Source organism: Streptomyces sp. NBC_00075 (genome assembly GCF_045041225.1).
Classification (GTDB): domain Bacteria; phylum Actinomycetota; class Actinomycetes; order Streptomycetales; family Streptomycetaceae; genus Streptomyces; species Streptomyces adonidis.
Genome location: NZ_CP108243.1, coordinates 11,529,513 through 11,586,742 on the forward strand (window position 1 = coordinate 11,529,513; position 57,230 = coordinate 11,586,742).

52 protein-coding genes and 1 pseudogene (2 of these 53 cut by a window edge) are annotated in these 57,230 nt (G+C 70.5%); 27 read left to right on the forward strand and 26 right to left on the reverse strand.

All coding sequences use genetic code 11. The features are described from left to right. The 15 genes from OG787_RS50770 to OG787_RS50840 all read left to right on the forward strand — a co-directional run. Positions 1–489 carry the 3' portion of a phage tail protein gene (locus OG787_RS50770; RefSeq protein WP_369035228.1) on the forward strand. Its footprint begins 30 nt before the window's first position, so the window shows 489 of its 519 coding nt (coding positions 31–519); its start codon lies beyond the left edge, outside the window; its stop codon occupies positions 487–489. Continuing rightward, a complete protein-coding gene (locus OG787_RS50775) occupies positions 486–680 on the forward strand; it encodes a putative phage tail protein (protein ID WP_369035229.1) in 195 nt (64 codons plus the stop codon). Before OG787_RS50770 ends, OG787_RS50775 begins: the two co-directional genes overlap by 4 nt. Further along, positions 677–1,348, forward strand: a complete 672-nt coding sequence (locus tag OG787_RS50780) for a LysM peptidoglycan-binding domain-containing protein (RefSeq protein WP_369035230.1) — start codon at positions 677–679, stop codon at positions 1,346–1,348. The genes OG787_RS50775 and OG787_RS50780 overlap by 4 nt, the downstream gene beginning before the upstream one ends. 10 nt (positions 1,349–1,358) lie before the next feature. Next, positions 1,359–2,540, forward strand: coding sequence for a phage late control D family protein (locus OG787_RS50785; RefSeq protein WP_369035231.1), 1,182 nt, complete (start codon positions 1,359–1,361; stop codon positions 2,538–2,540). After that, entirely contained in the window at positions 2,537–3,238 is a 702-nt protein-coding gene (locus OG787_RS50790; RefSeq protein WP_405540250.1) for a phage baseplate assembly protein V, read from the forward strand. The genes OG787_RS50785 and OG787_RS50790 overlap by 4 nt, the downstream gene beginning before the upstream one ends. Next, entirely contained in the window at positions 3,235–3,657 is a 423-nt protein-coding gene (locus OG787_RS50795; RefSeq protein WP_389346607.1) for a GPW/gp25 family protein, read from the forward strand. The genes OG787_RS50790 and OG787_RS50795 overlap by 4 nt, the downstream gene beginning before the upstream one ends. Next, a complete protein-coding gene (locus OG787_RS50800; protein WP_405540251.1) occupies positions 3,654–5,603 on the forward strand; it encodes a baseplate J/gp47 family protein in 1,950 nt (649 codons plus the stop codon). Before OG787_RS50795 ends, OG787_RS50800 begins: the two co-directional genes overlap by 4 nt. Next, positions 5,600–7,648, forward strand: coding sequence for a putative baseplate assembly protein (locus tag OG787_RS50805; RefSeq protein ID WP_405540252.1), 2,049 nt, complete (start codon positions 5,600–5,602; stop codon positions 7,646–7,648). Before OG787_RS50800 ends, OG787_RS50805 begins: the two co-directional genes overlap by 4 nt. After that, positions 7,645–9,639 (forward strand): phage tail protein, encoded by a 1,995-nt coding sequence (locus OG787_RS50810; protein WP_405540253.1) that lies wholly within the window; start codon positions 7,645–7,647, stop codon positions 9,637–9,639. Before OG787_RS50805 ends, OG787_RS50810 begins: the two co-directional genes overlap by 4 nt. 10 nt (positions 9,640–9,649) lie before the next feature. Continuing rightward, positions 9,650–10,939: a hypothetical protein gene (locus OG787_RS50815; RefSeq protein ID WP_405540254.1), complete on the forward strand. Its 1,290-nt coding sequence runs from the start codon at positions 9,650–9,652 to the stop codon at positions 10,937–10,939. Between the two features lie 2 nt (positions 10,940–10,941). Beyond that, positions 10,942–13,062, forward strand: coding sequence for a hypothetical protein (locus OG787_RS50820; RefSeq protein WP_405540255.1), 2,121 nt, complete (start codon positions 10,942–10,944; stop codon positions 13,060–13,062). Continuing rightward, entirely contained in the window at positions 13,059–14,216 is a 1,158-nt protein-coding gene (locus OG787_RS50825) for a hypothetical protein (protein WP_405540256.1), read from the forward strand. Before OG787_RS50820 ends, OG787_RS50825 begins: the two co-directional genes overlap by 4 nt. Positions 14,217–14,218: 2 nt before the next feature. Then, complete coding sequence (locus OG787_RS50830; protein WP_405540257.1) at positions 14,219–14,749, forward strand: hypothetical protein; 531 nt, start codon at positions 14,219–14,221, stop codon at positions 14,747–14,749. Then, positions 14,746–16,560, forward strand: coding sequence for a hypothetical protein (locus OG787_RS50835; RefSeq protein ID WP_405540259.1), 1,815 nt, complete (start codon positions 14,746–14,748; stop codon positions 16,558–16,560). The genes OG787_RS50830 and OG787_RS50835 overlap by 4 nt, the downstream gene beginning before the upstream one ends. A 100-nt stretch (positions 16,561–16,660) precedes the next feature. Beyond that, entirely contained in the window at positions 16,661–18,970 is a 2,310-nt protein-coding gene (locus OG787_RS50840; RefSeq protein ID WP_405540260.1) for an ATP-binding protein, read from the forward strand. A gap of 392 nt (positions 18,971–19,362) precedes the next feature. Here OG787_RS50840 and OG787_RS50845 read toward each other — a convergent pair whose 3' ends face one another. From OG787_RS50845 to OG787_RS50855, 3 genes are all read right to left on the reverse strand, one after another. After that, complete coding sequence (locus OG787_RS50845; protein ID WP_405540262.1) at positions 19,363–19,854, reverse strand: hypothetical protein; 492 nt, start codon at positions 19,852–19,854, stop codon at positions 19,363–19,365. Positions 19,855–20,003: 149 nt separating this feature from the next. Next, the gene (locus OG787_RS50850) at positions 20,004–23,690 is read right to left on the reverse strand and encodes an HPC2 multi-domain protein (protein WP_405540264.1); all 3,687 of its coding nucleotides are present in this window, start codon (positions 23,688–23,690) and stop codon (positions 20,004–20,006) included. A gap of 461 nt (positions 23,691–24,151) precedes the next feature. Further along, positions 24,152–25,003 carry an SDR family oxidoreductase gene (locus OG787_RS50855; RefSeq protein ID WP_405540265.1) on the reverse strand — a complete coding sequence of 284 codons (852 nt, stop codon included), beginning with the start codon at positions 25,001–25,003 and terminating at the stop codon, positions 24,152–24,154. Between the two features lie 102 nt (positions 25,004–25,105). Here OG787_RS50855 and OG787_RS50860 point away from each other — a divergent pair, with 102 nt between their 5' ends. Then, positions 25,106–25,681 (forward strand): TetR/AcrR family transcriptional regulator, encoded by a 576-nt coding sequence (locus OG787_RS50860; RefSeq protein WP_405540267.1) that lies wholly within the window; start codon positions 25,106–25,108, stop codon positions 25,679–25,681. A gap of 302 nt (positions 25,682–25,983) precedes the next feature. Continuing rightward, positions 25,984–26,199, forward strand: a complete 216-nt coding sequence (locus OG787_RS50865) for a hypothetical protein (RefSeq protein ID WP_405540268.1) — start codon at positions 25,984–25,986, stop codon at positions 26,197–26,199. On the opposite strand, the gene OG787_RS50870 is transcribed toward OG787_RS50865, so the two are convergent. The 7 genes from OG787_RS50870 to OG787_RS50900 all read right to left on the reverse strand — a co-directional run bounded on the left by OG787_RS50870 (position 26,193) and on the right by OG787_RS50900 (position 30,830). Further along, a complete protein-coding gene (locus tag OG787_RS50870; protein WP_405540269.1) occupies positions 26,193–26,786 on the reverse strand; it encodes a hypothetical protein in 594 nt (197 codons plus the stop codon). The genes OG787_RS50865 and OG787_RS50870 overlap by 7 nt on opposite strands. A 192-nt stretch (positions 26,787–26,978) precedes the next feature. Then, positions 26,979–27,887: a GlxA family transcriptional regulator gene (locus OG787_RS50875; protein WP_369035250.1), complete on the reverse strand. Its 909-nt coding sequence runs from the start codon at positions 27,885–27,887 to the stop codon at positions 26,979–26,981. Between the two features lie 10 nt (positions 27,888–27,897). Beyond that, positions 27,898–28,500 (reverse strand): cysteine hydrolase family protein, encoded by a 603-nt coding sequence (locus OG787_RS50880; RefSeq protein ID WP_405540271.1) that lies wholly within the window; start codon positions 28,498–28,500, stop codon positions 27,898–27,900. Further along, positions 28,497–28,775: a hypothetical protein gene (locus OG787_RS50885; protein WP_405540273.1), complete on the reverse strand. Its 279-nt coding sequence runs from the start codon at positions 28,773–28,775 to the stop codon at positions 28,497–28,499. Before OG787_RS50885 ends, OG787_RS50880 begins: the two co-directional genes overlap by 4 nt. 98 nt (positions 28,776–28,873) lie before the next feature. After that, positions 28,874–29,725: an SDR family oxidoreductase gene (locus OG787_RS50890; protein ID WP_405540274.1), complete on the reverse strand. Its 852-nt coding sequence runs from the start codon at positions 29,723–29,725 to the stop codon at positions 28,874–28,876. Positions 29,726–29,890: 165 nt separating this feature from the next. Further along, positions 29,891–30,655 carry an SDR family NAD(P)-dependent oxidoreductase gene (locus OG787_RS50895; protein ID WP_405540275.1) on the reverse strand — a complete coding sequence of 255 codons (765 nt, stop codon included), beginning with the start codon at positions 30,653–30,655 and terminating at the stop codon, positions 29,891–29,893. A 49-nt stretch (positions 30,656–30,704) separates the two neighbouring features. After that, positions 30,705–30,830, reverse strand: a complete 126-nt coding sequence (locus OG787_RS50900) for a hypothetical protein (protein ID WP_369035255.1) — start codon at positions 30,828–30,830, stop codon at positions 30,705–30,707. Between the two features lie 180 nt (positions 30,831–31,010). Between OG787_RS50900 and OG787_RS50905 the strand changes: the two genes are divergently transcribed. Continuing rightward, on the forward strand, positions 31,011–31,943 hold the full coding sequence (locus OG787_RS50905) for a helix-turn-helix domain-containing protein (RefSeq protein ID WP_405540276.1): 933 nt from the start codon (positions 31,011–31,013) through the stop codon (positions 31,941–31,943). Between the two features lie 92 nt (positions 31,944–32,035). Here the strand turns inward: OG787_RS50905 and OG787_RS50910 are convergent, their stop codons facing one another. Next, positions 32,036–32,158, reverse strand: a complete 123-nt coding sequence (locus tag OG787_RS50910) for a hypothetical protein (RefSeq protein WP_369035257.1) — start codon at positions 32,156–32,158, stop codon at positions 32,036–32,038. A 312-nt stretch (positions 32,159–32,470) separates the two neighbouring features. Here OG787_RS50910 and OG787_RS50915 point away from each other — a divergent pair. Both OG787_RS50915 and OG787_RS50920 read left to right on the forward strand, forming a co-directional pair. Next, positions 32,471–32,704: pseudogene (locus tag OG787_RS50915) on the forward strand (cytochrome P450); the annotation flags it as partial. A gap of 282 nt (positions 32,705–32,986) precedes the next feature. Further along, positions 32,987–34,456, forward strand: coding sequence for a ricin-type beta-trefoil lectin domain protein (locus tag OG787_RS50920; protein WP_369035258.1), 1,470 nt, complete (start codon positions 32,987–32,989; stop codon positions 34,454–34,456). Positions 34,457–34,492: 36 nt separating this feature from the next. Here the strand turns inward: OG787_RS50920 and OG787_RS50925 are convergent, their stop codons facing one another. Next, positions 34,493–35,512, reverse strand: a complete 1,020-nt coding sequence (locus OG787_RS50925) for a LacI family DNA-binding transcriptional regulator (protein WP_369035259.1) — start codon at positions 35,510–35,512, stop codon at positions 34,493–34,495. Positions 35,513–35,584: 72 nt separating this feature from the next. Continuing rightward, the gene (locus OG787_RS50930) at positions 35,585–36,334 is read right to left on the reverse strand and encodes an alpha/beta fold hydrolase (RefSeq protein WP_369035260.1); all 750 of its coding nucleotides are present in this window, start codon (positions 36,332–36,334) and stop codon (positions 35,585–35,587) included. Between the two features lie 158 nt (positions 36,335–36,492). Between OG787_RS50930 and OG787_RS50935 the strand changes: the two genes are divergently transcribed. Then, positions 36,493–36,891, forward strand: a complete 399-nt coding sequence (locus OG787_RS50935) for a winged helix-turn-helix transcriptional regulator (RefSeq protein ID WP_405540277.1) — start codon at positions 36,493–36,495, stop codon at positions 36,889–36,891. A 75-nt stretch (positions 36,892–36,966) separates the two neighbouring features. Here OG787_RS50935 and denD read toward each other — a convergent pair whose 3' ends face one another. Further along, the gene (gene denD, locus OG787_RS50940; protein WP_405540278.1) at positions 36,967–38,058 is read right to left on the reverse strand and encodes a D-erythronate dehydrogenase; all 1,092 of its coding nucleotides are present in this window, start codon (positions 38,056–38,058) and stop codon (positions 36,967–36,969) included. 254 nt (positions 38,059–38,312) lie between these two features. Between denD and OG787_RS50945 the strand changes: the two genes are divergently transcribed. After that, a complete protein-coding gene (locus OG787_RS50945; RefSeq protein ID WP_405540279.1) occupies positions 38,313–39,611 on the forward strand; it encodes a hypothetical protein in 1,299 nt (432 codons plus the stop codon). Here OG787_RS50945 and OG787_RS50950 read toward each other — a convergent pair. Together OG787_RS50950 and OG787_RS50955 are read right to left on the reverse strand one after the other, a co-directional pair. Next, positions 39,595–39,951 carry an ArsR/SmtB family transcription factor gene (locus OG787_RS50950; RefSeq protein ID WP_369035264.1) on the reverse strand — a complete coding sequence of 119 codons (357 nt, stop codon included), beginning with the start codon at positions 39,949–39,951 and terminating at the stop codon, positions 39,595–39,597. The genes OG787_RS50945 and OG787_RS50950 overlap by 17 nt on opposite strands. A gap of 196 nt (positions 39,952–40,147) precedes the next feature. Beyond that, positions 40,148–40,522, reverse strand: a complete 375-nt coding sequence (locus OG787_RS50955; RefSeq protein ID WP_369035265.1) for a hypothetical protein — start codon at positions 40,520–40,522, stop codon at positions 40,148–40,150. A 246-nt stretch (positions 40,523–40,768) separates the two neighbouring features. On the opposite strand from OG787_RS50955, the gene OG787_RS50960 reads away from it, so the two are divergent. Then, a complete protein-coding gene (locus OG787_RS50960) occupies positions 40,769–41,914 on the forward strand; it encodes a hypothetical protein (protein WP_405540281.1) in 1,146 nt (381 codons plus the stop codon). A gap of 122 nt (positions 41,915–42,036) precedes the next feature. On the opposite strand, the gene OG787_RS50965 is transcribed toward OG787_RS50960, so the two are convergent. After that, on the reverse strand, positions 42,037–43,800 hold the full coding sequence (locus OG787_RS50965; protein ID WP_405540283.1) for a serine/threonine-protein kinase: 1,764 nt from the start codon (positions 43,798–43,800) through the stop codon (positions 42,037–42,039). A gap of 738 nt (positions 43,801–44,538) precedes the next feature. On the opposite strand from OG787_RS50965, the gene OG787_RS50970 reads away from it, so the two are divergent. After that, positions 44,539–45,885, forward strand: coding sequence for a polysaccharide lyase family 1 protein (locus tag OG787_RS50970; RefSeq protein WP_405540284.1), 1,347 nt, complete (start codon positions 44,539–44,541; stop codon positions 45,883–45,885). A 144-nt stretch (positions 45,886–46,029) separates the two neighbouring features. Here the strand turns inward: OG787_RS50970 and OG787_RS50975 are convergent, their stop codons facing one another. The 5 genes from OG787_RS50975 to OG787_RS50995 form a co-directional block, all read right to left on the reverse strand. Then, positions 46,030–46,539 (reverse strand): cupin domain-containing protein, encoded by a 510-nt coding sequence (locus OG787_RS50975; protein ID WP_369035269.1) that lies wholly within the window; start codon positions 46,537–46,539, stop codon positions 46,030–46,032. A gap of 25 nt (positions 46,540–46,564) precedes the next feature. Then, positions 46,565–46,804 carry a hypothetical protein gene (locus OG787_RS50980; protein ID WP_369035287.1) on the reverse strand — a complete coding sequence of 80 codons (240 nt, stop codon included), beginning with the start codon at positions 46,802–46,804 and terminating at the stop codon, positions 46,565–46,567. A gap of 437 nt (positions 46,805–47,241) precedes the next feature. Beyond that, a complete protein-coding gene (locus tag OG787_RS50985; RefSeq protein ID WP_369035270.1) occupies positions 47,242–47,406 on the reverse strand; it encodes a peptidoglycan-binding protein in 165 nt (54 codons plus the stop codon). Between the two features lie 174 nt (positions 47,407–47,580). Continuing rightward, positions 47,581–48,594, reverse strand: a complete 1,014-nt coding sequence (locus OG787_RS50990) for a helix-turn-helix domain-containing protein (RefSeq protein ID WP_369035271.1) — start codon at positions 48,592–48,594, stop codon at positions 47,581–47,583. A gap of 118 nt (positions 48,595–48,712) precedes the next feature. Beyond that, the gene (locus OG787_RS50995; protein ID WP_405540285.1) at positions 48,713–49,747 is read right to left on the reverse strand and encodes a helix-turn-helix domain-containing protein; all 1,035 of its coding nucleotides are present in this window, start codon (positions 49,745–49,747) and stop codon (positions 48,713–48,715) included. A gap of 227 nt (positions 49,748–49,974) precedes the next feature. Between OG787_RS50995 and OG787_RS51000 the strand changes: the two genes are divergently transcribed. Continuing rightward, a complete protein-coding gene (locus tag OG787_RS51000) occupies positions 49,975–50,223 on the forward strand; it encodes a hypothetical protein (protein ID WP_405540834.1) in 249 nt (82 codons plus the stop codon). Between the two features lie 3 nt (positions 50,224–50,226). On the opposite strand, the gene OG787_RS51005 is transcribed toward OG787_RS51000, so the two are convergent. Continuing rightward, positions 50,227–50,919, reverse strand: coding sequence for a hypothetical protein (locus tag OG787_RS51005; protein WP_405540287.1), 693 nt, complete (start codon positions 50,917–50,919; stop codon positions 50,227–50,229). A gap of 208 nt (positions 50,920–51,127) precedes the next feature. Continuing rightward, positions 51,128–52,198 carry a WD40 repeat domain-containing protein gene (locus OG787_RS51010; protein ID WP_405540288.1) on the reverse strand — a complete coding sequence of 357 codons (1,071 nt, stop codon included), beginning with the start codon at positions 52,196–52,198 and terminating at the stop codon, positions 51,128–51,130. Between the two features lie 271 nt (positions 52,199–52,469). Between OG787_RS51010 and OG787_RS51015 the strand changes: the two genes are divergently transcribed. Together OG787_RS51015 and OG787_RS51020 are read left to right on the forward strand one after the other, a co-directional pair. Next, a complete protein-coding gene (locus OG787_RS51015; protein ID WP_405540290.1) occupies positions 52,470–55,316 on the forward strand; it encodes a helix-turn-helix transcriptional regulator in 2,847 nt (948 codons plus the stop codon). A gap of 118 nt (positions 55,317–55,434) precedes the next feature. Then, positions 55,435–56,175 carry a class I SAM-dependent methyltransferase gene (locus OG787_RS51020; protein WP_405540291.1) on the forward strand — a complete coding sequence of 247 codons (741 nt, stop codon included), beginning with the start codon at positions 55,435–55,437 and terminating at the stop codon, positions 56,173–56,175. A gap of 81 nt (positions 56,176–56,256) precedes the next feature. On the opposite strand, the gene OG787_RS51025 is transcribed toward OG787_RS51020, so the two are convergent. Beyond that, positions 56,257–56,697, reverse strand: a complete 441-nt coding sequence (locus tag OG787_RS51025; protein WP_405540293.1) for a DUF2809 domain-containing protein — start codon at positions 56,695–56,697, stop codon at positions 56,257–56,259. A 405-nt stretch (positions 56,698–57,102) separates the two neighbouring features. After that, positions 57,103–57,230, reverse strand: partial view of a GNAT family N-acetyltransferase gene (locus tag OG787_RS51030; protein ID WP_405540295.1) — the final stretch only. 421 nt of this gene lie beyond the right edge of the window; the window shows 128 of its 549 coding nt (coding positions 422–549); the start codon falls outside the window, past its right edge; the stop codon is at positions 57,103–57,105.

The following is a 57,230-nucleotide window of genomic DNA, read 5'->3' on the forward strand; positions in this document are numbered from 1 at the left end:
TTCCTGGTGACGCTCGACCCCGGCGACGCTTATCTGCCGTCCGCGCAGGCGCTGTTGCTGCCTCTGGTCGCCGCCGGGGCGTTCCAGGAGGTCGCCGGGCTCGGCGCCCAGCTGGAGGTGACGAGCTACCCGGAGGGCGGCCGCAACGACTCGGTGCACCAACTGCCCCTGCGCCACTCGTGGAACCGGATCACCCTCAAACGCGGAGTGGTGCGCGACCCCGGACTGTGGGCCTGGTACCAGGCCGGACTCGCCGACTCCCTCGGCGCCCGCCGCGACGGCGCGGTCATCCTGCTCGCCCCGGACGGGACACCCGGCGCGGCCTGGGCCTTCCACGGCGGGCTCGCCGCCAAGTGGACCGGACCCGACCTGCACGCCGAACAGAACGCGATCGCCATCGAGTCGCTGGAGATCGCCCACGAGGGGCTGACCAAAGTCCTGCAGGACACCGCGGCGAACGCGCTGCCGCGACAGAGCCAAGGGAGGTGACCGGTGTGCCGAAGGTGACCATTCACAACCTCGAAGTCCGGTTCCAGGTGGAGGGCGACGACGGCGCCGTGTTCACCCGGCTGTTCAACAAGCACATCCAGGCCTGGGCGAAGCTCTACGAGGACGCGTGCGCCCGCGCCAAGCACACCGAGGCCGAACGCAGCTTCGGCGACGGGGAGGGCCCGCTGTGAGCGTGACGCCCGTCTCCTTCGCCCGCCAGGGCGCCGCCCAGGCCCGCCTGGAGATCGTCCGACCGGTGATCGCCGACGAGCGGCAGCGGCGCATCCCGCTGCGGTTCAACCCCACCGACTACAAGCTCAGCAAGAGCAACACCTTCGCCGAGATCACCATCCCCGGCCTGGAGACACCGCCCTTGCAGTACATCCGCGGCGGCACGGAGACCCTCACCGTCCAGGCGCTGGTCGACACCTCCGACACCCTGGAGAACGTACGGACCGCGTACGTCGACGCCCTGCGCGGCCTGCTGCGCCCCGACAGCCGCGAACACGCGCCGCCCGTCGTCCGGTTCGTGTGGGACGAGGAGGTCTTCACCGGCGTCGTCGAGAAACTGGACGTCAACTACCAGCTGTTCCGGCCGGACGGGGTGCCGCTGCGGGCCATGCTGGACCTCTCCCTCAAGGAGTACCGCACGGCCGCCGTGCAGGTCGCCGCCGTACCGCGCTCCTCGCCCACGGTGGAGAAGAGCTATGTGGTGCGCCGGGGCGACACCCTCAGCTCCATCTCCACCGCCGTGTACCGGCGCCCCGACGCCTGGCGCGAACTGGCGCGCGCCAACGGGATCGACGATCCACGGGACCTGCGACCGGGCCGGGTACTGACCGTGCCCCGGCTGCCGTGAGGAGCGCGCGATGAGCTCTCCCACACCCGAGGTCGCCTCTCCCGACCGGTACGCGCCCGAGTTCGAGGTGCGCATCGAGGGACTGGAGATGGACCCGTCCACCAAGAACGACATCATCGACATCAAGGTGAACCGGGACATCGAAGAGATGTCCGGCTTCGACCTCACCCTGAACAACTGGGACGACGCCAACCTGAGGTTCAAGCACAGCGACTCGCCGAGTTTCCAGCTCGGCTGCCGGGTCTCGGTCCGCCTCGGCTACGCCGACCAGCTGCTCACCGTCGCCACCGGGACCATCTCCACGCTCAGCCCGAAGTTCACCGACGGCTCGTCACCGACCGTCTCGGTCAGCGGGGTCGACGGGCTGCTGAGGCTGAAGGACCGCAAGCCCACCGAGAACGAGACCAAGATCTACCTCAACAAGCGGGACTGGGAGATCGCCCAGCAGATAGCCCAGCGCAACCATCTGCGGATCGTGGTCACCGAGGAGGGTCCGGTCCACGACCGGGTGGTGCAGAAGAACCAGGACGACGCGAGCTTCCTGCTGGAACGCGCCAAGCGGCTCGACTTCGACTGCTTCCTGCTGCCGGACCCGGTCACCGGCGAGGACACGCTGTACTTCATCAAACCCACCGACGGCCGGGACGGCCGCCCGATCCGGGTGTACCGGCTGGCCTACGCTCCCGGGCTGTCCACCGGGCCCACCGACCAGCCCGTCGGACTGATCCCCAACCTGATGGAGTTCACCCCGACACTCACGGTCTCCCAGCAGGTCAGCAAGGTGACGGTACGGGGCTGGGATCCCCGCACGAAGCAGCCGATCGCGTTCACCGCGACCGCCGAGAACCTCCCGGCCGGACAGAACACGGCCGACGGCCAGAGCGGGCCGCAGGCCGCCGAGTCCGCGGCGCAGGGCCGCCAGGAGGTCATGGTCGACGCGCCGGTCACCAGCGACCAGGAGGCCCGCGAACTGGCGATCAGCCTGCTGCGTGAGCGCGCCTACGAGTTCATCACCGCGACCGGCAAGGTGGCGGGGCTGCCCGAACTGCGGCCCGGCGACAACCTGGAGATCTACGGCCTCGGACGCCGCTTCTCCGGCACCTACTTCGTCAAACGGGTCGAGCACACCCTCAACACCAGTGGTTTCTTCACCCAGTTCACCGGCCGGCGGATCCACCAGGGGGACAAGTGACGACCAGGACTGCGCCACGGGCCCGCAGCACCGACAAACGGTTCTACGGCGTCGTCGAAGCGCTCGTCGCGGAGGTCGACGGCGACGACGAGGGCCGGGTCAAGCTGACGTTCCCGTGGTTCGACGGCACCACGGTCACCGACTGGTGCCGGGTGAGCCAGCTGTACGCGGGCAACGGCTACGGCTCCCTGTTCGTCCCCGAGAAGGACGACGAGGTGCTCGTCGCCTTCGTCCACGGGGACATGCGGTTCCCCGTCGTCCTGGGCGGTCTCTACAACGGCCAGGACAAGCCGCCGACCGCCCGCACCGAAGGGCGCGACCAGAAGGTCATCCGCACGAAGCACGGCCACCAGGTCCTCTTCGACGACAACGCCTCCCAGGCCGCCGTACGCATCACCTCGGCCGCCGGACACGTGGTGGAACTCGACGACCAGGGCAAGGAGATCCGGATCACCGCCGCCGAGGGCGGCAGCGTGACCGTGTCCGCGCAGGGGGAGATCACCCTCAAGGCGCCGAAGGTGACCGTCGACTCCTCCTCCATCGAACTCGGCGCCGGCGCCACCGAACCCCTCGTCCTCGGCAACGCGCTGCTCCAGGCGTTCAACGCGCACACCCACCCGTCTTCGGCCGGGCCGACCGGCATTCCGGTCGTGCCGCTCACGGCAGCCGTCCTGGCCAAGAAGGCGAGGACGGCATGAGCGAGGAGTTCCTCGGCACGGGCTGGCGGTTCCCGATCCTGCCCGACGAGGCCGGGCGGCTCGGCTACGCCGTCGGCGAGGAGAGCATCGAGCACTGTCTGCGGGCACTGCTGCTCACCGGCCGAGGCGAGCGCGTGATGCAGCCCGAACTCGGCACCCGCGCACCGGAGTTGGTGTTCGCCCCCGGCAGTGTGCAGAACCTGCGCGACCTGGAGAACTCGATCGCCGAGGCGGTACGCACCCACGAGCCCAGGGTGGAACTCGACGAGGTCCGCGCGGAGGCCGACCCGGCCGACGAGTCACGGGTCACCGTCTCGGTCGTCTACCGCGTCCGGCGCAGCAACACCAAGGCCAATCTGGTGTTCCCGTTCTACGTCGGACTCAGCGGTCTCACCGGTCCGGCGGGGAGTACGCCATGACCATGCCCGCGCCCCGCCTGGACGACCTCACCTGGGCCGACATGATGGCGGCCGTCCGCCGCCGCATCCCCGCCGAGTCGGACGGCGCCTGGACACTGCACGCCCCCGTCGACCCGGGCGTCACCCTTCTCGAACTCTTCGCCTACCTCCTCGAACAGCGGCTGTACTGGCTCGACCAGGTGCCGGACGCCCTGGTCGTCGCCATCCTGCGGCTGCTCGGCCTCGACCCGCCGCGTCCCGCCCGCGCCGCTGCCACCGTGCTGCGGCTGTCCGCCCGGCAGCCGGGTACGGCCGTTCCGCTCGTCCCCGCCGGAACGGCGCTGACCCGGGACCAGTTGGGGCGCGTCGTCTTCACCCTCGACGACGACGTCGCCGTCCTCCCGCTCGCCGACAGCGCCGAGATCACCGTGTGGACCGACCGCGACCGCACCGCGGACCTGCGGGCCGGCCGGGGCGTCGTACTTCTCGCGAACGACGGCGCGCCGGCCCAGGCCCGGTTCACCCTGCCGCTCACCGGAGAGCACCCCGCCCCAGGCCCGATCAGCCTTCTCTTCGAACTGGACGCCCCCGCCGCGTCCGTGGCGTCCTGGCTGCCCACCGCGGTCGCCGACGTACCGCCCCCCGCCGAGCTGACCTGGTCCTGGTTTCGGCCTGGGTCCGACCTCTCGGGTCCGTTCGAGAAGGTCGAGGACGGTACGGCCGGGCTGAGGCGGTCCGGTGTCGTCCGGCTGCACCCGCCCGCAGGCTGGACCACCCAGGACACCGGCGTACTGGTGTCGACCCCGGCCGCGACCTACGCGGCACCGCCCCGCCTCCGCCGGCTCGCCGTCAACGTCTCCGTCGTCCGCCACCGCCGACGGTTCACGGCACAGGGTGCGGATCTGGCGGAGCAGATCGAGGCGTGGCTCAAGCTCCCCGGCCAGCACCTAGTGCTGCCGGACGCCGCCGGCCGGCTCCTCGAAGCGGCCGTCCGCCTGGCGGGCGAGGAGTGGCGGCCGGTGCCTGACTTCACCTTCGGCGCGCCGACCGACCGGGTCCACCTGGTCGACCGGACCGAGGGCGCTGTCGTCTTCGGCGACGGACTCACCGGGCGCATTCCCAAGCCGGACCCGGACGTCGTCGTCGACTACGTGCTCGGCGGCGGCCGGGAGGGCAACGGCGGCCTGACCGACAACTGGGTCGTGGCCCCGGACACCCCGGCGGACGTCGGCACGGTCGTGGCCGCCAACCTCGTACGGGCCGAGGGCGGGCAGGACCCCGAGACGGTCACCGCCGCACGGCAGCGCGCGGGCGCGTCCCTGGGGGAGGTGACCCGGGCGGTCACCGCGGACGACTTCGTCACCCTGGCCCGTACGACGCCGGGGGTCGCCGTCGCCCGCGCCTACGCGTCTCTCGGGGAGCACGCCGGATTCGCGTGCGACCGGGTGCCCGGCGCGGTGACCGTCCACATCGTCCCGTCGGTGCAGCGGACCGACCTCGACCGCGAGGACTTCGTCGTCGCGCCACGGCCCGACCCGGGCATGCTGCGCGCGGTCGCCGCGCGTCTCGACGAGGCCCGGCTGCTCAGCTCCGAGGTCTTCGTGCGCGGACCCCGTTACCGCGACGTGAACCTCCGCGTCGACCTGTCGGGCGGCCCGGCCGACCGGGCCCGCGTGTCCGCCGTGGTCACGTCCGCGCTGCGGCGCTTCCTCGACCCGCTCGTCGGCGGCGAGGAGCAGGACGGCTGGCCGTTCGAGGAGGCACTGCGCCCGTCCGCCGTACTGCGTACGGCCCAACGTGCCCTGGGAGACCTCGCGGACGTCGCCGGTGTGGCGATCGGCCTCGACGGGGCCGAACCGGCCGAGGACTGCGACGAGGTGCCACTGCGCGCCGGTGAACTGCCCGTGCTGCGGTCGGTCCGCACCCGGATCGTGCCCGCCGTCGAACCGGGGGAGGGGCTGGCATGACCGGCGACGTGTGGTGGGAGAAGGACTCGCGGACCGAGGGCGACCTCGTCCCCGGTACCGGACCGTCCGGGGTCCAGCCGGAACTGGTCGAGGCGACCCGTGAGGCCGTACGCACCGACGTGCGCGGCCGGATCGCCGGCTACACCCCCGACTGGACCGACCCCGACCGCCAGGATGCCGGAGTCGCGCTCGTACGCCTCTTCGGAACCCTGGCCGAACCCGTGCTCTCCCGCGTCAACCGGCTGCCGGAGAAGGTACTGGCCGAGCACCTGGCCACGGCGGGAGTGCGCAGGCGGCCAGCGAGTGCGGCGGCAGCGCTCCTGGAGTTCACCGTGAACCCGCCGGACGGCGCCTCCGTGCTGATCCCCGCGGGCTTCCAGAGCGCCGCCTCGACATCGGCGGGCCAGGTCGTCTACGAGACGGACCAGGACCTGTACGCCACCCCGGCCACCCTTGCCGCACTCGCCGTCCAGGAGGCGGGGACGCTGGAGGACCTGCCGCTCGGACCGGCCGGCCCCGGCCGCCCGTTCGCGCCGTTCGGCCGCGACCCACAACCCGGCAACGGCCTGTGGATCGGCCTCGCGGGAACGGCCGTCCCCTACCCGCGCCTCTCGCTGGGCCTCGTGGTCGTCGCCGCCGTGCCCGCTCCCGCGGACTCCGGCGGCACGGCACCCCTTCCGCTGCCCGCCGCGCCCCTGCTGCGCTGGGACGTCCTCGACGGCACCCGCCTCGTACCCGCCGAACTGGTACGGGACTCCACGGGCGGGCTGAACGCCGACGGAACCGTCGAACTCAGGGTCCCGCGCTCGTGGGAACCGGGCAGCCCACCCGGCTCCCGGCCACGGCCCCAACTGCGTTGGCTGCGGCTACAGATCGCGCACGGCGCCTTCAGCGGCCCGGCGCCCGTACTGTCCGGACTGCGGCTGAACACGGTCGCGGCCACCGCCGCCCGCACGATCAGGGACGAGCCGCTGCAACCGGTCCAGACTCCGGGGGCGAGCGGCCTGCGGCGGATGACGCTCAGTCAGACCCCGATCCTGGCCGGGTCCGTCGTCATCGAGGTCGACGACGACACCGGCGGCGACGTCTTCGGCACCACGACCGGCTCCACGTCCCGAACCTCCTCCCGCTGGCGCGAGGTGGAGAGCCTGGCCGCGTACGGCGCCGACGACCCGGTGTTCACCGTGGACCACGCCACCGGCGAGGTCACCTTCGGGGACGGCGTCAACGGTACGGCCGTGCCGCCCGGGTTCCGCAACGTACGAGCCGTCCGCTACCGGGTCGGCGGCGGCAGCGCTGGTGCCGTGCGCGCCGGTGCCGTCAACTCGGTGGTGACCGCGCTGCCGTTCGTCACCGGCGTCAACAACCCCTTCCCGGCCACCGGAGGAACGGACGCCGAGCCCGACGCGGACGCGATGCGCCGGGGCGTCGGCCAACTGCGCGCCCGGGGCCGGGCCGTGGCACCGGCCGACTACGGCCTCCTCGCCGTACGCGCGCCCGGTGCCTCGGTGGCCCGCGCCCAGGGCGTGCCAGGACTGCACCCCGATTTCGCCGGAGCGCCGATCCCCGGCGTCGTGGGAGTCCTCGTCGTACCGCCCGCCGACGACACCGGCGAACCACCGGTCCCCACGGCCGCCACCCTGCGGGCCGTCACCGAGTTCCTGACCCGCGAGGTCGCCCCCGCCGGGGTCACGGTGGTCGCCGCCCCCGCGTCCTACCGGAGGGTCGCCGTGGAGGCGTGGGTCGCCCTCGACCCGGACCTCGACCGGGCCACCGTCCTGACCGGGGCGGGCGACGCGGTGCGCACCTACCTGGATCCGCTCACCGGCGGCGAGAACGGCGCGGGCTGGCCGTTCGGCGGCGCACTGCGGCACACGGCGCTGCTCCGGCGGCTCCTCGCGGCCGACGGTGTCCTGGCCGTCTCCGGGCTCTCGCTCGTCGTCGACGGCATACGGCAGCCGGCCTGCGCCGACCACGCGATCCCGCCCCACACCCTCGTCTGGCCGGAGCGCCCGCTGCTGATCCCGGTAGGAGACCGGACATGACGTGCACCCAGCACCCCGCCACCTTCCGCCTCCTCGACGCCCATGTCGGCTGGGAGGAGCCCACCGACGGCGAGCCGGGGCTGGAGAACATCGTCGGGTTCGACGACCAGGTCGGCCTCCGGCTGGCCCACAGCGGTCCCTCCCCGGACGGATCCACGAGGGCGCAGTTGCTGCCATGGTTCCCCGATCCCCGCCTCGCGCCGGGGTGCGGCCCGTGCTCCTGGTACCTGCTCGTCCCGGACGGGCCGGGCCTCCTGCGTCGCGATGTCTGCTCGGGTGCCTGGACCGCCGTATGGCCGCCCCCGTGCGACCCCGGCCTCCTGCGCGAGCCCGTCTCCGTCGCCGCGCGGGGACACCGGCTGGCCGTGGTGGACGGCGACCGGGTCCTGGTGTGGCGCCGTGAGGGAGAGCAACTCGCCGGTGTGATCAGTGCCGACGAGCCCCGGTGGGCCGCACTCGCCCCCGGGGACGAGATTCTCGTGGCCTGCGCGGGCGACACCGACCTGCGTCGGTTCGACTCGACGGGCGCCTTCCGCGGGCTGCTGCGCACCGGCGCGCAGGGAGAGGTCGTCGGGCTGCGTACCGGGGAGGGCCGGACGGTCTGGCTGCTCACCGATGACGACGGTCGGCTGAGCATCTACCGAGGCGGCGGACAGGGCGCTTTCCACGTCGCCACCGTGGACGAACTCGCCGCGGCCCTGCCGCCGTCCGCGCTGATCTCGGCGGACGCGGACGGGTTCTGTCTGCGGGAGGACGGCCCGGACGGCGCCGTGACCACCTGCCACACCTGGCAGGGCGGGCCGAGGCAGACCCCGCCGACGGCGACAACGCCGTACGCGACCGACGGACTCCTCCTCACCGGCCTGATCGACAGCGGCATCTCACGCTGCCGCTGGCACCGCGTGCGCGTGGACGCCGAGGTGCCGGTCGGCACCGCGGTCTCGGTCGAGATCGTGGTGTCCGAGGACGACCACTACGACGAGACCGACTGGCAGCTCTCGCCCCCCGGCGTCACCGACTTCCTCGTGGACCAGCCGCCCGGCCGCTACCTGCGGCTGCGACTGCGGTTGTCGGGCGACGGCGGCGCGACTCCGGTCGTACGCCGGATCCGCCTGGACTTCCCCCGGTCCACCAGCGCCGAACTCCTGCCGCCCGCCTACCGCATGGACCCAGCGGCCGACGACTTCACCGAGCGCTTCCTGTCCCTGTTCGACGCCTCGCTCGCCGACCTCGACCGGGTGATCGAACGGTACCCGGCCCTCCTCGACCCGGCCGGCGTCCCGGACCGGGTGCTGCCGTGGCTGGCCGGACTGCTGGGCCTGTCCTTCGAGGCGGGCTGGGACGCCGGGACCCGGCGCGCGCTGCTTGCGGCGGCCCCGGAGCTGTACCGGCGCCGGGGCACGCCGTGGGCGCTGCGGGAGGCCGTAAGGATCGTGTTCGGGGTGAGCCCGGTCATCGACGAGCTGGCGACGGACCGTAGGTGGGCGTCGATGCGTGAAGCGGTCGGCTCCCAGGAATCCCAGGATTCCCAGAAGCCCCAGAAGTCACAGGGGCTGGGTGTCGGCGAAGTGCGGCTGTTCAGCCGGTCGTCGAGCCGGTTCCGGATCGGCGGCTCGGCTTTGGGAGCGGCGCCCCTGCGGGCGTTCGGGGCACCGGACACCGACCCGCTCACCGCGCACGCGCACCGGTTCCGGGTGCTTCTGCCCACCGCACCGGCGGGCGAGCAGGCGCTGCGGCGGCTCGTGGAGCGGCAGGCACCGGCGCACACGGTGGGCTCGGTACGGACGGGTGCCGCGGGCTTCGTGGTCGGCTCCCGGTCCACCGTCGGCGTGGACACGGCGTTCGTACCTCTTCCGCCGCCCGTACTGGGCGGCGAACGCCCGCTGCGGCTGGGCCGCGACGGGGTGATCGGACCAGGACCCAGAGGGTTGCGCCGAGGGGTGGGTGTGGGAGTCGTCTCCGCCGTCGGTGTGCATACGCGAGTGTGGTGAAAGGACAGTGATGACGGAGACAGGGGCGCACCGCCCGGCGGAGTTCGACGCGCCGCCGCTGCGCAGGCTGCGGTACTTCCACGGCCAGATGCTGGGGGCCAGGGACTTCCAGCGTGAACAGGAGTACTACCGCGAGAAGTTGAAGCTGCGCATGCGCGCCCTGCTCGGGTACGGCGTGGTGTGCGGTCTGTTCGTGGAGCCGGTGGGGCACCACCACGACGAGGGCCGTCAGGCGGAGCCGGCCGAACAGACCGAACAGGCCGAGGAGTTGGGGCACCCCGAGCAGGACGGCACCGAGACGGAGCACACCCGGCACCGGGCCAAGGTGCGGATCACGCCCGGTCTCGCCGTGGACTGCGACGGCAACGAGGTCGTGGTGCGGGGCGGTTGCGTGATCGACCTGTGGAAGGCACTGCCCCCGGACGAACGGGACACGGACACGGTCTGGGTCGGCGTCCAGTACGCCGAGCGGCCCGTGGAAGCCACCCGGGCCGTCTACAACGACGCCTGCGCGGACACCTCCGACTGCGAGTACGGCTGGACGGAGGAGTGCTTCACGGTACGCGTCACCGGGTGCGAGCCCCCGGCGGACGAACGCTGCGACACCTGTTGTTCCCCGTGCGAGCACAAGGTGCTCTGGCTGGCCAGGATCGACTGCGCCGACTTGCACGAACCGGTGCGCGAACACCAGATCCACATGAACGTCCGCCGCCCCTTCGGCCGGCACGTGCCCACGGTCATCACCGGTGTGAACTGGATCCACGGGCACACCTACACCATCGACGAGGCCAAGGCCCTGCTCGGCACCCAGAACGAGGACGGCGGGCTGGTGGTGCGGTTCTCCGACGACGTCAGGACCGACTCGCTGCGGCCCGGCGTGGTCGACCTCCAGGTGATCGAGGGCGGCAGGGGCAACAGCGCCGGCATCTCGTACATGCGCGGCGAGTTCACCGAACCCGACGTCGAGTCGTGCGAGTTCACCCAGGAGTTCCGGTACCGGCAGACGACGCGGGAGACGCTCCAGGACGGCGACCGTCTGACGATCACCGTTCGGACCGCGTTCATCCTGGACCGCTGCTGCCGCCCGGTGGACGGAACCCATGTCGGCGGACGCGTACCGCTGATCGACGCGGACTCCCACACCGCCGATACGGCCGACACCACCGACACCACTGATTCCGAAGGGGTTGCCAGGCACGGCGGTTGTGACGTCCCGCCGTCCGGCATCGGCCCCTGGACGTCCGGCACCGGTGTGGGTGGGGACGTCTTCGAGAGCTGGTTCTTCGTGAAGGAGCGCTGATCATGCGAACCGACTGCGGATGCGGCTGCGGGGGTGACGCCACCCGTACCTCCGCCTTCGTACGACCTCGCTTCTTCGCGGGACAACTGCTGACCGAGGACGATCTCAGCCTGCTCGTCGACTACATGGCGGCGAAGGACAGACTGCACAACCGCTCCCTGTCCGGTCCGGGAGTGGTCTGCGGACTCGGCGTCAGCTGCGATCCCTGCGGCGGCGGAACCGTGGTGGTGCACCCCGGCCACGCCTTCGACCCGGCGGGCAACGACATCGTGGTGTCCTGCGCCGAACAGGTCGACGTACAGGCCCTGGTGCAGGAGCAGCGCGTCAGCGCCTGCGGTGTGGACTGCGGGGAGCCCTGCGACGACGACGGCGTACGCCGTTACGGCCTCTTCGTGCGGTACGAGGAACTCCCGGTCGACCCGGTGGCGCCGTACGCCACGGAGGAGCCCTGCCCCTCACCGGGCTGCGTCCCCTCCCGGGTCCAGGAGGGCTTCCGGTTCCTCGTCAAAGGCGGTGACGTCGAGGACCACCGCCACAACCCCGGCACCCAACTGCTCGCAGGACTCGGCGACTTGGGCCGCGCCGACCGGGCCCGCAGCCGTGACCGGCGGCTCGGGTACTACGTCGACGCATTGTTCGCCGCGTCCGTCGGCACGGGCCGCGCCTTCCGTTTCGGCGCCGCCGACGCCAAACGGTACGCCGCCGGGCTCGCCTGGCTGAGCGAGAACGGGGGCGGCGAGGGAGCACTGCCACCGGCCACGGCCCGCTTGATGACGGAGCACGTCCGCGCGCTGGCCAGTGCCGTCGCCCGGTTCGACACCTACGACCCGGCCGGACAGAAGCAGCTCACGGACCAGTACCCGGACCTCACGTCGGTCCACGTCGCCCGCCGTACGCTCAGCGGGGCGTGCGACCGGCTGCGCGGCATCGACGAGGAAGCCACCTGGCCGGATCCGCTGCGCCGCTCCATCGCCCGCGCGGTGGTCACCGAGACCGCGGCACGGGTCGCGATGGACAGGGAGGACGAAGAAGCACCGCTGGAAGTACGCCTGATCGCCCAGGGCACACCGCTCAGCCACGCCCTGCGCGTCGAGTTCCACGCCGACGTGAGCCTGATCCGCGAGTGGCTCCTCGGCCGCCTGGAGCAGAGCCCCGGCCTCACCGACTGCGCGCTGCGCAAGAAGGTCGCCGCCATCGACGTACCACCGCTCCTGCCGCCCCCGCCGACGGACAGCGTGGAGCGCGCGACCATCGCCGAGCTCCAGCAGATCGCGGAGGCGGCCGCGAAACTGGGCGTGGCGGTACGCCGGTTCGTGACCGACGCGGCGTGCGCGACGCTGAACCCGCCGTGCGGTGACTCCACCGACACCGACGTCCTGCTCGCGCACGTCGAGCTCAAGGACTGCGACGTCGTACGGATCTGCTCCGCCACCCGGGAACAGGTGCTGCCGGGCGGATCGGCGTACGGGGAGTGGCTGCCCAAGCTCTACCGGCTGCGGGAACTGGCCGAACGGCTGTGCTGCAAGCGCCCGCCGCGCCACCGGAAGCCGGAACTCCCGTCGGAGGGGCCCGTGCCGCGGCCGTACGGCGAAGGGCTGCTCGGCGACTGGCCGCGCACCGGCGACCTGGAGGAGATGCTCTCCCTGCTGCTCACCCGGGCGCCGGGGGAGACCCCGCCGAAGGCTCTGCACGAGCAGGTCTACACGACCCCCAGCGAAGTGACCGACAGCATGCAGGAACTGGCCATGCTCCGGACGCAAGTGGCAGACCTGAACGCGGCGTTGGAGGGTCTGCGCGCGCAACTGGGCAGCGCACAGCATCAGATGAGCCAGGTGGCGGAGCAGCTGCCGGAGCGGCTCGGGTCCCGGCTGGAGGAGCTCGAAGGGGCGCCGGGTGGTGACGGCGACGCACCGCGTGGCGCAGAGGCACCAGGGGCTGATGAAGCATCAGGGGCCGATGCAGCATCAGAGGGCGGCGAAGCATCAGGGAGCGGCGAAGGACAGCCCGCCGAGCCCGCCCCGCCCGCCGAGCCGGCGAAGGCTCCTCCGGCGAAGGCCCCCGCCAAACCCCCGGCGAAGCGAACCCGGTCGTCCCGTACCCGGAAGCCCGGTGAGACGCCATGACGGGACCGATGCGGCCCGCGTTCCACGAGGGCCAGGTGCTGGCCGCCGCGGACCTGTCGGCCACGGTCGACTACGCGCGCGGCCAAACCTCCCGGCACGCACGCCACTTGCACGAGTGGGGTGTCGCCGAAGGCCTCGCCCTCGCCACCGAGCCGCGCACCGACCCGGTGACCAACGCGCGGTACGTCGAAGTGCGGGTGGTGCCGGGGTACGCCGTCGACGGCACCGGCCGCGAGGTGCTCCTCACCGATCCGGTCGTGCTGCGGGAGAGCGACTTCGAAGAGGTCAACGGCGCGGATCCGAGTGAGACAGAGCCCTATCCGGTCTTCCTCGCCGCGGCCGACCGGGAACCGGCCACGTCCGCGCGCCCGGACTCGTGCGGCGGTACCGGCGGACGGACGCGGGTGGAGGACTCGTACGAGATCTCCTTCGGGCGGCTCGGCGACGAGCGGACGGTCGCCGAGCAGCAACCACCGGCGATCGGCGCCCAGTTGGCCGCCCCGCCGGCTCTGTGGCGCATCCTGCTGGGCTATGTCCGCTGGGCGGACGGGCACTTCAGTGGCGTCGAGACCGTGGCGCGCGGGGTTCCGGTGCGGTTCTCCGGAGTGCGCGCGGACATCGTCTCGGCCCAGTCGGGCGCCCTGACCCTGCGCACGGGCCAGGCGGCCGAGGAGGGCAAGCCCGCGGTCGTACTGTCCGGCGGCGACTCGCCGAGTCTGGTCTTCGGCCTGTACCAGGGCGGCGGCACGGTCGACCCGCTGCTGACCATGGCGGCCAACGGCAACCTGAAGATCGCCGGCAGCTTCGAGGGCACGATGCCGGCGGGCAGCACCCTGGTGACATCGGGGACGGCCACCGACGGCATGCTGCTGCCGCTTCCGGCGGGCATCACGGCCCAGCAGGTCGCCGACGGCCGGGTCCTCGTACACGTCCACCTGACTCCACGCACCCCGCCCGTCCTGGGGGAGTCGGTGCTGTACATACCCGTGGAGGCCACGGTGGACGACGACCTGCGGGTACGGAGCAGGGCACGCCTGTACGACCCGCTGAACGGCCCGCGTGACGTCGTCGAGCGCCCCGGGGCGGTCGACTTCCTCGTCGTGGCGACGGTCTCGGCGGCCTCGGCGGTCTCGGCGACGAACGGCGGTGGCTGACCATGGCGCTCTCCGTGGTGTACGCGGTCGACACCGGCCACGTCCTGGGCGCGCTGGCCCTCACCGGCGCGAGCGCTCCGACCGACGCGGCCGCACTCGTCGGCACCGAACTGCCGTTGCGGGTCTCCCTCGGCGCGGCCGGCACGGCGACCCTCCCGGTCGACGCGCGGGACCTCGCCGTGGCAACCGTGGACGACGAACCGGGCGCGCTGGCCGAGCCGTTGGCCTTCGCGGTCGAGTTCGGGTCCGACAAGAAGCCGAGGCCGAAGTTGCTGCACCTGCCGTCGTGGACCGGCGGTCTCCAGCCGACGACGGACGACCTCACCGTCACCGTGCCCCTCCCCGCGACCGCCCCCACCCGAGTGATCGCACTGATCGCCGACAACCAGGTCACCCACCTTCTCGCCGGGGAGATCCCCGCCGGGCGGAACTACGTGAAGCTGCCGGTGACCCTCGCCGGGGACACCGCGTACGGCGTGCTCGTGCTGGTGGCGGGCTGGGCGGGCCTTCTGGAGCGGGTGGACGTGGCATGAGCGTGCCCACCGTCCGGACCACCGGGGAGATCGAGGTGCACCACTGCACGATGACGGTGGTCCGGCGCGGTGGGTGGAGCTGGGGGCCCGATCCACGCGGTCTGGTCCGCGAGGTCGTCGACGCTCTCCCCGAGGTGCTGGAGGAGCACTTCGCGGAACACCTCGTGGGCGAAGGCCCGGACGTGGAGATCACCGAGCCGGTGACCGTCACCGTCCGTCCGGGCAGGCCCGGTCGGTCCGGACGGGGCGAGATGCCTTTCGAGGTCCATGTAGCGCCGGTGTCGGTGACGGAACTCCCCACCGACGCCTCCTCCGCACAACCGGTGTCGTTCGAGGAGGAGTTGTCGCCGGAACGGACGCCGTGGTCGGCACCACCGACCGCCGCGCTCTTCACCGAACTCGCCGAACGCAACGAACTGGACGCACTCCTCGCCCTGCTCCCGGACCACTCGCTCCGCGTCTACCTGCTCGCCCTGCTCGGAGCCGACGACGCGTCGGCCGGACAGCTGCTCGCCGAACTCGCCCGTCGCGCCCTCCTGTCCGGGACGACGGAGGAACTGCCCGAGCAGCTGCGGGACGCGCAGCCCGGACCGGCCCTGACCCGCTTCCTCACGGACTACGCCGCATCGGCGGACCGGGAGGAGGTCGGGCGGCTCGCGGGGTCCCTGCCCGACGCGGTGGGGCACGCGGACCGGCCGGGCCGGACCTCTGAGCCCCCGTCCCCTGCGGCCGAGGGCACATCCGCGTCCCGGTCCCGTACCACCGCTCGCGAGGTCCGGGTGTGCTCGGTGCTGCCTTTCCTGCTCGCCGGGCCGCTGGCGCGGATCGGGTACCTCGACGCGATCGGACCCGCTCTGGCGGGCATCGAACTCGCCGAGGAGGCACCGCTGTTCGCGGCCGCTCTGGCGTACAAGGTGCTGGGTGCGACCGCACGAGGCTGGCGCCGCACCGAGCAGGACAGGGAAGCCGCGGCCGCCTTCGCCGGCCTAGACCCGCCCGTGTCCGAGGAGCGGCTCACCGACTTCGCCCGGCAGGCACGCCCCGCGCTCCCGCTCCTCGACGGCGTCCTGGCGCTCTCGGTGTGCCGGGGCCACGACCCCGCCGACCCCCTCCTGATCACCGGCGTCGACGACGGGCTGCTCCTCGTCGACGCCCAGGGCATGTTCCCGATCGCCTGGGCCGGGGAGACCGCGCGACTACTGCCGCACTGGCAGGCGTGCGGACGGCCCCCCGTACTGATCTGCGACGGCCCGCTCCCACCCGGAGCCCTACGCGAACTGGCGGCGGCGGGCGTGCCGTTCATGACCGCCGTACGGCCGCTGCGCGGCGATCCGGTGACGCGCCTACCCTGGCGCACCCCGCTGTGGACGGCTGGGGACGGACCGGGGGAGGGAGTGAGGGAGGGGGTGAGGGAGGGAGTGAGGGAGGGGCGACCGGATCCACGGCTCGCTGCGGAGCTGCCCGGCCATACGGCACGGCTTGCGGACCTGGTCAACGCCCTGGCCGTGGAACGGAGAGCGGTACCGCTCGCGGAGGACGGCGACCTGGAACACACCGTCACCCTGGCCGCGACCCTGGGCCTCTCCACGATCGCCTGGACGCTCTGGCAAGGGCGCGAGACACTGCATCCGCTGCTGTCCCTGAGCCGCTTCGCGGACCTGGAGGCCACCGTCCGGTTCGAGTCCGACGCCGTCCGTGTACGTGTCCCGCTGGGGCGGCGCCATGCCGACCTGCTGCGCGGCGGACTGCTCGCCGACGTTCCCGACGTGGTGTGGCTGGACGGCCGGACCTTGACGTTCTCGGGCGGGTGACGTGCGTGGGTGGACCAAAGGCGGGTGACGTGCGTGGGGAAGTCCCGCGTAGGGCGGGAGACGGACATGGGTGAAACAACAAGTGGGTTGGGTGACGGGAGTGGGTGAGCCGGCGGTCGAGCACCTGCGGATCCGGCTGGCCGACCTGCACCGGGCGCTGCGTGCCGCCGTCGAGCGGCAGGCGCGGATCGCCGCGAGGCTCACCCGGCCGGACCTCACGCCGTACTGTGTGACGGACGAACAGGTCGGCGTGCTCCTCGACGAGGTGCACGACCTGACCGGGGCCATGGCGGGACCGTACGCACCGGCGCGGCCCGAGCCGGAGGCCGAACGCCTGCTCAGGCGACGCGCGTCCGCCGAGGGCGCCACCCTGCCGCTGGACGCGCTCGCCACCAGGTTCGGCCTGACCCGCGCCGACCAGGACGCGCTGCTCCTGGTCGCCGCGCCCGAACTGGACCGCGGATACGAACGCATCTACGCCTACATCGTGGACAACCTGAACCGGCGGCTGCCGAGCGTGGAACTGCTTGTCACGGTGGGGGCGATGGGGGCAGAGACCGCGGGGGGTACGGGAGACGTGGAGGGCCCCGGAACCATGGAGGGTTCTGGGGCCGCGGAAGGCCTTGGGGGTGCAGAGGGTTCTGGGGGTGTGGAAGGCCCCGGGGATGCGGCGGGCCTCGGGGGTGCGCAAGGACTTGGGCGTGCGGCGGCCCCTGGAGATGTGGAAGGCGCTGGGGGTGCCGCGAGCCCTGGAGGCGCGGCGGCCCGGCTCGCCCGGCGCCGCGCCCTCGGACCGACCGGACCACTGCGCCGGTACGGCCTGCTGCGCGCCCACGGCGAGGCCCCGGTCGAGCTCTCCCAGGAACTGGTCCTCGGGCCCGGTGTACTGGAGTTCCTGCTCGGCTGGGGCGGCGACGTCGGTCTGCTCGGCCACGATCCCGGCGAGGTCGTGGAGCCGGAACCCCGTGTGCTCTCCTCGTACCTGTCCTCGGACGACCTCACCCGCCTCGGCCGGGCGCTGGGTTCCGGCGACATCGACCTCGCCGGACTGTGGGGATGCCCGCCGGACGGCCAGCTCGACGCCGTACAGGCACTGGCCCGAGCAGCGGGAGCACCGCTGCGGCGGCTGACCGCGGACCCCGGGGCGGACCTCCGGACGGCCGCCACCCTGAACGCGGTGCTGTGGATCCCCACCGACGACCTGCACGGCGAACCGCACGGAGGGCAGGCCGAGGTGGTGTCGGCGGCGCTGCTCCGTTCCCGCACGCCGGTGTGCCTGACCGGCCTCAAACCCTGGCGCCCGGCAGGTCTGCTCGCCGCCCGCGCGTACGCCGAACTCACCGTGCCCACACCGGGGTTGGGGGACCGCCGAGCCATGTGGTCGGCCGCACTACCGGACCTGGACGGCCCCCTGCTGGAAGACCTGGCCGCCCGCTACCGGATGAGCGGCGGGGAACTGCGCGCCGTGGCGTCGGTCGCGGGCGCCGGGGCACGCCTGGCCGGCAACGGCCGCCCGGAACCGGTCTCCGACCACGTCGAACCCGCCATCGCCACCGTCACGCGCGGGCGCAGCGGCAGCGGCGTCCAGTCGATCGTGCCCCGGCGGACCGTCGAGGACCTGGTCCTGCCGGACGCCCAGCTGAACCAGATCCTGGAGATCGCCACGGCGTTCCGCGCCTGGCCCCGGATCGCCGAGACCTGGGGCTTCGCCCACCGCACGGCACACGGCGGAGTGAAGGCGCTCTTCACGGGCGAGCCGGGGACGGGCAAAACGATGTCCGCGGAGATCGTCACCGGCATGCTGGGCCTGGAACTGCTGAAGGTGGACCTGGCCCAGGTCGTGTCGAAGTGGGTGGGGGAGACGGAGAAGAACATGGAGGCGGCGTTCCGGCAGGCGGAGGAGAGCCACGCGGTGCTGCTCTTCGACGAGGCCGACTCCCTGTTCGGCAAGCGCGGAGAGGTGAAGCACGGCACGGACCGCTACGCCAACCTGGAGGTCGGCTACCTCCTGCAACGCCTGGAGGCGAGCGAGGGCCTGGTGATCCTGACGAGCAATCTCAAGGACAACATCGACCCGGCGTTCACCCGCCGCTTCCACTTCGTCGTCCACTTCCCCCGCCCGGCGGCGGCGGAACGCAGCAGGCTGTGGCGCCTGGCGTTCCCTCAACAGGCCCCGCTGGCCCCCGACATGGACCTGGAGATCCTGGCCCGGCTGGACATGACGGGCGCGGGCATCACGGCGGCGGCCCGCACCGCAGCACTGGCGGCAGCGGACGCCGACAGCGCTACGATCGGCATGCGCCATGTCGTACGAGGCGTGGCCCGCCAGTTCCAACGAGAGGCCCGCCTCCTCCGCCCGGCCGAACTCGGCCCGCACGCCCATCTGCTCGACGACGGATCCCAGGGGTGACACGGATGCTGCCTACTGAACCGCCGCTCTCACTGCACCGGCTGGTGGCGCCCACACCACCGGCAACGGTTCGTGAGAACACCACCGTCGGGATCGCCCCGCAGCCCCGGGCACCCATGGTCGTGGTCCCGACGGCAATGAGCAACGCCGTGGTGGCCCACAGCGCTCAGGCGAAGCAACTGGCTCACGGGGCACCGATGACTGGGGCCGCACACGACCAGACGGGCAATGCGGCGGTAGCCAAGGCGGCCATGCACGCGATCCCGGTCGCACTACCGCCGGTCGGCCACGGGCCATGTGCGTGTCACGGGGGCCGGAGAGTCACACCGGTAGGTGAGCCCTGAGCTCACTGAGCTCGACCATCGCCAAGCTCGGTGTGGGTGTGGCCACCTTCAGTAGCCTGGTTCCTTCCAGTTCGTACAGAGGCCATGTTCGCGGCATCGTGCGAGCACTCCGTCGATAAGCGCTACGTCGTCGGGAAGGTCGAGTACCCCGAGGTCAAGCGCGACCATGCCCTCGAAGATGCCGGTGTCCACCGAAAGGACGCCTTCGGCGGACACAAGCGATGCTGGGTCGATCATGGGTCCGTACGGCCTGCCCCCGATGACCAGCACTCGGTCGCGGTTCCGCTCCCAGGTCGCGCTCTCATCTTCGAAGGTGGTGTCGTAGGCGCGGCTGCCATGCGGGCCAGGGGCGTGCGTACCGGCGTCGTCGGGATCGGCGTCGCTGTCGATTTCGATCTCAACGGCCCAGGTGATCGCCAGCCTGTCCTCCCAGCAGTCGGCGTCGGGAAAGTCGGAAAGGAACGTCGTCCGGTACCGCGCGCTCGACCAGGTGATGTTATTCGCTTCGGCCTGTCCGAGCTCGGCGAGAAACTGGGTCATACACTCTGGAGTCCCCTCGTTGAGCTGGGTCAGGCCCGTGGTTTTCGCCTGGAAGCGGCAGCGTAGGCGGCCGTGGTGCGAGTCCCAGCGAGGAAGCCACAGTTTGAAGTTGAGTGGCCCTGTGTCGGGGGTGCTGTCCACACGATCGGTCACGGCAGATCTCCCGGTCCCCGGAAATCGGGTCCCACGTCCAGCTCGTAGTCGGGACCGCTCTTGCTGCTATTGCAGCTGGTGCACATCGTCACGTGATTGGCGATGTCGTTGTACCACGTCTCTCGTGGTGGGTGTGGAGTGTTGTGGCCTTCTCTGTTCCACTGAGTGGAGACTTCCACGACATGGTCGATGGCGGGCAGACCCGTGCGGGTCAACTTGTCGGCAAGGTGCGGGGGGCGGGAGCGAGTGCCGGGACATATGTACCAGTTCGAACCCGTATGTGCGCTGTTCGGATCCCATTTGGCTCTTTCGTTAATCAGGCGCTTTATGTGCTCCTTGAGTTGTCTGTTCTTCTCCGTCTTGGCGGTGTTGTTCCAGTCTGGGTAGAAGGTTGCGCGAATAGCCTCGCCGTTGCGGTACTTGTCCAGCAGTTGGCCCTTGGCGGTGAACTTGCTCTTGGTGAAGTCGGTGAGGTTCTTCATCCCGAATGTGTGGCCGAGGATGTTCAGAGCTCGGGTGATTTCGACCAGCTGTGCCTCAATCTTGTCCTTCTTGACTTGCGTCAGCCGGCTGGCCTCCATCTTCTCCATTGCCTTCACCTGGGTGTCCATTCCGTTGAGAAACTTCAGTAGATCGGATCGCTTCTGCCCATTTCTCTCCATTTCTAGCGCCGCGGTGATGAGGGAACCGATCCATTCCCGCCGCTGCGAGGCCATCTCGACATGGACCTTGCGCTGCTTGACCTTTACGTACACCGTGTGGCCTTCGCCGGCCATGTCCGTGCTTTGCTTGAGCGACAGGTCGCCGACGACCGGGTCCTTGTCGTCTTTGCCCTTGCCGTCCTTCCGCTTCGGCCTGCGCGGGTCGGGACGGTGCCGCTTGTCCGGCCGCCTCCGCCTGTCCGGGCGCTTGCGGTCCGGCCGGCGCTTCTTGGGCTCCTTCTTGTCGAACTTAGACTTGATCTTCGCCCAAAGCTTCTTCACCAGCCCCACGATCTTCTCGATCACCCAGTCCACCGCCCGGCCCACCGGCTTGGACATGGCCTGGACGATCTGTTTGACCTTGGCGGCGATACCGCCGATGCCCAGGAGGGAGGCGAGGAAGCCGAGGAGGACAGGGATGGCGCGGGCCAGGGCGTTTTCGATCAGGGCCGGTACGCCGCCGCTGCCGCCCCGGGCGATCGCGATGACCGCGTCGAGGACGGCGTTGACGAAGTCGAAGATCTGACGTGCCTGGGTGACCACGAACTTGACGATGTCGATGATCAGTTTCACCGCGCGTACGAACGCGGACGCGGGGTTGAGCAGCGAGAGCACCCACGTGATCCCGGCCTCGACGATCGTGGGCGTCACATACGCGATGACCTTGTCGAGCAGGTCCTTCTTCATGTCGCCGACGCGGCTCTTGAGGTCGTCCCACATGCCGGCGACGCCCCGCTTGCTGACCGCGGCGAACAGTGGCACCCCCGCCTCCACCGCCTTGATGGCCGGTTCCATCTTCGGGACCTTGCGGATGATCCGGGCACGGATGCTCTGCGGGGTCAGCCCGAGCAGAGAGGCCAGCATCTGCACGATGCCCTGGGTGTCGAACTTCGCGGGCATTTCGATGCCGGCCTCGGACGTCTTGCCCAACAGCCAGGACATGATGCCCTGTTGCAGATGCCTGCCGATGTTCCGCAGGAACTGCTTGAGGCCCGCGCCGACGGCGGTCACCAGGTTGCGCAGGAAACCGATCGGGTCCTTCAGGATCAGCATCACTGCCTGTGCGGCCTTGGCCAGAACCGACAGGAGCAGGTTCTTGAGCTCCATGATCGTGTTGATCACGGCCTTCACCGCGTCCACGGCCTTGGCCACGAGCCCCTTGTTCTTCTCCTTCTCCGCGGCGATCTCGTCGTCGACCGACTTGAGGGCATCGGTGTACTTCGTCGCCAGCGTGTCGACCAGCTCGGTGCCCTTGTCGTCCACGGCCTGGGTGAGTTCGTCGAACTTGTCGGTGAACTCGGCTGCCGCTTCCCGGCCGATGGACCGCAGGTCGGCCGGGAGCTTCTGTACCGCGTCCCGCATCTCGGTCCGGCCCTGCGCGATGCGCTTCTTGGCCCGATTCAGCTGCGCGCCGATGGTGTCGGCAACGTCGGAGATGACCTGCCGCATCCGGCGTACGTAGTTGTCGCGGGCCTTTTCGAAGATCTTGTCGGCTTCTGCGGGCAGCCCTGCGAACAGGTCCCACCCCCAGCGCAGGCTGCCCCCCGGACCCGAATACCGCCGGTCCTTGTACTCCTCCATCCCCCGTTTGTGCTCGGCGGTGAACGCGTCCCGCGCCTGCTTCTCACCCCTGCCGAACTGTTCGTCGACCAGCTTGTCGAGACCGTCCAGAGTGCCCTGGACGTCCTTCTGCATCCTGTCGAAGACACCCTGGAGGAGCGTCGTGACCTGGGCCCTCTTCTCCTCGTCCCGGCTCTTGGCGCCGCCCTTGCCCGTGTCGACCCGTTGCCCGGTCAGCACCCGCTGGGCGCCCATCGCGCCCATAGCGGCAGTGCCGAGCCGCTTCGCCTGGGCGGTGGCCGCGTTGAGTTCCTTCTTCTCGTGCCCGCGCATCCGGCCAGGGGCCACCTCGGAGTGGTGCTCGGCGGCCTTCTTCTCGCCCACGGCCTTCTTGAACGTGGGCTCGTTGGACTTCTGCATCTGCGCTTCGGTGACCTGCGCGTCCGCCATCCTCTGATTGACCTCGGCGGGCCCGGCGGACAGATCGGTCGCCGACGGCGGAAGCTTGTCCGGCACGGCGTTCGCGGGCGCCGGGGCGCCCGGGGTTCCGGGCGGCCGGTCCGCGGTCATCGGTACGACCTTCTTGGGCACAGCCGCGGACGTGTCGGGCGGGGCGGCGGTCGTCGTGGCGATCTGCCGCGCCGAGTCCGACTTGCCCTCGCCGACCTTGCCGTCCACCTCCGCGCGTATCTCGTCGGCCTTGCCGGAGTCGGCGAACTTGTCCGCCTCGTCGAGGTTCTTGGGCGCCTTGTCGGCGATCGCCTTCTCGACCGCCTTGATGAACGCGTCCTTGTCGAACTCCTTGGGCTGGGCCTCGTTCATCTGCTCGGCGTTGGCCGTCTTGCCCTGTGCCTTGGCGTCGTCCTTCGGCGGAAGGGCGGCGTCCTGCGCCGCGCCCGCTTCGGCCCGCGGCGGCGGGTGCGAGGCGGCCAGTGCTCGCTTCTTCTGCCCCACGTCCTTCTTCAGCTTTGCGAACTTCGGGTCCGCGTTCGGGCCGGGCCGCGCCGTGACGTCCGACGCGGCACCGGAAGCAGCGGCCGCAGGTGCCGCCTCCACCGCGTCCGGTGCCGTCGGTTCGGCGACGACGGGAGCGCCAACGGCCGGAGTGTCGACGGCCGGTCCGGCGGCGGGAGTATCGACGACCGCAGTGCCACCGGCCGGACGGGCCACGCCGGTCCCACCGCGACCGGCTGCCGCTACGGCGCTGTTGCCGAGCATGTCCTGTGCGGCAGGCGGGAGCCGTCCCGGGAAGGGAGGGGCCGACGCCGGGCCGCGTCCGCTCACCAGGCCTGCCGTCACCGCCGCGTTGGACGACGGCGACGGAGTACGGGCGGGACCGGATTCCTCCGACCGGCCCTTCGCGGTTGTGAGCACCGTCGTCGACACCTTCGGCCGCAGCCCGAGAGCCTTCGGCGCTGGCATCGGACGGAACCCCTCCCACAGCCGGCAGTGGCGACAGGAACACGGTGTCCGGGGGACACTCCGACGCAGTGTGCCGACTGGGGCGTGACGAGACCGTCACCTCTGTATCCCCGAAGCGTCTCCAGCAGGCGTGCGCGTTACGGGCGGGGGTGGAGCGTCGGACGCGGCATCCGGGACGCACATGGCATCCGGACCGTCCTGTTGGTGTGTGCACCGGGATCGCCTGGAACCATCTGCCGCAGGACTCGGCTCCGGGTCGGGAACGACCCGCTGGCGCCGCCTGGTCGAGTGGACCGAGGCAGGTGTACGGCCCCGGCCGTACGGGGTTCCTCCTCGCCGAACTCGGCAGCGCGAACGCCCTCGATTCCTCCCGTGCAGCCGTCGACGGCTCCCACGTCCAGGAGTTGAAGGGAGGCGTAAGGGCGGCGAGATCTTGTGACGCGTCGTGCCGGTGGGGCGGATCAGTGGGTGAAGGCGACAGATTCAGCGAGGTCCTTCTGGGTTTCGAGCGCGGTGAGACGTTCGGTGAGTGTCGCGTGGATCGCGCTGTAGGTGTCGGAGCCGAGCGGTAGGCGCAGGGGCGGGCTCGGGTGGCGGGTGGTGTCGTAGATGGCGGCGGCGAGCTTGGCCGGGTCGCCGGTGAAGACGTTCTCGTCCGCGGTTTCCAGGTAGCGCCGGGTCTGGACGACGGCGTTGTCGCGGTAGACGGTCGTCTCGGTCGTGTATTGCAGGGCCGAAGCGAAGCCGGTGCGGGTGGCGCCGGGTTCGACCAGAGTGAGATGGATGTCGAAGTCGGAGACCTCGCGGCTGACGCTCTCGGTGAAGCCCTCCAGCCCCCACTTGCCCGCGTGATAGGAGCTGTGGGTGGGGATGCCGACCTGGCCGCCCACGCTGGAGATCTGGATGATTCGGCCACCGCCCTGCTCACGCATCGGTTGCAGGAAGGCCCGGGTGATCACCATCGGCGCGAGCAGGAGAACCTCGATCTGGTCGCGAATCTGCTCGACGGTCATTTCCTCGGCGGCGCCCACGACCGCGTATCCGGCATTGTTGACCACGATGTCCACCGGCCCGGACCGGAGAGTCCTGCCGACCACCTCGTCCACGTCGGCCGGCCGTGTGAGGTCGAGGATCTCGACAGTCAGCCGGTCGCCGTACGTCTCACGCAGGTCTTCCAGGGCTGCGGGGCGGCGGACCGTCGCCGTGACGCGGTCGCCGCTCCGGAGGGCGTGCTCGGTGAGATGGCGGCCCAGTCCACCGGAGGCTCCGGTGACGAACCAGTGCCGTGAGGCCTTGTCGGAGGGGGCGGGCATGGGAGGCTCCTGAAGTAGAGTGATACCGGAACTTGTTCCGCTTAAGAGTTAAGCGGAACGGATTCCGGAAAGCAACTGGAGACCGGCACCGAAGGAACCCGCATGCCCGCCACGCCCCGCCGCACCAGAAGTGACGCGTTGCAGAACCGGGAGCGCCTGCTGGAGGTCGCCGCGCAGGCCTTCGCCGAGCAGGGGCTGGACACCGCGCCCGCCGCCATCGCCAAGCAGGCGGGCGTCGGTGTCGGCACGCTCTACCGGCACTTCCCGACTCGGGAAGTCCTCATCGACGCCGCCTACCGGCGCCAACTCACCCAGGTGTGCGAGAAGGTGGACGACCTCGTCGCCCAGCACCCGGCCGTCGAGGCCACCCGGATGTGGATGGATCACTTCGTCCACTACGCCACGGCGAAGAGCGGGATGTCCGAAGCCCTCAACGCGGTCATCGCCTCCGGCGTCGATCCGTACTCGGACAGCCGCGCACTCCTTACCGACGCCGTCGCCACCCTCCTCGCGGCCGGCGCCCGAGACGGAAGCCTGCGAACGGACGTCGCCCCCGACAATGTCCTGCTCCTCATGGGTGGCATCGCCTATTCCGTGCAGCACGGCACCAAAGAGCAAGCCCGCCCGCTCGTCGACCTCTTCATGGACGCGCTGACCAAGGACTCGACCGCGAGCTGAGCCCAGGCTCCCGGACCGGCACGCCAACGCGAGTGCACTCACGAGGTGGCTGTGACGTCGTGAACTTCCTTGCCCTCAGGCCGAAGACCGTGTCCGGCCCGGAGAGCGATGCTCGTCAGTGTTGCCCGGCGTCGAGGGCGGCGAGGCCGCCACGGACGGCAGCGGCCGTCTTGTCGAGTTGGTCTCGTTCCTGGACGCGCCAGTCAGCATCAATGCGAAAGGGGTCACCTGTGAAGCGGGGAAATACATGGAGGGGAACGTGGAAAACCTCCTGGAAGGCTGCTTCCCAGACGGTCCGGGCGGTGCTCGCGTACAGCGAGTGCGTACGCACGGCGTTCGGCCTGCACCGATTCGACATGCTGACGGCCCTTCACCTCCCGCTGCCGGAAGGCCCGGAGGCAGAACGCGCCCTCAACCGCGAACTCTCCTTCGCCTGGCGCCAGGGCACCCTCACGACCTCCCACTACGGTCACCCGACCGCCTCACAGGACGCCGCTGCGCCGGAGGCCGGTCACTGATCGCCGAACCCGTCGGTACGGGTCCAGCGCAGGGTCCTGTCGCTCCTGAAGACGACCTCGTGCCCGTCGTCGGAGACGGAGGCGTCTTCCCAGCCGTCGAAATCCTTCGTGACGTCGATGTCCCACTTGGTGAGGCTGTTCGTGCCGACGGCCGCGATGGACACGGCCGGGGGCTCGCCGTCGTAGCAGTAGGGGCCGAAGTCCGCGATGGCCGCGACGGTTCCGCCGTTGGCCCGCAGCTCGATGCCCTGGCATGCGTCCGTCTCGGTGCGGTGGATGACCGTCGCTTCGGTCCAGGCCTTCGCTCGGGGACTGTAGTGCTGTTCGACGAGTCCCTGGCCCCGCCGGTAATGCATGGCCACCCGGCGTCCGTCGTCGAGTGTCACCTCGGCGTTGTACGGACTGGGACTGCCGCTCCAGGGGAGGTCGCTCTTCTCCAGCTCGGAGGTATAGGCGGAGGGATCCTGGGAGGTGCTCCGGGAGGTGCCGTCCGCCGAAGAGTCCGGGTGACCGCACGCCACCACGGCCGTCATCACCCACGCCGACACCGAACCCCAGGTCAGCACCCTGATGCCAGGCTTACGCATGCATGGCTCCCCTCACCTCGCCGCAGCATAAGCGGGTTGGCCGTCGGCCGGACGGTGCATCCTCACCGCCGTCGCCGCTCTCCGGCCGTCCCGTTGGCCCTCTGGAACCTGGTACCGGCCGTCGGGCGACGGATCAGTTCGTACGGTCGTACGGTCGTGCGGTGCCGGCCTGGACGGCTGCGCACGTGGGTGTCACGCCGCCCGTGTGCGCAGTCGGCGCAGCATCCGGGCGTCCTCGAAGCCGACCGAGCGGGCGGCGGCGTCGACCGTCGAGCCGTGGCTGATGAGGTGCTCGGCGCGTTCCAGACGCAGGGTCTGCTGGTAGCGCAGCGGGGTGAGGCCGGTGGCGCGGGTGAAGAGACGGGTGAGGGTGCGTGCGCTGACGCCGACGGCCGAGGCGAGGCCGGGCAGCGGCAGCGGCTGGTCGAAGCGGGTGTCGATGAGATCCTGGGCTCGGTGCACGGTGTCGTCGAGGTGGGACCGGTGCCGGAACATCGCGCTGGACTGCGGCTCGTGGCCGTTGCGGCGGGCGTAGACGACCATGTCCCGGGCGACCTGGGCTGCGACGGCGGGCCCGTGCCGCCCGGCGACGAGATGCAGGGCCAGGTCGATGCCGCTGGCGATACCGGCCGAGGTGATCACCCGGTCGTCGGTGGTGAACAGGACGTCGCGGACGACGACCGCCCCGGGGTGGCGCAGAGCCAGCTCGTCCTGCACGTCGTGGTGGGTGGTGCAGCGGCGGCCCTTGAGCAGGCCGGCCCGCCCGAGCGCCTCCGCCCCGGCGCAGACGCTCGCCACCGATCCGCCCCTGGCATGGTGGTCCCGCAGGACTTTCAGGGAGGCGTCGGTGACGGCGGGCGAGTCGGCCAGGGTGACGGCCCGCCAGCCCGGGACCACGATCAGGTCCTCGGGCCCCAGTTCGGGCCAGTCGAGCCGGGCCACCAGGGGCAGGCCCTGAGCGGTGAGAACCTCTGGCCGCTCGGCGACATAGGTGAGGGTGTAGGGGTGCCCGAAGTCGGCCGCGGTGGAGAAGACCTGCGCGGGGCCGGCCAGGTCCAGCAGATGGACTCCGGGTACCAGGAAGAAGACGACGTGGCTCACGATTCGGTCATCATGGCTGAAGGTCTGCCGCCGCCTCCACCTCGTCGACCGTCGCGATGGTGGCGAAGCGGCCCGCGAGGGCGTACTCGGTGCGCCGGATGATCTCGTCGGTGGGCAGCGTACGGGGGTCGGCGAGCAGTTCGGCGACGCTCTGGTCGGCGGGGGCGTCGCGGTGCGGGATCGGGTTGGTGGCGGTCGCGTCGACGACGAAGGTGACCTGGTAGCCGAGGTCGCTCGCGACGCGGGCGGTGGTCTCCACGCACTGCTCGGTGCGGATGCCGCAGACGGCGAGTTCGCGGACCCCGTGCTCGGTGAGGAGTTGTTGCAGGTTGGTGGTGGTGAAGGAGTTGTGCGAGGTCTTCTGGACCAACGGCTCGCCGCTCTCGGGCCGCTCCAGCTCCTCCAACAGCCGGACGTGCCCGAGGGCCGGGTCGAAGGCACCGCCGCTCCCGGGCTCGGAGTGCAGTACCCACACCACCAGGTCCCCGGCCCGCCGGGCATGCCGGACCAGTCGGTTCACCTTGTCGGCGATCTTGGGGTCGGAGATGGTCTCCCACAGCGGACCGGCGCGGAAGGACTCCTGGACATCGATGACGATCAGTGCTCGGGTCATGCCCCAAGCTTCGGCCGTACGGACGGGTCGGCGACAGGCTGCATCGGGTCCCGAAGCGGACCGATCCGGTCATCACGAGGGCCGTCCGCCGACAGGTGATCGAGAGCGATGAGGAACTCGACCGGGACTCTTCGGGGATGGATGACGGTGCGGGCAGCCACGCTGGAGGACGGTACCGGGGTGCTGATGCAGCCCACGGAACGGGTCGGACACTCGGGTCCGAGAGCGGTGATCTCGATGCCGGTGATCCGGCCGCGGCCGATGCCGTCGGCCACGACGACCGCGTGGACGACGCCCTCAACGTCGTGCTCGGCGGCCGTACCCCCCCGGTGGAACCCGCATCGGCCGTCACCATCCGGGCGAACAGCGGTGCTCAGGCGCTGATGTCGTCGTGGTCGAGGTCGGCGCCGAGTTCGCGGGAGGCTTCGGCTTGTGCGAGGAGTTCCTGGGCTTTGGCCTTCACGCCTTCGATGGCGTCGGCCCCTGCGACGAAGCGCAGCAGCGGCTTGTCCTGGTCGGTGATGGTGAGCAGGGCGCGGGCGAGCTTGGCGGGGTCGCCGGTCTGCTGTCCGTTCATGCTCTTCCAGGCCGCGATGGTGGCGGTGGTGCGTTCGGTGTAGTCGTCGATGGTGGGCCGGGGCCAGATGGTGGAGCCGTCGACGAGGAGTTCGGTGCGGAAGAAGCCGGGTTCCACGACGGTGGTGTGGATGCCGTACGGCTCGACGTCGTACCGCAGCGACTCCATCCACCCCTCGACCCCGAACTTGGAAGCGGAGTACGCGACGCAGAACTCCTGGCCGATGATGCCGGCGGAGGAGGACAGTGTGATGACGTGGCCGGCGCGCTGCTTCCGCATGATCGGCAGGACGGCGCGGGTGACGTTCATCGGGCCGAACAGGTTCGTCTCGATCTGCTGGCGCATCTGCGCGGGCGTGATCTCCTCGAAGTAGCCGGCGTAGAAGTTTCCGGCGTTGTTGATCAGGGTGTCGATGCGGCCGAAGCGGTCGACGGCGGCCTGCGCGGCGGCCTCGGCGTCCTCGATGCCGGTGACGTCCAACCGGGTGACCAGCAGGTTTTCCTGCGGCCCGCCGAGAGCCTTCTCGACCGCTTCGGGACGGCGGCCGGTGGCGACGACCTGATGGCCGGCGGCGAGGGCTTCGCGGACGATGTCGGTGCCCAGACCGCGTCCGGCACCGGTGACGAGAATGACCTTGCTGCTGCTCATGGGGGGTCCTTTCAGATGCCGTGACCCGGCACGTGTGTGTGGTTCGGTGACGATGTTCGGAGGTCGGGGGCGGGAGGTCACAAAGTGCTCCGGCCCGCCGTGCGCCCGTCCCCTTCCGCGACGTGCCGTGGCGGTGTCCTGCGGTCGGCCGGGCGACAGGTGCGGTCAGGCCTGGTCGGTGGGCATGATCCACAGTTCGCCGACGGAGGCGTGGCGGGGCCGGGTGACCATGTAGGTGACGCCGTCCGCGATGTCGATGGGGGAGAGCACCTCGGTCGTGTCGTAGAAGGGGTTGATCATCGCGCCCTGGATCTCGGGCCTGTTGTGTGAGCCCAGCTCGGTGTCCACACCGCCCGGCTCCAGGACACCGACGCGGACGTGCCGCTGGGTGACCTCCTGGCGCAGGGCCTCGGTGAAGCCGTTCACGCCGAACTTGGTGAGGTTGTAGACGCCGTAGCCGTTCCAGGCGACGCGGCCCGCGATGGAGCTGATGTTGACGATGTCGGCGACCCGGCGGGGCCCGTCCTCGGCAGCCTTGAGCAGGTGGGGGAGGGCGGCGCGGGTGGTGTAGAGCAGGCCCTGGAGGTTGACGGCGATCATGCGCTCCCATTCCTCGACATCCGCGCCGACGACGGGGCCCAGGAGCATCAGGCCGGCGTTGTTGACCAGGATGTCGAGGCGCCCGAAGTGCTCGACGGTCTGCTGTACGGCGGCCTCGGCCTGGGCGCGGTCGGTGACGTCCGCTTCCACGACCAGGGCCGTGCCGCCGGTCTTCCCGATCTCGGCGGCGAGTTCGTCGAGGCGGTCCTTGCGGCGGGCCACGAGGGCGACGGAGGCGCCGTGCTTGGCGAGGCGGCGGGCGGTGGCGGCGCCGATACCGCTGCTCGCGCCGGTGACGAGAGCGACGCTGCCGGTCAGATTCGTTGCCATGGGGTGGTTCTCTTTCTGGACGTACGTCATGGGGGCGGACAGAGGGGCGTCACATCAGCTGTTGCGGCGAGGTGGAACCCGCCGCGACGGCGATGGTCGTGTTGGCAGTGGCCGTGCCGGTGGTGTCCGCAGCACTCACTCCGGAGGCCGTGAGGCTGCGAGCTGCGGCAGTCATGACCACGACGGCAGCCTTGCTGGGTCGACGCAGGGTTGTTCCTTCCGGCCAAGAGGTGGGCACCGCCATCGGCGGTGCATCTCCCAGAGAACCGGTTGCCGCGAGCGGGTGGGAGTCCCTGATGAGGGGGTCACTGACAGGGACCCCCAGCCCTGCGGCAGCGCTCGTAGAGTGGAACGCATGACAGGCAGAAACGACCCTTATGACTCCAAGGGTCCATTCCATGGTGATTTCCGGGCGGAGATCCGGGAATTCCTGGGCACGCGTCGGGCCAGGATCACCCCCGAGCAGGCCGGACTGCCCGCCTACGGCGGAGACCGCCGACGGGTCACCGGTCTGCGCCGCGAAGAGGTGGCCCTTCTCGCGGGCATCTCCAGCGAGTACTACACCCGGCTGGAACGAGGCAACGTCACCGGCGCCTCCGAGAGCGTCATCGACGGAATCGCGCAGGCACTGCGGCTCGACGAGGCCGAGCGAACCCACCTGCTCGACCTCCTGCGCGGCGCCGGCACGCCCCGTCCGACCCGCCGTCGACCTGCCCAGCAACGCGTCCGGCCCGCGGTGCGGCGCGTCCTCGACTCGATGACCGGCACGCCCGCGTTCGTGCTGAGCGGACGTCTGGAGATCCTGGCCGCCAACGACCTCGGACGCGCGCTGTTCGCGCCGCTCTACGCGGACCCGGCGCGGCCGCCCAGCAACGCTCGGTTCGTCTTCCTCGACCCGCGCGCACCCGAGTTCTTCCGCGACTGGGCTGAGGTCGCGAACGACGTGGTCGCCATGCTGCGCGCCGAGGCCGGCCGCGACGCCCACGACCGGCGGCTGACGGACCTGATCGGCGAACTGTCCACCCGCAGCGAGGAGTTCAGGCGCCGCTGGGCCGCACACAACGTACGCATCCACACCACGGGCCTGAAGCGCTTCCACCACCCGGTCGTCGGCGACCTCGACCTGCCGTTCGAGACCTTCCCGCTCGGGGCGGACCCCGGCCAGTTCCTCCTCACGTACACCGCCGAACCCGCGTCACGGTCGCAGGACGCCCTGAACCTCCTGGCCAGTTGGGCGGCGACCACCGACGCCACCGAGCCGGCCACGTCGCCCGAGCCGTCCGACTGACCGGCGGGCCACAAGCGTGGTGTGTCGACCCGTGGGCATCGCCCATGGTCTTCCCGTACGACGACGGACTCGCCCGATGCCGGGCGGTCGGCTCACGACGAGAGTTCCATCTGCGGGGTCGTGGCCACCGAGGCGCCGGACACCACGATCACGTACGACACCGGCAGCGCCGACGTGGCCACGGGGACCTCGAACGGGCAGAACATCACCCACACGACGTCGTCGTCCTCGGACGGGCGATCTCCGTGATCTGGCCGATCGCTGGATCCGCCTGACCCGGTCCGGTGGGCCCAGCGCGGCGCGAAGCTGTGGCTGGACGATGTCGCGACCGACCTGCCTGCTGCCCTCGACACCGCAGACGGTATCCGCGTCCGGGCGGTGAGGCCCGTGCTCGAACCCGGCCACACGGTCCTGCACCCGCGTCGGCCGGACCGCATCGGGCGGCCCCACGCGGTACTGATCGGCGGCCTGCGGCAGCCGTCCTGCCTCATGGACGTAGCGACGGCGAAGTCCGTTGTCGACCGCGTGGCAACCCCTACGACTTCGACGTGGCCCGGCAGCACGACGACCACGTCACCTTCGGCAAGGGCAGCCCCCACCTGTGTCTGGGCAACCTCCTCGCCCGCACCGAGATCCGCATCATGTTCGAGGAACTGATCCCGCGCATCGCCGGCATCCGCCTGGCGGGCGAAGTGCCGCGCGTCCGCTCCAACTTCGTCAACGGCATCAAGAAGCTGCCCGTCGAGGTCACGCTCGCCTGACGGCACGCTCGAACCGACGGCCGGGCCGACGACGGTCCTCGCTTCCCCTCCCCGAGCTGCGAAGGATTCGCCCGATCTTGAGCGGTCTGTCGCGTGCCGGAGCTGTCGCGGGTCTTGTCAGCGGTGCCGACGGCGTGCGAGTGTCCGGCCATGGTTACGTAACCATGGCCGGTTTGCGTGGGTCCGGGTGGCCGCCAATGTCCGGATCCCGGCTCGTCAGTGCCTCGGCTCAGTCGACGAACCCGCACTCCGCCCGCAGCGATACCCGTCACTGGAGACGACATGACCAAGACCCGGACGAGGTCGAGAAGACTGGCCAGCGTGATCATGGCCGGTTTCGGCGCGACACTCATGTTCCTGACCGCCCCCGCTCCGGCCCTCGCCGAGTCGGCCGCCTCGCACACGCAGGTGCGGCCCGCGGCGAAGGGCGGTACCAGTGACTTCCGTGGCGTGAACTGGGCCGACCCGCGCGACAACTACGCCTCCGACGCCGTGGTGCCCAGCGGGTTGTCGGTGACCGACGACTACCGCACCGTGTACCGCACCACGAACCACATGGTGCGCGGCTTCAAGAAGAACCTGGGCGCCAACACGCTGCGACTGCCGATCAACCCGTCGACCGTGGGCACCACTTGGTGGAAGTCGTACCGGGCGACGATCGACGCGGCCACGGCCTACGGCGACAAGGTCATCGTCAGCTACTGGGAGGCCAACACCAGCAAGGACGGCCTGGTCGACGACACGGCCGCCTGGAAGACCATGTGGAACACCGTGGTGCGGGAGTACAAGCACAACCCACGGGTCTACTTCGAGCCCATGAACGAGCCGCACGGCTACACCCTGGACCAGTGGGTGTCCGTCACCAGCGGCTGGCTCGCCCAGCACAAGGACGTCCCGCGCGGCCGGGTCGTGATCAGCGGCACCGGCTACAACGACAACGTCACCGGCGTCGGCGCGGCCCGCGAACTGAAGGGCACCCTGCTCTCGCTGCACTTCTACGGCTTCTGGGCCAGCCACACCACGCAGGCGGACTGGACCGCCGACCTCGAGGCCCGCCTCGGCGACTACGCGGGCCGGACCGTCATCGACGAGGCCGGCGCCCCGATGACCATCGGCCTCAACTACGGCGCCTGGAACGGCAACATCTACACCTCGTACCTCGCGGCCGTGGCCAACACCGCCCGCAGCAAGGGCATGGGGCTGGTGTACTGGCCGGGGCTGAGGTTCGGCGACGCCTACTCGATCGAGTCGCTGGACGCCGACGGCAACCTGGTGGACAACAGCGCCACCGGAGTCGCCCTGCTGCGCTGGGGCTACGGCTTCGGCACGACCCCGCCCGTCAACGACCTGCCGCCCGCGCCGCCCGGCGAGGTCCTGCGCGGAGTGGGCTCGGGCCGCTGCGTCGACGTACCCGGCTTCAGCACGACCAACGGCACCCAGCTCGACCTGTGGGACTGCAACGACGGCGGCAACCAGACCTGGAACTGGAACGCGGACAAACAACTCACCGTCTACGGCAACAAGTGCATGACGGTGGGCGGCACCGGCGCGACGGCGGGAGATCCGGTGGTCATCTCCGACTGCACCGGTACGACGGCCCAGCAGTGGAACGTCAACGCGGACCTCTCCGTGACCAGCGTCGCCAACCCGGAGCTCTGCCTGGACGCGGCCGGAGCGGGCACCGGCAACGGCACGGCGGTCGACGTCTGGTACTGCAACGGCAGCAGCAACCAGCAGTGGACCAGGAGCTGACCCAGGCACAGCCAACCGGCGCCGCCGTGCTTCGCCTCAGGGCGAGGCCGGCGGCGCCGCTGTACTCGCGCGGACCACCAGCCGGGTCGGAACCAGGGTCTTGTCGACGACGTCGGGCCCGGTACGCCCGATCTTGCCCAGCAGCTTCTGAAGGCTGAGCCGCCCGACCGCGGCGAAGTCCTGCCGTACGGTGGTCAGCGGTGGCCAGAAGGCATGGGCCTCCTCCATGTCGTCGAACCCCACCACGCTGACGTCCTCGGGAATCCGACGGCCGAGTTCGTGCAGGGCACGCATGACACCGAGCGCCATATGGTCGTTCGCCGCGAAGATCGCCGTGACCTCCGGCCTCCGCCCCAGTTCCAACCCGTGCTGGTACCCGGACCTCGTGGTCCAGTCGCCGTACAGCACGGCGGGCGGGACGACGCCGGCTTCCTGTAGGGTGCGCCGCCAGGACTCGACCCGATGGGCCGCGGAGAACGAGGTCACGGGCCCGGCGATGTGCCACACCTGCCGATGCCCCAGCTCCAGCAGATGCTCCGTGGCCTGCCGGGCGCCCAGGGCCTGATCGGTGTCCACCACGGTGTACCCGGGACCGGTGTCGGAGTCGACGACGACCATCGGAACCCCGGGCGGAAGGCTGAACTCCGTGTCGTCCAGGAGATGCGCCTCGAAGATGAGGATGACTCCATCGACGGCCGCCTCGCTGAGCCGGTCGTACGCACCGGAAACCCTGCCCATGGTCGGGTCCGCGACGGGGATGAGGGTGACGGCGTACTTGGCGCGGGCGGCTTCCTCGGCGATGGCGTCGAGCGTGCGCGTGTTGCCGAACGTCCTGAGCGTGAACGTGATGACACCGATCGTGTTGAACCGCCCGCTCTTGAGCGCACGCGCGGCCCCGTTCGGCCGGTACCCCAGCGCCTGCATCGACTCCACGACCCGCTGCCGGGTCGCCGGGTCGACGTTGCTGTGGCCGTTGGACACACGCGAGACCGTCTGCGGCGCGACACCGGCGTGCCGCGCGACATCCGCCATCGACGGCCGGGGCCGTCCGGACATGGGCTCGCCCCCAATCGCCGTGATCCCTTTTCCCTGCTTCTCGTTCCCTGCGTATCGGGCCCTGACAACAGCCTAGTACTCCGGCTGCGGATCGAGATCTTCGAGCTTGAGCAGGAGTTCGCTCAGCTCTGCCGGCATGGTGACCATGCAGTCGTGACCGGTGGGTAGTTCCCACACCTGTGCCGGTGAACCATTGGGCTGTATCGCGGGGACGGGTCGCCGTGTGATGCCTTCCGGCGCGAGGCCGACGCAGTGGATGTGGGTGCGGGGGATCGCGCTCACGGCCGGGTTGTCCAACCTGACGGGTTGGTTCAGGCAGCGGATCGGCTGGTCGGAGAGCATCGTGCGCAGCCATGCGACGTCCGCCGGGTCGGTGACCCCGAACAGGCCGAAGGGCGGGGGCATTTCGGGCAGGGGCGGAACACGCCAGCCGCTGTAGGACTTCTCGGCCAGGTCGATCAGGTGCTGGGTCATGGGCATGACGTCGACGGCGGTCTCGCCGTGCTCCGGGACCATCGCGTCCAGGTACACGAGCTGCGCGATCCGCTCAGGGACCTCGTTGGCCACGGACGAGACGACCAGCCCCGCGTAGCTGTGACCCACGACGATCACCTCGGTCAGATCCTCGTCGCGTATCAGCCCGACGACGTCCTCGACGTGCGTGTCGAGTCCCACCTCGGGACCGAGCAGGTGTGCCTTGTCGCCGTAGCCGGTCAGCGACGGCGCGAACACCCGATGTCCGGCCGACTCCAGCAGCGGGACCACCCGCTCCCAGCACCGGCCGCTGTGCCAGGCACCGTGCACCAACAGGAATGTGGACATAAGGGGAACGATCTCCCTCTTCGGGACAGGGAGGCGCAGGAACATGACGGTTCCCTTCCGTGCCTCGGTACTCTTTGAGAACCGGAATCATCGTGGTACGTGTGGGGCGCCGCGAGCAATAAGGCACATTTCAGTGCCCCGGTTCTCTGGAGGTAACCATGAGCATGGCGGGCAGCGAGTCGCGGCCGGCACGGCCGGAGGACCCGTGCCGGACCCGCGCAGTGCTCGACATCGTGGGCGACAAGTGGTCCCTGCTGGTCGTACGCAACCTCAGCCAGGGGCCGCGTCGCTTCACCGAGCTCAAACGGGCCGTCGACGGAATCAGCCAGCGCATGCTCACCGTCACCCTGCGCGGCCTGGAACGCGACGGAATCCTCACGCGGACCGTCCGCAGCGTCATGCCGCCGCACGTGAGCTACGAGCTGACCCCGATGGGCAGAACCCTCCGCGAGGCCACCGCACCCCTCCTGGAGTGGAGCATCACCCACCTCGCCCACATCGACGAAGCCCGCGCCGCGTACGACGCCCGCCCCAACACCCCGGACACGGACCGGTAGTTCGTCGCACGCGGCGGCAGCACGGGTCGACGGCGGGAAGACCGGGGGAGCACGCGGCCCGATCGGACGACCTCTTCACCGGCCTCGCCCGGCGTCGGCCTGCCGCCCGGCACCACCATCGCCGCGCCCGCGCCCACGAGACTCACCCGCACCGCCCTGAAGCCGTTCGGCCGTGATGGCGTCGGGGTGGTCCTCGGCGTACGCCCGTACGACCGACTCGAAGCTCTCGTCGGGCCGGAGGCCGAGCGCTGAGGCGCGCGTGTTGTCGAGGAAGGCCGGCCAGGAGCCCACGATGGCCTCGACGACGGGATCGGGCGCGACCGTCACCAGGTCGGCGACGGCGTCACCGGCCACCCGCCGCAGCGTGTCCAGCATGTCGGCGACCGTGACCGTGAGCGCCGGCAGATTGACCGGAAGACCGCCCTCAAGTCCGCCCGGGCCGCGCTCGACCTCGGTGATCCGGAGGATGCCCTCGACCGTACGACGCGGCGAGGCCAGGGCGACCCGCAGCTCGGGGCCGACCGGGCAGACGGCCGGAAGACCCGCGAGCGGCTCGCGGATGATGCCGGACAGAAAACCGGAGGCGGCCGCGTTGGGCTTGCCCGCCCGCACCGAGACGGTCATCAGGCGTGCCACCCGTCCGTCGACGAAGCCCCGGCGGGTGTACTCGGCGATCAACTGCTCGCAGACGCGCTTCTGTGTTCCGTAACTGGTCTGCGGCATGGGCAGCGTCGACTCGCTGACCAGGGGCGGCAGCGGCAGTGCGGGGTCGCCGCCGTAGACGGCGACGCTGCTGGAGAACACCACCCGGGGCGTCGGTCCGCCGGCGGCGGACTGCGCGCGGGCGGCTTCGAGCAGCGCGCGGGTGGTGTCCAGATTGGCGCTCATGCCGAGGTCGAAGTCGGCCTCGCACTCGGCCGAGACGGCCGACGCCAGATGGATGACGACGTCGACCGGCTGTACGAAGATCTCCTCCAGGTGTTCGCTGAGGTCACCGTGTACGACGTCCACCAGCGGGTCGTCCACCAACGTCGACACGGCCGGGACGAACCGGTCGGCGAGCACAAGACGCTCGATGGGAGCACCGCACAGGGCCCGTCGCTCGAGCAGGGCGTCGGCGACCTGCTGCCCCAGGAAGCCGAAGCCACCGGTGATGACGATCCTCATACGCGTTCTCCTCGCGGGTTGCCGAGCCGGCCGGGCCTCTCGTGCAGGCGGACGGGCAGGCCCGTCCGCACAATGGCGGAGTCCGCTGCCGTCTGGCCCGGTTTCCGCCCCGGAAGTCTTCCCGCCGTCCCGGCTCCATGCCCTCCCCGAGCGGACCCTCCGGATGGCCCGCCTCAGGATGCCGCCACCGCGCCGATCGGGAGGAATGGATACCGACGGCAGGCGGACAGCCGCGCCGCACTCCTGGAGGACGGATGACCAGCCCGCTCGGCCCCGCCCCGGAGGGTTCACCGTCGAGTGGTGGGTGGCACGTGGCCGGTGCGGGGAGACTCGCGCGGAAGACGGTCTCGGCGGTACTGCTCGTCCTCGCCTGTGTCCTCATCCCCGTGTCCGTGCTGACGGTGTGGGTGCACGACATCGTCCTCGACACGGACCGTTACGTCGAGACGGTCGAGCCGCTCGCCTCCGACCCCGCGATCGAGGCCGCCGTACGTGGCCACATCGTCCGGGCCGTCGAGGTACGCGTCGATGCCAAGCGGGTCACCGCCGAACTCGCGACCTGGCTGGAGTCGCGGGGCCTGCCGCCGACGGCGGCCCGAGCGGTCGAGGGGCTGGCCCCGCAGTTGAACGCGGCCGTGACCGGTGCCGCGGACAGGGCGGCGAAGCGCTTCGTCGGGAGCGACAGCTTCGGGAAGGTGTGGGCCTCGGCCAACCGGGTCGCCCACTCGACCGTGGTGCACGCCCTGACCGGACGGGGCCGGGGGGCGGTCGGTGTGCACGAGGACACCGTGACCCTCGATGTCGGTACCGCTGTCGACCGGGTCAGGAAGGAACTCGTCGACTCCGGTGTGACGCCGGCCGCCGACATCCCGGACGTCGACAAGCAGATGGTGCTGTTCACGTCCGGCAAGCTGGAGCGCATGCGGGGCGCCGCGCACGCCCTCGACGTGGTCGGTACCTGGATGCCGGCGACGACGGTGCTCGTCGCGACAGCGGGAGTACTCCTCGCCCACCGGCGCAGACGCGCCCTGGCCAGGGCCGCCCTGGGCGCCGTCACCGCGTGCCTGATCGTCGCCGTCGGTCTTGCCGTAGCCCGCCGCTACTACCTGGATCACCTGCCCCCGCGGGTTCTGTCGGAGGCCGCCGCGGCAGCGGTCTTCGACCATCTCCTGCACTTCGTACGGGCCACGTTGCGTACCGTGATCGTGCTCGGTGTGGTGGTCGCTGTCGGCGCCTGTGCCGTCGGTCCCGGGCGCGGGGCGCGCGCCCTGCGAGCCGCTTCCGAGCGCACCGCCGACTCCGCCGCCCGCTGGGCGGACGCTCACGACATGCACGCCGGGCGGGTGGGGACGTGGACGGCGGACCACCGGCATCGGCTCACCGTCGGTGTCCTGCTCGCGGTGGCCCTGCTGTTCGCCCTCTGGAATCACCCCACTGTCCTGACGGTGCTTCTGCTGGTGCTCGTCCTGCTGGCGGTGCTGGCGTTGATCGCCCTGGTGGCGGCGATCGGCCGCAGGACACAGGCGGGGGAGCCGGTCACCGGTCCGGAGTGAGAATCGGCCGGGGGTCCGCCTGCTGGAGTTCGGCGAGCAACTCGCTCTGGCCGGAGATCAGTTCGGTCAGGATCCTCCGGGCCGCGCGCAGGAGTTCGGCCACATCGCCACCGGCCAGGGCGTAGCTGACGGTCGAGCCCTCCCGGATGGACACCACGATTCCCGAACGGCGCAGGACGGCCAGTTGCTGGGAGAGATTGGACGGTTCGATCTCGATCTCGTTCAGTAGCTCGCGTACGGGGACGGGGCCGTTCTGCAGCAGTTCCAGGACCCGGATGCGCACCGGGTGTCCGAGCATCCGAAAGAACTCGGCCTTGGCCTGGTAAAGGGGGACCTGCATGGTGAATCGCGCTCCCTGCCGCATTCGACGGGCTGCATCTGGCGCGGTGGCCCTGTACGTGCCACCGCAGGCGGTCTGGTGGACCGATTTTCGTGCATCCGGCCCCGCACGCCCATGGGATTGATCTGATCCGGATATGGCCAGTTGAAGAAGTCTTCAATTCATGGGCGTGCGAGGCGGTGGAGTACGCGGCTTGCTACACGTCCAGTTGGCCCTCGACGCCCTTGAGCTGATGGCGGGCCATGGCGAGGTTCGATTTCCTCCTGTCGAGCACGAGATAGAGGAACAAGCCGTTGCCACTACGGCCGTTGATGGGCCGGAGGACGTGGTACTGGCTGCCGAGCGTGATGAGGATGTCCTCGATCTCGCCCTTCAGCCCGAGGTGTTCCATGGTGCGGGTCTTGGCGCGGATCACGTCCGTGTTGCCGGCCGCCGCGACGGTCAGGTCAAGATCCTTGCCACCCCCCAGAGTGCCCAGCGCCATACCGCTGGTGTAGTCGACGAGGGCAGTTCCCAACGCGCCCTCGATCGACGTCATGATCTCCTTGAGGCAGATCTCCACATTGCTCATCCCTGGCATCTCCTCCTTGTCACTGCGAGGCCCGGGCGTCGCCCTCCTCACCGATGCCCCCGGACCTTACGGAGGGCCGGGGGCCGGGAGTCCCGTAGTTCCGCTACTGACCGACACGGCCAAAGGAAAGTCAGATGATGCGACATCTGTGACCGCCCGGGAGGAGTTTGGTGCTGCTGTTGGCACAACCGTCGGGTGGGGTGGGCGGTCTCATGAGTGAGCGAACGATTCCGAGGGGGAGCCGTCATGAGGACGAAGTCAGGCATGTGTCTCAGGATCGCGATCATCGCGGCGCTCACGGCGGCTTCGGTGACTGTCGCCCCGGCCGTGGTCTCGGTGGCGGACAGCGCGACTCCCGCCGCGTCGGCCCCGGGTCACGCCCATGGCCCGGTCTGGCGTACGTCTCTGGCGGGGACGCTCTCGGACAACTCCGCGCTGTTCGACATCGCGTCGGTCGGTCCGAACGCCGCCTGGGCGGTGGGAACCCAGTACGTCGACGGCGTCGGCCAGGGCGTCATCCTGCGCTGGAACGGCAGAACCTGGCAGCAGCAGTCGACCCCGGCCGTGCCGGAGACCGGCGTGTGGCACGCCGTGGACGGGGTGTCCGCGCACGACGTCTGGGCGTACGGCTGGGACCAGGTGGGCGAGACCCTGGCCCACTACGACGGCAAGCGGTGGACGCAGACCCCACTGCCTGACGAGAAAGGCTACGGCTTCGCGAAGCTCGCCGCAGTCCCCGGCAGGGCCTGGCTGGTGAGCGACACCGCGATCAACTCCTACGCCCACGGCGTCTGGCAGAGCACACCCCTCCCAAGTGGCGTCCACATCAACGCCATCGAAGCGCGGACCGCCCACGACGCCTGGGCGGTAGGGCAGTTCGCGTACGCCGGCCAGCCCAGCCGATCCGTACTCCTGCACTGGAACGGCCGTTCGTGGACCGAGACCGCGCCGGCCGGCAGCGCTCTCGGGATCACGGCCGTGTACCAGGAGTCAGCCCGCAGCGTCTGGGTCACCGCTCTCACCCCGTACACCGAGGACGAGCCGCAGCAGACCAAGGTGCTGCACTGGAACGGCCGCACATGGCGCGATGTCACCGGGCCGGTCGACGGGCTGTGGGCCAACGCCATCACCGGCGACGGCAAGGGCACCGTCTGGGTCTCGGGCGACCCCTACGGCTACGAGGGCACCGCCCTCTACTGGCGCCTGCGTGACGGCGCCTGGACCTCCGTGGAGGGCGACGCCGCCCCCGGCGGCCAGACCCAGTCGTACGACATCGAGGCCCTCGCGCCCACCGGCCGCACCGGACAGTTCTGGTCCGTCGGCTTCTACGGGCTGATCACCGGGGAGTCCACCTCCGCCCAGTACGAACTGATCCAGCGCTCGACCCGCTGAACCCTCCCCTTGACGCGAGGGGCGACGGGAGCCGGAACTCGGGGTGGCCGGCTGTGCGTCGGCGGTCCAAGGCAGTCGGCCAGGAGGCCCTGGAACGGTGCCTCTGCCATCCGGGGCGGCGGTCAGGACTTTCGTACGTACTCTCCCGGTTCCGCGTCCGCGTCCATGCTGAACAGCAGCAGATGGCCGTCGCGGCCGACAGTGAAGGAGACCGCGTCGGGCTGGCGGCAGCCCTTGCCCGACTCCGCCGTGTAGGCCGCCGGGCTCAGCGCCAGCACGGGGGAGACGGCGCCGATGACGAAGGTGCTGTCGCAGTACTGCTCCGTGCCGTCGTCCATGGCCGCCTCGACCGACATCCGCACCAGGCGGCCACCGACCGGGCCCTGGGTGATCCGGATCAACTCCTTCTCGCGATAGGTCGCGTTGGCCGGCACCCAGACGCCGACGTACTGGTCCGGCACCGCGTCCCGTCCGCCGGCTGACCGGTGGAACTCGGCGGTCAGGCCACCGGACTCCCACACCAGTACGTCCTGCGACCGCACCGTGAGGGTCTGTTGGGAGAGTGGCGTGCACCGTCCCTGCGGCACCTCCGCGGTGATCTGGCCCTTGCCGACGACCAGCGTGTCGGCATCGGTGGAGACCAGCTTGCCGCGCCCGGTGCACTGTAGATCCCCGCCGGTGTCGATGTACGCGGCGACTTTGTCACCCGGCCCGCCCGGTGAGATTTCCAGCCGCAGGACCCGTTTCGGCAGTTCGGGATTGCCATCGAGTACGCCTTCCCAGGCGCCGACGAACTCGTCCGGGATGCCCGGCTCGGCACTCGGCGACGCCGATCGAGAGGCCGGGCCGCCCGTCGCGGGGCCTTTCTCACCGTCGTCGTCGAGCAGCGTCAGCGCCGTGCCCGTGGCCACCGCGGCGAGCGCCACCACTCCGGCGAGGACCGGCCGCCACCGCCGCTTCGACCGCGTCGGCGCCGGCGAGCCCTGCGGCGGTGTCTCCGCGGTGAGCATCCGGGCGGCGAGCCGGCCGAGTTCGGCCAGCAGCTCCGCGGGCAGCCACGGGCCGTCCTCGTCGGTGCGGATGAGGACGGCGAGCTGCTCGGTGGTGGGCCGCCGCTGAGGGTCCTTGGCGAGGCAGGCGGTCACCAGAGCGGTCAGCGTCGGCGGCACCCCGGTGAGGTCCGGCTCCTCCTCGGCTATACGGAACATCAGCGCGTGCAGCCCCAGCTCGGCGGAGCCGAACGGCAGCCGTCCCGTCGCCGCGTACACCAGCACGGAGCCGAGGCTGAACACGTCCGCGGCAGGCGTCACCCGCTCTCCGCGCACCTGCTCCGGCGACATGAAACCGGGCGAGCCGAGCACGACCCCGGTGGAGGTACGCAGACTGCCCGCCACGGTGTCGAGCGCCCGGGCGATGCCGAAGTCGATCACGCGCGGGCCGTCGACGGTCAGCAGGATGTTCGACGGCTTGACGTCGCGGTGCACCAGGCCCGCGCCGTGGATGGCACGCAGCGCACGGGCGAGGCGCCCGGCCAGGGAATGCAGGGTGGCCTCGGGCAGCGGCCCGTAGCCCGACTCGACGACCTGCTGAAGTGAGGGCCCGGCCACGTACTCGGTGGCCACCCAGGGTGCCGCGGCCTCGGTGTCGGCGCCCAGCATCGGCGCCGTCCACTCACCGCCCACCCGGTGCAGCGCGGCGACCTCCTGCCGGAACCTGGCCCGGAACTCGGGGTCTTCGGCCAGCTCCGCCCTGACCACCTTCACCGCCGCGGCCCGCCCGCCCGCGGAACGTCCCAGGAAGACCTGGCCCATGCCACCGGCCCCCAGCCTGCCGATGAGCGTGAAGTCCCCCATCCGCCGCGGATCCCCCGGCTCCAGGACGTGCATCCGTGCCCCGCTCTCCCCGTGTGCGCCCGCTCGCTCTGTGCGGCGGCGACATTACCGGTTAGAACAGAACCCGGCCCGCGACGACCGCGCCGCCCAAGGACCGCCCTCCACCACCGTCACCGCCCACAGCCAACCGATACGCAGTCGAACACAGACCTGACGAGGCATCACCTTCGCCTGGCGGGCGGAAGACGTATGCGCTCCTGTACGGGGCAGGATCTGCCGAGTCGTCAACATCGGGCGTCAGCGGCGGATATGGACGATGTAGTCGACAGGCGCGCTCGGGCTTCGGCGGCGGGCGCTTCCGGTGTCCGCGGCCGGCCACACCCCCACCTTCGCCCCCTACCGCCTTGCCGGGCGTGCCTCGGGCCGTATCCACACTGGCGCGGGCCGCGACACCCGCACCGGCCTTCACCAGGACCACCGCGGCAACGCCCGCCGCTGACACCGCGCACCGGGAGCGAGCGCCCGACCATGCACCCGCCCACGCACGTGAGTTGACGGTGCGTCCGGCCCAGAACAACCCGCCGCACTGCCCACGCGAGATATGACGCGCTCCCTTGGCCACTGCGAGGGGGCTGGTGCGGTGCGTGGGTCGCCGCCCGTCGGCCGAGCCTCAAAAGTCACACGCATCCGGCGGCAACCTTCCGGTGTTCCGCGACCACTGACGAGTCGAAAGCCCCGCACGCGGGAGCTTCACACACCGCACATGTTCCACCACCACGTAAGGACTCATCCGTGGCTTCCCCTTCCCACCGCCGCTCCCTCCGCACGCGCCGCACCGTTCTGGCCTCCACCGCGGCCGTGGCCGCCGCGGGCCTCGGCGCCGCCGTGTTCGCCATGAACGCGAACGCGGGTGCGGTCGATCTGGCTCACCAGGTGCTGCCCGCCAAGGACGGCTGGGCGGCCTCCGGCACCGGCACGACCGGTGGCGCGCAAGCCGACTCCGCGCACGTCTTCACCGTCAGCACCCGCGCACAGCTGGTGGCGGCACTGGGCAGCGCGACCAACTCCACGGCGAAGATCATCCGTATCAAGGGCACCATCGACGCCAACACGAACGACGCGGGCAAGAAGCTGACCTGCGCCGACTACGCGGCCGGTACGGGATACTCGCTCGCCGCCTATCTGAAGGCGTACGACCCGGCCACGTACGGCCGTTCGAAGCTGCCGTCCGGTACGCAGGAGAAGGCGCGGGCCGCCGCCCAGGCCGCGCAGGCGAAGAACATCGCCTTCAAGGTGCCGGCCAACACCACCCTCGTGGGAGTGCCGGGCACCAACGCCGGGATCACCGGCGGCAGTCTCCAGGTGAAGAGCGTCGACAACGTCATCGTCCGGAACCTGACCTTCAGCGCCACCGAGGACTGCTTCCCGCAGTGGGACCCGACCGACGGTTCCACCGGCAACTGGAACTCCGCGTACGACTCCGTCACCCTGCGCGGGGCGACCCATGTGTGGGCCGATCACAACACGTTCACCGACGCGCCGCACCTCGACAGCGCCAACCCGAAGTACTACGGCCGGGAGTACCAGATCCATGACGGCGCCCTCGACATCACCAACGGCTCCGACCTGGTGACCGTCGAGCGCAACCAGTTCACCAACCACGACAAGACCATGCTGATCGGCAGCAGCGACACCGACAGCGTCGGCAAGCTGCGGGTCTCCATCCACCACAACGTGTGGAAGGGCATCGTCCAGCGCGCCCCGCTGGCCCGGATCGGCCAGATCCACATCTACAACAACTACTTCGACACGACGACCCTCAACGGCTACGCACCCCTCTACACGGTCAACTCCCGGGCCAAGGCACAGGTCGTCGCCGAGTACAACGCCTGGAAGCTCCCGTCCGGCGGCAAGACCGCGAAGCTGCTGAGCGGCGACGGCACCGGCTCGGTCGCGACCACCGGCAACCTCGTCAACGGCACGGCGACGGATCTGGTGGCCGCCTACAACGCCGCGAACTCGAAGAAGCTGAAGACGACCGTCAACTGGAAGCCGGCCCTGACGGCGGGCCTCCAGACGACGGCGCAGAACCTGGCGACGGAGTTGGCGGGGACCACGGGGGCCGGGGTCCTTTCCTAGGGAGACGGGGCCCAGGACCCATGGCGTGACGCTGTTGGTCTGTTCGGGCCCGGTCGCTCCACCTCGTCGGGTCTGTCGCTGCGTCCCCGTCGTCATCGCGATTCACGTGCGTGCGCCGCTGTGAGCGGGGGCCGTTGCGTTTCCTCAGTCCGTGGTTGTGGCGGTGAGGGGGGTGAGTTGGTGGATGTCGTGGCGGAGCCGTAGGGCTGTGATCTCGGCTTGGTCCGGGGGACCTGGGGTGTTCAGGAGGTCGGTGAGTTCCTGGAGGTAGGTCTCGTGGCCGGCGGGGGAGACGAGGAAGAGCATCCGGGCCGGTCGGGCCCCGGGGTTGGAGAAGGCGTGGGGGCATCCGGCGGGCACGAACATGAAGCTCCCGGGTCCGCCCCGCAGCACCTTCGCGCCGCTCTCGGACTCCCAGGAGCGCCAGTCGCCGGTGGCCTGGGTGACCGGATGGAAGGCGAGCAGGTCGAGTTCGCCCTCCAGGACGTAGAAGACCTCCTCGGCCTGGTCGTGCAGGTGCGCTCCGACATCGAATCCCGGCGCGACCTCGGCCTCGAACGTCGACCAGGTCGTCGACCGTTCCGCACCCGCCTTCAGGGTCATGGTCTGGATCCGGCGGCCGCCGCCGGGCGGCAGCAGCAGTCCATCAGTCATCTCTTTCCTCGCTTCCCGGGTTCGTTCAAGGCTTCCGTCCGGTGCCGCGCAACCAGGTCCCGAGCGTCATCGGGCCGGGGTGGACCTCCCGCAGGGCCGAGACATCCGAGAGGCCGGCAGGCCGCTCGTTGAAGAACGCGAACTTCTGGGCGAGCTGTTCGTCGAAGGCCGTGAGGGGCATCGGAATCCGCGGTCGCACCGCGAGGCCGAGCACCAGTTCCCCGTTGTCCAGGACCGGGCGGTTGCAGGTGGCGAAGTCGTCCATGAAGGAAACGGGACGCAGCCGCTTTTCCCCGCCGCTCTTCGGCCACCACGCCCTCGGGACTGGTCCGGGAGACGACCATCATGGTCAGCACCAGGAACACGCCGTGCACGCCTCTCATCGCCTTCCGGGGAGACACCGGATCGCGTCGGTCACCTCCGACGAGGTCGGATCCTGCCGCACGCAGTGCCCTTGCGGGGGACGAATCCAGGTCGCGCACTGGAGAGCCCTGACCGGTCGGCCGCGATCGAGCAGGTGTGCGGCCGCGCAGAAGTCCGCCGTGTCGAACTCGCCGCTTTCCCCGGTGCTCAGGGGACGGGGTCAGCTGCAGATGCGGTAGTCGCAGCCGGCGAGCCGTTTGTCGCCGTCGCCGTCGTAGACGTTGCACCGGCCCTCGCTGTCACGGCTGAGGTTGATGACGTACTGGAAAGAAGGCAAGCTCAGAGCTGGCGGAGCCAGTACCAGGTCTGCGGGCCTACGATCCCGTCAACAGTGAGGCGGTCTGCCCAGCTCTTCTGGAAGGAGTAGGTCGTGGCGAGCCCGACTTGCTGCTGGATGACGGCGCCCGTGGGTGCGGCGGTGGGGCGCTGGCGAACGTTGCTCATCGTGTGGGAGACCTTCCGGTTGCGGTGGGACGGCGGAGCGAACTGCGCCGCCCGTCTTTGTCTTTGTGGCTGTTTCCTCGCGAGTGAGCGGGGAGGTATTGACGGACATGGTGCTCGATATGTTCATGGCGCTGTTGGCATTCCGCGCACGGCTGTTGGCACTCAGCGCACCGCCTACATGCCGCGCTTCTGGGTCTGGTGGCGGTGGTCGCGAGGGGTGATGCCGTACAGCGTCTTGAAAGCGCGGCTGAAGGATGTGGGCTCGGGGAATCCCCAGCGTGCGGCGATCGCGCTGATGGACCGGGCGTTGAGGCGGGGGTCGGCCAGGTCGCGGTGGATGTGTTGCAGCCTGCTGCGGCGTATTCCGCCGGCGATCGTGGTCCCGTGGCCCCGGTAGAGCTGGTGGAGGTAGCGGACGGAGATCTGGTGGGCGGCGGCGATGGAGGCCGGTGTGAGGTCAGGATCGGCCAGGTGCTGCTGGATGAAGGCGTTGACCCGGGTACGCATGACGGTGTGTTGTGCTTCGGGCGGCAGGAGGTTCTCGGTCCGTGCGGCCTGGGCGAGCATGGCGCTCAGCAGGTCCAGTGTGACGCCCGCCAAGCGGGGCGCGTCGCATTCCTCGTACTGGGGCGCGTGGTTCATCAGGTCCGTGAGGTAGTGGCGGAACAGTGCGCCGATGCCTGTCCGTCCCTGAATGCGGGTCAGGGTGAGCTGGTCGAGGGTGTTGGAGTGCAGGGGCAGTCTGGCCCGGGGTATCTGCACGATCAGTGAGGAGACGTCGGGGCGGTCACGGGCACCGGTTTGGGCCTGGCAGGGCCGGGAGGAGTCGTAGAGCACCAGATCGCCCTCGCCGACGTCGACATGCCGGTCCGCTTGGCTGAGCCCGACCTCCCCACGGACGGTGAGCCACAGCTGGAAGACCTCCGGATCACCTTGCCGGATCATCGCCGGGGTCCGGCGCGCTTGCATGGGCGGGTAGCTTTGCGCGAAGGTCTGGATGTCGCACAGGTTCAGCGCCTGGGAGCTGGCGAGGAAGTCGTTCAGGTGATCGCTGGCCATCGTGGTGCGAAAGTGGGCCTGGGAGATCATCGCTTCCCAGTGGTTGAATCGTTCGGTCCCCGACAGGTGTTCCGTCGAAAACGCCGTCCAGATCATCGTCTCGCCAGTCCTCTCTCCCGAGGGCCCCATTTCGCAGCCCCGTTCAGGGACGCCGGCAGACGCCCCCGATTGACCCAGATCGACCGACCGTCAAATGCCGGACCCGACAGTCGAATGCGCGCAGGCCTGCAGGCCGCCGCATTTTCTGCTATCCGGGCATCAGATCGCCAGGCCCTCTGGATGCCCGGAGTTGGCGATCGGTGTCCTGCTTGCCCTGTAGTACCTCTTGCCGATATGCGCTCGGCGGGATCCCGTAGGCTCTGCGGAATGCGCGGGTGAATTCGGAAGCGTGGACATAGCCCCGGCGTGCGGCCAGAAAACCGATGGGTTTGTCGGACAGTTGCCCATCGGCGAGGTCCTGGCGGCAGCCCTCCAGACGTCGTTGCCGGATCCAGGCGTTCACGGTGACGCCCTGCGCCTGGAACAGCTTGTGCAGGTACCGCACGGAGATGTGGTGGGAGGCCGCGACTGCGCCGGGCGACAACTGCGGGTCGCCCAGATTGCGTTCGATGAAGGAGCGGATGCCGGCCATCAGCGCCTGCTGGCGACTCTCGGGTGGAACGCTCTCCTCGGTGTCCGTGTGGTGCGCGAGGAACGCGGTGATCAGATCCACTGTGACCCCGCCCAGACGTATGGCGTCCCGCGGCCGGCATGCGTCGGACTCAGGCGCCAGGCGGATCAAGAACTGCGACAGGAGGGCCCCCATACCGCTGTCGCCCGGTAACGGCGCCCCGAGGAGGCGGTCCACCTTCGCCGCAGGGAGAGGAATCGCCGTACGGGGCACGTTCACCACGATCCCCTCGACTGCACCGCCGTCGTCGGGGAAGGCTGAGGCGTCGCTCGGGTGCGAGCTGTCGTACAGCAACAGATCCCCGCCCCTCACTGACGCATCACGCCGACAACAGGAGATGCTCTGCCGGCCTCTCAGGGTCAGGGCCAGGTGATACAGCTCGGGATCGGAGCGACGCACCAGCGCCGACGTGCGACGCGAGCGCAATGACGGATAGGACAGCACCGACACCTGAGCGGCCCCGAGTTCCAGCAGCCGGAAGCCGGCGCGGAAGTCATCGGCGTGGTCGCTGGTGATCTCCGTGGGCGTGAGCGCCTGTGACGTCATCTCCAGCCACCACGCGAACCGGTCGGCTACCGGTAGGTCCTCACTGCGCAAGACTGTCTCGATCACCTGACCCCCCTCTCCCATCATGTCCTCATGAAGGCGCAGAAGGGCAGAGCGGCACGCGCTGCGTGTGACGGGTACCCTCGGACGCCATCCGCTCATCGATCACGGGTCGGTCCGGTCGCACAGCGCATGCTCGACGCGGCGGACGGCGGAGATCGCGCGCCACAACATGCGGTATGAGGGGCTCCCGGACGACATCGGTCTCGCCGAGTGGTTCACGCTCCGGCTCGATGACCCTCTCGCCTACACCGAGGCGACCCGCGAAACGCACACGGCTTCGGCGCAGGACCGAACACCGGGAGCAGGGTTGGGAGCTCCTCGCGGTGTTGGAGGCCGCCGCGCTCGGCTCGCTGTTGATGGTGCTGACCACCATCCGAGCTAGCGACTCCCACGTGCCGCTGCCGGTGCTGGATCGGGTCAGGCCGTACGTCGTCCTCGGCCTGGGTACGACGGCGTTCGCGCCGACCGCCGGCGGCTGATCGTCAAGAAGCAGATCCGGCTGGGTCTTTGCCGCCAAGGAGGGCCACGATCTCCTGCGCACCGTTCGAGGATGTCAGCCGGGCCCACGACCCGTCCTGGAAGGAGATCTTGAAGTCGGTCTCGGACATGCTGAATGGTTTGAGCTCGGCGCCGATGACTTCCTTCAGGGGCAGCGACCAGAGGACGACCTCGGATCCCGGAACCTTCTCGCCGCCACCCCAATAGAGGAACCGGCTGCCCCGTGCTGTGTCCTGGTACGACGTGATGCGTACGAGCCCTTCAGGCTCGGTCAGTTCGATCTCGGTCTCCATGGGCCAGGGCCGCCGGGAGGGATCGAGCTGCCAGGGCAGCGTACGAGCCGTCTCGCCCACGCCCGCCCATATGACGGGGAAGTCGTCGACCTCGTTCTCACGCTCCTCCAGCTTCCCCCGCTTGGCGGGCGACGAGGGACTGCCGAGAGCGTCGGCGAGGATGTACAGCGGCAGCATCAGGATCGCGGTCACGACACCAAGGACGTACTGGCCGAGCCGACCGAAGAACCCCCGCACCGCGAAGGCCCGTTGCCCAGGAGGCCAGCCAGGCAGTCCGGGTTCGATGTCGTTGCGCTCGTGGTCGCGGTAGGACCGCCGCTTCGCCACCGCTGCGGCAGTACCTGTGGCGAACTCGACCCGGTAGCGCTTCGGTTCCTCGTCCATGACCTTCCTTCCCTGCTGTTCCGGCAAGGTCAACTATGCCAAGTCGACCGGAACGCGGGGATCCGTGCGGGCGGGACGCCCAGCCGATGCGAGGTGGGCGCTCTGCCGCAGGCGGCGGCCGTGCTCAAGGCGCCGGTGAAGACACGGGAGTTGGCCGGCGGCGAGACGTCGAGTAGCGGAGTGCGAGGAACGGTCGCCGCGAGAGCGCTCAGGCCCGTTCCTCCGGTGCTCCTCTCTCCGAAGGAGCCGAACCGATCTCCTTCACCACGTCCCACACGCGCGCTCCGTCGTCGTACCCCACGGTGATGACCAGCGGTGGGCCCTGCGCCGGCCGGACCTGGCAGGCGGCGCGTACCCAGCCGTGGCCGCTGAGGAGGCCGGCGAGGTCCATGCCCAGGTCGCCGGCGCGCTCGCCGGTGAACGGGTCCCAGACAGCGGTGCCCGGTCCGTCCCCGCCGGCGACGAGGAGCGTGTGGTCCCCGGCTTCCGCCTGGCACAGGGCGTACACGGGCCCGACACCGGCGGTGAACGCCCGTACCTCCTGCGGTGCCTCCACGTCCCACAGCCGGACGACCCCGTCCCAGCCGGCGGTGGCGAGCAGGGTGCGGTCGCCGTCGGACACCTCGCACAGGGTCCACACGGCGCGGTTGTGCGCGGTCAGCTCCAGTGCCGCCTGCCCGGACTTGGCGTGCCACAGGGTCACGGTGCCGTTGCCGTGCCCGGCCGCGAGCAGCGTTCGCCCGCCCGTACGCACCTGACACAGGGAGAAGATCCACCCCTTCCGCGGTCCGGTGTCGATCGTGCGCACCAGCCGGCCGTCGCGCGGGTCCCAGACGTGTATCACACCGTCCCGGCCCGCCGAGGCCAGCAGGTCGCGCCCCGAGATGCGCACCGTGCACAGCCCGTACACCCAGCCGCGGTGTCCGGTCAGGGAGGCCACCAGTTCGCCTCGGTCCTCCAGATCCCAGAGCCGGACGACCCCGTCCCGGCCACCGGACGCCAGCAGGGGCCTGCCGTCGACGTGGACCTCGCACAGCGCCCGGATCCAGGTGCGCGAGTGCGTGAGGACCGCCGTGTCCTCGCGCGTGGCCGGGTCCGCGAGCCGGATCACCTTGCGGTGCCCGGAGTACGCCACGAGTCTCCGGCCGCCGACCGTGACCTCGCAGGCCGCCTCGAACGACGGCCGGAACCGGTACCGGCCGTCCGACCGCCGTACCACCCATACGACGATCAGGACGATCAGCAGGACGATCCCCACCACTGTGCCGACGATCAACATCTGCCCCTCCCGAAATCCCAGGAGCCTTCCTGATGCGGCAACGGCCGCGGCCCCTACAGGACTTGATCTTCCTGCGTGCGTCGGGCCGGGACGATCGTGCTGTTACGTAGATCGGTTACGTAGTTTCCGCATCCGTTCGTCCGACCCGTCCGACCCGTCCGACTCGCCCCACCTGGACGAGGATTGTGAGATCCAGAACACGAACCCACAGGTTGTCAGTGGCGTACGACAGGATGTGTGGAGGCACCAACTGTCGCGGGGGCGTGAGGACATGACGACGGAACAGACACCGCTGGTCGGCAGAGAGGCGGAACTCGCCCGGCTCGACCGGCTGCTGTCGGATCTGGTGGAGGACGTGCCCGGCCGCCCGGCGGTGCTGGACATCAGCGGTGAGGCGGGCATCGGCAAGAGCCGACTGGTCCACGAGCTGTGCCTGGCCGCGACACGGCGCGGGGCGGCGGTGCTGCGCGGCCGGGCGACGGAGTACGAACGCCACATCCCGTTCCAGCCGTTCACCGACGCCTTCTCCGACCTCGCCCCGGAGACCGTCGAATCCTTCCCGGCGGCTGCCGAGGTCGCCCCTGTGCTCAGCGGCGCTCCCCGCGGCACAGACCGCTTCCACCTGCACCGCGCCACCGCCGCCCTGTTGACCCACGCCGCGGCCCATCCGCTGGTCGTGGTCCTGGACGACATGCACTGGGCGGACGCCGCGTCGCTGGAACTCCTCGACCATCTCGTACGGCACCCCGTACGCGCCCGCGTCCTGCTGGTCCTCGCCCGCCGCGATCGGCAGAGCCCCGCGGCGCTCGCCGCGACCCTCATCCGCGGCACGGAGACCGGCACGGTTCGTCGGACGGTCCTCGGCCCGCTCGGCGAGCGGGAGTGCGTCGAACTGCTCACCCCCGACCTGGCCCACGACCAGGCCGTACGGCTCTTCACGGCGAGCGAGGGCAACCCGCTGTACCTGCTGACCCTGCTTCAGGCGCACCGCGAGGGCGCGTCGGTGAGCCGACTGTCCACGACCGGCCTCGGGGCGCTGCTGCTCGACGAGCTGACCCCGCTGACGCCGTCGCAGGTTCGGCTCGTCCAAGTGGTGGCAGCTCTGGGCGACCACGCCACGCCCGCGCTGCTCGGGGCGGTGACCGGCCAGGAGCCGGGGCAACTGACCGAGGACCTCGACGTACTGACCCGGCGCGACCTGCTGCGCACCGGCACGCACGGGCGGATCGCGCTGCGCCACCCTGTGCTGCGCAGCCTTGTCCGCGACGGCACCGACCCCTGGCTGCGAACGGAGACCCACCGGCTCGTCGGCGCCGAACTCGCCCGGACCGGCGCCCCGTTGGCCGAGCGGGCCCATCACGCCGAGCAGTCGCTGTCCGGCTGGGACCCGCGGGCGGCGGCGGTGCTGGACGAGGCCGCCGAGCAGGCCGCGCAGACAGCGCCCGCGAGCAGTGCGCACTGGCTCGAGGTGGTGCTGAGGCATCTTCCGCACACGCCGGAACACGCGGGCAGACGGCGCGAGTTGATGCTGCGGCGGGCCCGGGCGCTGGGCGTCGGCGGCCGGCTCCGGGAGAGCCGGGACCTCCTGCACCAGGTGATCGCCCTGCCCGACCCGGGCGACGGGACGGGATCGCGGGCGTCCGCTGTCGTACTGTGCGCCGTCATGGAGCGCCATCTGGGGCGTCACTCGGAGGCGGTCGCCCTGCTCCGCCGCGAGTTGCACCGCACCGATCCCGCGCCGTCGCTCGTCGACCAGGTGGCGCTGGGCCTGGAACTGGGCTCCTCGGCCCCGCTCGCCACCCCGTACCCGGCGGTGCGCCCCGAGGTGGCCCACACCCTGGAGGTGGCCCGCTCCCTCGGGGACGAGACGGGTGTGGCGGGTGCGCTGAGCGTCGCGGCGCTGGGAGAGGCGTACGAGGGGGAGACGGCCGCGGCGGACGACTTCACCCGCCGGGCGGCTGCCCTCGTGGACTCGCTGCCGGACGGCGATCTGACCGGGCTGTGCGAGCCGCTGATGCGGCTGGCCTGGGCGGAGGCGTTCCTGGAGCGCTTCGCCGACGCCGAACGGCACGCCGATCGAGGCCTGGCCATAGCCCGCCGTACCGGCCAGCTCTACCTCCTGCCCCACCTTCTGCTGTGCAAGACACACGTGCGCACCCAGACCTGTCGGCTCGCGTCGGCGGTGGAACTGTCCGAGGAGGCCGAGGACATCGCCCGCGGCATCGGCAGTGACGAACTGCTCGCCTTCGTCCTCGCGACCAGGGCCCACGCCCTGGTCGACGCCTGCCCGCCCGGCGATCCGCGGCCACTGGCCACCGCCGAGGAGGCGGTGGCCGCGGCCGGCCTGGGCGTCAACTGGTGGGCGTCCATCGCCTGGTGCGTACTCGGCTACGTGGCGCTCACCGCCGGCGACCCGGCTCGGGCCCGGGAGGCGGTGCTGCGTGGCGGCGGCCCCGGCCTGCGGCGGATGCAGCCCTCCATGCGTCCGCTGTTCCTGGAGGTCCTGGTGACCGCCGCCGTCACCATGGGGGACGTGGACGCGGCGAAGGACTGGGCCGAGCGGGCCCACGAGGAGGCCGAGCGGCTCGATCTGCCCGTGCAGCGCGCCTCGGCCATGCGCAGCGCCGCGCAGATACGCCTCGGGCTCGGTGACGACCGGGCGGCGGCGGACCTGTTCATGGCGGCGGCCGACGAGAGCGCCCGCAGCGGAGGGGTGTTCTGGGAGGCGTTCTCCCTGCTCTTCGGCGCCTCCCTGCTGGCGGCGGACCCGGGCGGTTCACGGCGGGGGCAGGCGGCCTGGCACCGGGGACGGCGGCTCGCCGTGGCCGGGGGCTGCGGGATGCTGACCGGTCTCGCCGAGGCGGTCGGCCCGGCGGTGGCCGCAGCCGCCGACGGGCCCGAGCGCCGCCTCGCCGAACTGACCGCCCGCGAACGGGAGATCGCCGACCTCGTCGCCGACGGCCTCACCAGCCCGGCGATCGCCGAACGGCTCTGCCTGAGCCGCCGCACGGTCGAGACCCACATCTCCCGGGTCTACCGCAAGACGGGAGTCTCCTCGCGGGCAGCTCTGGCGGGCCTGATGGCGGGGCGCACGCCGAAGCCCTCCTTGAGCGGGTGAGCCACGCACGGTTTCGCCGGGTGTGTTCGGGTCTTTGATCGAGATTCGGGTCCTTGGTTGAGAACTGACAACACCGCGTGCTCTTCCCGGTGTCAGCGGGAAGCGCCTACGGTGCGGTGTGGCGACCTACAACAGCATCGGTGCGACCTACGCTGACACCCGGCGACCGGACCCCCGAGTCGCCGCCAGGATCCATCAAGCCCTCGGTGGTGCCGCCACTGTGATCAACGTAGGAGCCGGCACCGGCTCCTACGAGCCGTCGCACACGGTGCTGGCGGTCGAACCCAGCTCGGTGATGATCGCCCAGCGCCCAGCCGGATCCGCACCCGCCCTGGAAGCATCCGCGGAGTCGATCCCACTCGCGGACGACTCGGCCGATGCGGCGATGGCTCTCCTGACCGTGCATCACTGGAGCGACCTGGAAGCCGGGATCGGCGAACTCCGCCGCATCGCCCGGCAGCGGATCGTCGTCCTGACCTTCGATCCCGACATCAACCACAGGTTCTGGCTGATGGAGGAGTACCTGCCCGAAGCAGCCGCGTTCGACAACACACGAGCCGTCGCGGTCGACCGCTTGGCCACGCTGTTGGGAGGCGCCCGCATCGAAACCGTTCCCGTCCCGCACGACTGTACCGACGGATTCCTCGCCGCCTTCTGGCGTCGGCCCGAGGCATACCTCGACCCGGAAGTGCGGGCCGGTATCTCGCTGTTCGCCCAGACCAGCGACGAAGTCGTCCAGCCGGGCCTGGCCCGGCTGTCGGACGACCTGTCCTCCGGCCGGTGGCACCAACGCCATGCCGACCTGCTCGACCGCGAAGCCCTCGATGCCGGCTACCGGCTACTCGTGGCCGACCTGTAGAACCGGGCGAGTGTGCAGCGGCCCCGAGAGCCTCTGGGTGTCCGAAACTGCTCGCCGCTCTTCAACGCCAGGAGGCCGGTCTCAGGTGGGTTCTGCACGCCGCCGACGTGCTGGGTAGGGGCGACTCACCGTGGTGTGGACGAGCCAACCCGCTGCCGCACCGACTGCGTACCAGAACAGGTCGGGTGGATTGAAGGTGGAACCGAGCACGAGGCGGATGATGGTGCTGCGTTGGGAGAGTTCCGCCGTCATCTGGCTGAGCTGAAGGAACTCGATCCCCCAACTGACGGTCAGTGCGCCTGCGGCGGCCGTCAGGGGCATCACTCGTGGTGCCACCAGAACGACCAGGGTGAGAAGCAGGATGGTGTACAGCGCGTCTCCGCCGTACTTGGCCAGGCTTCCCGTGGCCACCGCCCGGAGTCCCAGCCCCGCGCCGACGGTGACCACCGCGGCCCCGGCCGCCGCCAGCCGGATCCGTGCCGGTTCGACGGCGTGGTCATCGGTTCCGGGGATGAGGGGCACAGGGGCATACTGCCGGACGTCCGGCGCTCGCGGCGAAGCCGCGCACGCCGGAGAACCTCAACCGGCTCGCCGCCATCACCCGGGAAGCCGACGCTCGCCGCCGCGCCATGGCGGACCGGGGACAGAGCGACCGGCCACCGGCCACCGGCCCGGAGCCCTCCCCGGAGCGACTGCGACTGATCCAGCGCCTCGTTGAGGAGAGTCCGCGGCGCCAGGCCATGCACCCGCCTCCGAAGCCGCGCCGTCGCCGCATGCGGCAGTACTCCAGCGGCAACCTGAACCGAACGACGCGCGCACCGCACCTGCCGATGCAGCATCACCGTGACGACCCGACGTATCACCCGCAAAAGCCCCCGCACCAACGGGAGCAAGAGACACGGCTCCACGTCGTGAACCGACCAGTCCCTACGTCGGCATCACTCCGACGTCTTCAGCACGCCATTCCTCTTCGAGAATGCTGAATGTCAGGGAGTCCCGCCAGCCGTCCCGTATCCATGCCGTGTGTCGAAGGTGCCCCTCGTACGTCATGCCGA

Excerpts from the sequence above, each read along its gene's own strand:
- OG787_RS50785 (WP_369035231.1), top strand. The coding sequence starts at position 1,359 with ATGAGCTCTCCCACACCCGAGGTCGCCTCTCCCGACCGGTACGCGCCC.
- OG787_RS50795 (WP_389346607.1), top strand. The coding sequence starts at position 3,235 with ATGAGCGAGGAGTTCCTCGGCACGGGCTGGCGGTTCCCGATCCTGCCC.
- OG787_RS50800 (WP_405540251.1), top strand. The coding sequence starts at position 3,654 with ATGACCATGCCCGCGCCCCGCCTGGACGACCTCACCTGGGCCGACATG.
- OG787_RS50805 (WP_405540252.1), top strand. The coding sequence starts at position 5,600 with ATGACCGGCGACGTGTGGTGGGAGAAGGACTCGCGGACCGAGGGCGAC.
- OG787_RS50810 (WP_405540253.1), top strand. The coding sequence starts at position 7,645 with ATGACGTGCACCCAGCACCCCGCCACCTTCCGCCTCCTCGACGCCCAT.
- OG787_RS50815 (WP_405540254.1), top strand. The coding sequence starts at position 9,650 with ATGACGGAGACAGGGGCGCACCGCCCGGCGGAGTTCGACGCGCCGCCG.
- OG787_RS50820 (WP_405540255.1), top strand. The coding sequence starts at position 10,942 with ATGCGAACCGACTGCGGATGCGGCTGCGGGGGTGACGCCACCCGTACC.
- OG787_RS50825 (WP_405540256.1), top strand. The coding sequence starts at position 13,059 with ATGACGGGACCGATGCGGCCCGCGTTCCACGAGGGCCAGGTGCTGGCC.
- OG787_RS50830 (WP_405540257.1), top strand. The coding sequence starts at position 14,219 with ATGGCGCTCTCCGTGGTGTACGCGGTCGACACCGGCCACGTCCTGGGC.
- OG787_RS50835 (WP_405540259.1), top strand. The coding sequence starts at position 14,746 with ATGAGCGTGCCCACCGTCCGGACCACCGGGGAGATCGAGGTGCACCAC.
- OG787_RS50845 (WP_405540262.1), bottom strand. The coding sequence starts at position 19,854 with ATGACCCAGTTTCTCGCCGAGCTCGGACAGGCCGAAGCGAATAACATC.
- OG787_RS50850 (WP_405540264.1), bottom strand. The coding sequence starts at position 23,690 with ATGCCAGCGCCGAAGGCTCTCGGGCTGCGGCCGAAGGTGTCGACGACG.
- OG787_RS50855 (WP_405540265.1), bottom strand. The coding sequence starts at position 25,003 with ATGCCCGCCCCCTCCGACAAGGCCTCACGGCACTGGTTCGTCACCGGA.
- OG787_RS50860 (WP_405540267.1), top strand. The coding sequence starts at position 25,106 with ATGCCCGCCACGCCCCGCCGCACCAGAAGTGACGCGTTGCAGAACCGG.
- OG787_RS50870 (WP_405540269.1), bottom strand. The coding sequence starts at position 26,786 with ATGCGTAAGCCTGGCATCAGGGTGCTGACCTGGGGTTCGGTGTCGGCG.
- OG787_RS50880 (WP_405540271.1), bottom strand. The coding sequence starts at position 28,500 with ATGACCCGAGCACTGATCGTCATCGATGTCCAGGAGTCCTTCCGCGCC.
- OG787_RS50890 (WP_405540274.1), bottom strand. The coding sequence starts at position 29,725 with ATGAGCAGCAGCAAGGTCATTCTCGTCACCGGTGCCGGACGCGGTCTG.
- OG787_RS50895 (WP_405540275.1), bottom strand. The coding sequence starts at position 30,655 with ATGGCAACGAATCTGACCGGCAGCGTCGCTCTCGTCACCGGCGCGAGC.
- OG787_RS50900 (WP_369035255.1), bottom strand. The coding sequence starts at position 30,830 with ATGACTGCCGCAGCTCGCAGCCTCACGGCCTCCGGAGTGAGTGCTGCG.
- OG787_RS50905 (WP_405540276.1), top strand. The coding sequence starts at position 31,011 with ATGACAGGCAGAAACGACCCTTATGACTCCAAGGGTCCATTCCATGGT.
- OG787_RS50920 (WP_369035258.1), top strand. The coding sequence starts at position 32,987 with ATGACCAAGACCCGGACGAGGTCGAGAAGACTGGCCAGCGTGATCATG.
- OG787_RS50925 (WP_369035259.1), bottom strand. The coding sequence starts at position 35,512 with ATGTCCGGACGGCCCCGGCCGTCGATGGCGGATGTCGCGCGGCACGCC.
- OG787_RS50930 (WP_369035260.1), bottom strand. The coding sequence starts at position 36,334 with ATGTCCACATTCCTGTTGGTGCACGGTGCCTGGCACAGCGGCCGGTGC.
- OG787_RS50935 (WP_405540277.1), top strand. The coding sequence starts at position 36,493 with ATGAGCATGGCGGGCAGCGAGTCGCGGCCGGCACGGCCGGAGGACCCG.
- denD (WP_405540278.1), bottom strand. The coding sequence starts at position 38,058 with ATGAGGATCGTCATCACCGGTGGCTTCGGCTTCCTGGGGCAGCAGGTC.
- OG787_RS50945 (WP_405540279.1), top strand. The coding sequence starts at position 38,313 with ATGACCAGCCCGCTCGGCCCCGCCCCGGAGGGTTCACCGTCGAGTGGT.
- OG787_RS50950 (WP_369035264.1), bottom strand. The coding sequence starts at position 39,951 with ATGCAGGTCCCCCTTTACCAGGCCAAGGCCGAGTTCTTTCGGATGCTC.
- OG787_RS50955 (WP_369035265.1), bottom strand. The coding sequence starts at position 40,522 with ATGAGCAATGTGGAGATCTGCCTCAAGGAGATCATGACGTCGATCGAG.
- OG787_RS50960 (WP_405540281.1), top strand. The coding sequence starts at position 40,769 with ATGAGGACGAAGTCAGGCATGTGTCTCAGGATCGCGATCATCGCGGCG.
- OG787_RS50965 (WP_405540283.1), bottom strand. The coding sequence starts at position 43,800 with ATGCACGTCCTGGAGCCGGGGGATCCGCGGCGGATGGGGGACTTCACG.
- OG787_RS50975 (WP_369035269.1), bottom strand. The coding sequence starts at position 46,539 with ATGACTGATGGACTGCTGCTGCCGCCCGGCGGCGGCCGCCGGATCCAG.
- OG787_RS50980 (WP_369035287.1), bottom strand. The coding sequence starts at position 46,804 with ATGGACGACTTCGCCACCTGCAACCGCCCGGTCCTGGACAACGGGGAA.
- OG787_RS50985 (WP_369035270.1), bottom strand. The coding sequence starts at position 47,406 with ATGAGCAACGTTCGCCAGCGCCCCACCGCCGCACCCACGGGCGCCGTC.
- OG787_RS50990 (WP_369035271.1), bottom strand. The coding sequence starts at position 48,594 with ATGGGGCCCTCGGGAGAGAGGACTGGCGAGACGATGATCTGGACGGCG.
- OG787_RS51000 (WP_405540834.1), top strand. The coding sequence starts at position 49,975 with ATGACCCTCTCGCCTACACCGAGGCGACCCGCGAAACGCACACGGCTT.
- OG787_RS51005 (WP_405540287.1), bottom strand. The coding sequence starts at position 50,919 with ATGGACGAGGAACCGAAGCGCTACCGGGTCGAGTTCGCCACAGGTACT.
- OG787_RS51010 (WP_405540288.1), bottom strand. The coding sequence starts at position 52,198 with ATGTTGATCGTCGGCACAGTGGTGGGGATCGTCCTGCTGATCGTCCTG.
- OG787_RS51015 (WP_405540290.1), top strand. The coding sequence starts at position 52,470 with ATGACGACGGAACAGACACCGCTGGTCGGCAGAGAGGCGGAACTCGCC.